Source organism: Bacteroides sp. NSJ-48, assembly GCF_014287405.1.
Lineage (GTDB): Bacteria > Bacteroidota > Bacteroidia > Bacteroidales > Bacteroidaceae > Bacteroides > Bacteroides stercoris.
This window is the reverse complement of sequence record NZ_JACOOD010000014.1, coordinates 57,672-103,946: the sequence shown is the minus strand read 5'-3', so window position 1 is coordinate 103,946 and position 46,275 is coordinate 57,672. Positions and strand designations below refer to the sequence as shown.

General features: G+C 53.6%; 42 protein-coding genes and 2 pseudogenes. 6 read left to right on the top strand and 38 right to left on the bottom strand.

Annotated features, from left to right (window positions below; genetic code table 11):
- The 16 genes and pseudogenes from H8S52_RS08905 to H8S52_RS08830 all read right to left on the bottom strand — a co-directional run.
- The coding region (locus H8S52_RS08905; protein WP_186909657.1) for a conjugal transfer protein TraO at positions 1–188 on the bottom strand (188 nt) is incomplete at its 3' end.
- 2 nt (positions 189–190) lie between these two features.
- A complete protein-coding gene (gene traN / locus H8S52_RS08900; RefSeq protein ID WP_186909656.1) occupies positions 191–1,192 on the bottom strand; it encodes a conjugative transposon protein TraN in 1,002 nt (333 codons plus the stop codon).
- Between the two features lie 53 nt (positions 1,193–1,245).
- Positions 1,246–2,607 carry a conjugative transposon protein TraM gene (gene traM, locus H8S52_RS08895; RefSeq protein ID WP_186909655.1) on the bottom strand — a complete coding sequence of 454 codons (1,362 nt, stop codon included), beginning with the start codon at positions 2,605–2,607 and terminating at the stop codon, positions 1,246–1,248.
- Positions 2,588–2,905: a TraL conjugative transposon family protein gene (locus H8S52_RS08890; RefSeq protein WP_186909654.1), complete on the bottom strand. Its 318-nt coding sequence runs from the start codon at positions 2,903–2,905 to the stop codon at positions 2,588–2,590. Before H8S52_RS08890 ends, traM begins: the two co-directional genes overlap by 20 nt.
- A 6-nt stretch (positions 2,906–2,911) precedes the next feature.
- On the bottom strand, positions 2,912–3,535 hold the full coding sequence (traK, locus tag H8S52_RS08885) for a conjugative transposon protein TraK (RefSeq protein WP_186909653.1): 624 nt from the start codon (positions 3,533–3,535) through the stop codon (positions 2,912–2,914).
- A gap of 118 nt (positions 3,536–3,653) precedes the next feature.
- On the bottom strand, positions 3,654–4,658 hold the full coding sequence (gene traJ / locus H8S52_RS08880; protein ID WP_186909652.1) for a conjugative transposon protein TraJ: 1,005 nt from the start codon (positions 4,656–4,658) through the stop codon (positions 3,654–3,656).
- Between the two features lie 3 nt (positions 4,659–4,661).
- Entirely contained in the window at positions 4,662–5,291 is a 630-nt protein-coding gene (locus H8S52_RS08875) for a DUF4141 domain-containing protein (RefSeq protein WP_008655894.1), read from the bottom strand.
- Between the two features lie 122 nt (positions 5,292–5,413).
- A pseudogene (locus H8S52_RS08870) lies at positions 5,414–5,776 on the bottom strand (DUF3876 domain-containing protein); the annotation flags it as partial.
- A 55-nt stretch (positions 5,777–5,831) separates the two neighbouring features.
- The gene (locus H8S52_RS08865) at positions 5,832–8,336 is read right to left on the bottom strand and encodes a TraG family conjugative transposon ATPase (protein ID WP_032941012.1); all 2,505 of its coding nucleotides are present in this window, start codon (positions 8,334–8,336) and stop codon (positions 5,832–5,834) included.
- Entirely contained in the window at positions 8,333–8,665 is a 333-nt protein-coding gene (locus tag H8S52_RS08860) for a DUF4133 domain-containing protein (protein ID WP_075559428.1), read from the bottom strand. The genes H8S52_RS08865 and H8S52_RS08860 overlap by 4 nt, the downstream gene beginning before the upstream one ends.
- 11 nt (positions 8,666–8,676) lie before the next feature.
- Positions 8,677–9,003: a DUF4134 domain-containing protein gene (locus H8S52_RS08855; RefSeq protein WP_008655888.1), complete on the bottom strand. Its 327-nt coding sequence runs from the start codon at positions 9,001–9,003 to the stop codon at positions 8,677–8,679.
- 204 nt (positions 9,004–9,207) lie between these two features.
- Positions 9,208–9,924: a hypothetical protein gene (locus tag H8S52_RS08850; RefSeq protein WP_008655886.1), complete on the bottom strand. Its 717-nt coding sequence runs from the start codon at positions 9,922–9,924 to the stop codon at positions 9,208–9,210.
- Positions 9,921–10,163: a DUF3408 domain-containing protein gene (locus H8S52_RS08845; RefSeq protein WP_008655884.1), complete on the bottom strand. Its 243-nt coding sequence runs from the start codon at positions 10,161–10,163 to the stop codon at positions 9,921–9,923. The genes H8S52_RS08850 and H8S52_RS08845 overlap by 4 nt, the downstream gene beginning before the upstream one ends.
- Positions 10,164–10,178: 15 nt before the next feature.
- Positions 10,179–10,532 (bottom strand): DUF3408 domain-containing protein, encoded by a 354-nt coding sequence (locus tag H8S52_RS08840; RefSeq protein WP_008655882.1) that lies wholly within the window; start codon positions 10,530–10,532, stop codon positions 10,179–10,181.
- Between the two features lie 2 nt (positions 10,533–10,534).
- Positions 10,535–10,972, bottom strand: a complete 438-nt coding sequence (locus H8S52_RS08835; protein WP_008655879.1) for a DUF3408 domain-containing protein — start codon at positions 10,970–10,972, stop codon at positions 10,535–10,537.
- Positions 10,973–10,974: 2 nt separating this feature from the next.
- Positions 10,975–12,024: a ParA family protein gene (locus H8S52_RS08830; RefSeq protein ID WP_008655872.1), complete on the bottom strand. Its 1,050-nt coding sequence runs from the start codon at positions 12,022–12,024 to the stop codon at positions 10,975–10,977.
- Positions 12,025–12,067: 43 nt separating this feature from the next.
- On the opposite strand from H8S52_RS08830, the gene H8S52_RS08825 reads away from it, so the two are divergent.
- From H8S52_RS08825 to mobC, 4 genes are all read left to right on the top strand, one after another.
- Positions 12,068–12,316, top strand: coding sequence for a hypothetical protein (locus H8S52_RS08825; RefSeq protein WP_186909651.1), 249 nt, complete (start codon positions 12,068–12,070; stop codon positions 12,314–12,316).
- Between the two features lie 127 nt (positions 12,317–12,443).
- Positions 12,444–12,947, top strand: a complete 504-nt coding sequence (mobA, locus tag H8S52_RS08820; protein WP_106624778.1) for a conjugal transfer protein MobA — start codon at positions 12,444–12,446, stop codon at positions 12,945–12,947.
- Positions 12,926–14,176 carry a conjugal transfer protein MobB gene (mobB, locus tag H8S52_RS08815; protein ID WP_106624779.1) on the top strand — a complete coding sequence of 417 codons (1,251 nt, stop codon included), beginning with the start codon at positions 12,926–12,928 and terminating at the stop codon, positions 14,174–14,176. Before mobA ends, mobB begins: the two co-directional genes overlap by 22 nt.
- A gap of 36 nt (positions 14,177–14,212) precedes the next feature.
- A complete protein-coding gene (gene mobC / locus H8S52_RS08810; RefSeq protein WP_117512749.1) occupies positions 14,213–16,219 on the top strand; it encodes a conjugal transfer protein MobC in 2,007 nt (668 codons plus the stop codon).
- 57 nt (positions 16,220–16,276) lie between these two features.
- On the opposite strand, the gene H8S52_RS08805 is transcribed toward mobC, so the two are convergent.
- The 20 genes and pseudogenes from H8S52_RS08805 to H8S52_RS08710 all read right to left on the bottom strand — a co-directional run bounded on the left by H8S52_RS08805 (position 16,277) and on the right by H8S52_RS08710 (position 43,378).
- Positions 16,277–16,729 carry a hypothetical protein gene (locus H8S52_RS08805; protein ID WP_106624781.1) on the bottom strand — a complete coding sequence of 151 codons (453 nt, stop codon included), beginning with the start codon at positions 16,727–16,729 and terminating at the stop codon, positions 16,277–16,279.
- Between the two features lie 2 nt (positions 16,730–16,731).
- A complete protein-coding gene (locus H8S52_RS08800) occupies positions 16,732–18,180 on the bottom strand; it encodes a Fic family protein (protein WP_106624782.1) in 1,449 nt (482 codons plus the stop codon).
- A gap of 147 nt (positions 18,181–18,327) precedes the next feature.
- Positions 18,328–18,951, bottom strand: coding sequence for an RteC domain-containing protein (locus tag H8S52_RS08795; protein WP_106624783.1), 624 nt, complete (start codon positions 18,949–18,951; stop codon positions 18,328–18,330).
- A 256-nt stretch (positions 18,952–19,207) separates the two neighbouring features.
- A complete protein-coding gene (locus H8S52_RS08790) occupies positions 19,208–19,627 on the bottom strand; it encodes a dihydrofolate reductase family protein (protein ID WP_162864709.1) in 420 nt (139 codons plus the stop codon).
- A gap of 296 nt (positions 19,628–19,923) precedes the next feature.
- On the bottom strand, positions 19,924–21,231 hold the full coding sequence (locus tag H8S52_RS08785; RefSeq protein ID WP_106624784.1) for a sigma-54 dependent transcriptional regulator: 1,308 nt from the start codon (positions 21,229–21,231) through the stop codon (positions 19,924–19,926).
- On the bottom strand, positions 21,228–23,561 hold the full coding sequence (locus H8S52_RS08780) for a hybrid sensor histidine kinase/response regulator (RefSeq protein ID WP_106625252.1): 2,334 nt from the start codon (positions 23,559–23,561) through the stop codon (positions 21,228–21,230). Before H8S52_RS08780 ends, H8S52_RS08785 begins: the two co-directional genes overlap by 4 nt.
- Before the next feature lie 34 nt (positions 23,562–23,595).
- Positions 23,596–23,838, bottom strand: a complete 243-nt coding sequence (locus tag H8S52_RS08775) for a hypothetical protein (RefSeq protein ID WP_229115746.1) — start codon at positions 23,836–23,838, stop codon at positions 23,596–23,598.
- Positions 23,839–24,034: 196 nt separating this feature from the next.
- Positions 24,035–25,687 carry a fimbrillin family protein gene (locus tag H8S52_RS08770; protein WP_013610854.1) on the bottom strand — a complete coding sequence of 551 codons (1,653 nt, stop codon included), beginning with the start codon at positions 25,685–25,687 and terminating at the stop codon, positions 24,035–24,037.
- A gap of 29 nt (positions 25,688–25,716) precedes the next feature.
- Complete coding sequence (locus H8S52_RS08765) at positions 25,717–27,444, bottom strand: fimbrillin family protein (protein ID WP_106624785.1); 1,728 nt, start codon at positions 27,442–27,444, stop codon at positions 25,717–25,719.
- 120 nt (positions 27,445–27,564) lie between these two features.
- A pseudogene (locus H8S52_RS08760) lies at positions 27,565–28,596 on the bottom strand (fimbrillin family protein).
- Between the two features lie 31 nt (positions 28,597–28,627).
- Entirely contained in the window at positions 28,628–29,518 is an 891-nt protein-coding gene (locus tag H8S52_RS08755) for a FimB/Mfa2 family fimbrial subunit (protein WP_106624786.1), read from the bottom strand.
- A 15-nt stretch (positions 29,519–29,533) separates the two neighbouring features.
- On the bottom strand, positions 29,534–30,592 hold the full coding sequence (locus H8S52_RS08750; protein WP_106624787.1) for a DUF3575 domain-containing protein: 1,059 nt from the start codon (positions 30,590–30,592) through the stop codon (positions 29,534–29,536).
- Between the two features lie 199 nt (positions 30,593–30,791).
- The gene (locus H8S52_RS08745; RefSeq protein ID WP_022159531.1) at positions 30,792–31,916 is read right to left on the bottom strand and encodes a helix-turn-helix domain-containing protein; all 1,125 of its coding nucleotides are present in this window, start codon (positions 31,914–31,916) and stop codon (positions 30,792–30,794) included.
- Between the two features lie 207 nt (positions 31,917–32,123).
- Positions 32,124–37,955, bottom strand: coding sequence for an N-6 DNA methylase (locus H8S52_RS08740; protein ID WP_186909650.1), 5,832 nt, complete (start codon positions 37,953–37,955; stop codon positions 32,124–32,126).
- Positions 37,945–38,538 (bottom strand): DUF1896 domain-containing protein, encoded by a 594-nt coding sequence (locus H8S52_RS08735; RefSeq protein WP_106624789.1) that lies wholly within the window; start codon positions 38,536–38,538, stop codon positions 37,945–37,947. Before H8S52_RS08735 ends, H8S52_RS08740 begins: the two co-directional genes overlap by 11 nt.
- A gap of 27 nt (positions 38,539–38,565) precedes the next feature.
- Complete coding sequence (gene topB, locus H8S52_RS08730) at positions 38,566–40,656, bottom strand: type IA DNA topoisomerase (RefSeq protein ID WP_186909649.1); 2,091 nt, start codon at positions 40,654–40,656, stop codon at positions 38,566–38,568.
- A 63-nt stretch (positions 40,657–40,719) separates the two neighbouring features.
- Positions 40,720–42,327, bottom strand: coding sequence for a DUF4099 domain-containing protein (locus tag H8S52_RS08725; protein ID WP_151921471.1), 1,608 nt, complete (start codon positions 42,325–42,327; stop codon positions 40,720–40,722).
- A 23-nt stretch (positions 42,328–42,350) separates the two neighbouring features.
- Positions 42,351–42,626, bottom strand: coding sequence for a DUF3408 domain-containing protein (locus H8S52_RS08720; protein ID WP_106624792.1), 276 nt, complete (start codon positions 42,624–42,626; stop codon positions 42,351–42,353).
- A gap of 23 nt (positions 42,627–42,649) precedes the next feature.
- The gene (locus tag H8S52_RS08715; RefSeq protein WP_117512732.1) at positions 42,650–43,003 is read right to left on the bottom strand and encodes a helix-turn-helix domain-containing protein; all 354 of its coding nucleotides are present in this window, start codon (positions 43,001–43,003) and stop codon (positions 42,650–42,652) included.
- A gap of 3 nt (positions 43,004–43,006) precedes the next feature.
- Complete coding sequence (locus H8S52_RS08710) at positions 43,007–43,378, bottom strand: helix-turn-helix domain-containing protein (protein ID WP_106624794.1); 372 nt, start codon at positions 43,376–43,378, stop codon at positions 43,007–43,009.
- Between the two features lie 200 nt (positions 43,379–43,578).
- On the opposite strand from H8S52_RS08710, the gene H8S52_RS08705 reads away from it, so the two are divergent.
- Together H8S52_RS08705 and H8S52_RS08700 are read left to right on the top strand one after the other, a co-directional pair.
- Positions 43,579–43,878 carry a helix-turn-helix domain-containing protein gene (locus H8S52_RS08705; protein ID WP_182424850.1) on the top strand — a complete coding sequence of 100 codons (300 nt, stop codon included), beginning with the start codon at positions 43,579–43,581 and terminating at the stop codon, positions 43,876–43,878.
- Between the two features lie 27 nt (positions 43,879–43,905).
- Positions 43,906–44,211 carry a helix-turn-helix domain-containing protein gene (locus tag H8S52_RS08700; protein WP_118147698.1) on the top strand — a complete coding sequence of 102 codons (306 nt, stop codon included), beginning with the start codon at positions 43,906–43,908 and terminating at the stop codon, positions 44,209–44,211.
- A 105-nt stretch (positions 44,212–44,316) separates the two neighbouring features.
- Here the strand turns inward: H8S52_RS08700 and H8S52_RS08695 are convergent, their stop codons facing one another.
- Together H8S52_RS08695 and H8S52_RS08690 are read right to left on the bottom strand one after the other, a co-directional pair.
- Complete coding sequence (locus tag H8S52_RS08695) at positions 44,317–44,676, bottom strand: RhuM protein (RefSeq protein ID WP_117720305.1); 360 nt, start codon at positions 44,674–44,676, stop codon at positions 44,317–44,319.
- A 12-nt stretch (positions 44,677–44,688) separates the two neighbouring features.
- On the bottom strand, positions 44,689–45,924 hold the full coding sequence (locus H8S52_RS08690; RefSeq protein ID WP_117720306.1) for a site-specific integrase: 1,236 nt from the start codon (positions 45,922–45,924) through the stop codon (positions 44,689–44,691).
- Positions 45,925–46,275: the final 351 nt, after the last annotated feature.

Below are 46,275 nucleotides of genomic sequence, written 5' to 3'. Positions count from 1 at the left end.
CCGTTCTTCGTGTAGGTGGAGAGAGCCGCCCCGAAACTGTAACCGCCATTGTTGCCACTTAAACGCATACCGTCCACAAGGTTAGCTCTCAATTCGATGCCCTGCATCTTCGGCAGGCACCGCTGGGCGTGCGCCTGCCCCGTGAAGAGGGCAAGCGACGCGATGATGATTGCGATGTGCTTTCTCATGGTCAGCGCACTTGAAGTTCGTTGATGGTACCCGCACGTACCAAGTCCTCGTTCTCAATCACGAAGGACTGATGACGGCCTCCGTTCTTCTCGTTCAGCTCCACCACGAGGCACTTGCCGTCGGGGATGGTGAACTTCGCCATCGTGAATACCGTGCGCTCGCTCTTTCTGCCCGGCACACAGGTGGCATAGTTCTGCGCACGGAGCGGCAGGATGATCTGCTCCTGCACGGCGGTACGCTTCGCCACCTTCTTGTCCACGATTTTCCACGTGATATAGTCCACATCGAAAGGCACGTTGCTTTGGTTCCTGATTTCCGTGTGGAAATAGAGAAGCCCGTTGTGCGTGTAGATGCCTTTCAGAAGGTACTGGATGCCGAAACGCTTGCAGCCGATGTGTTTCACCTCACGCTTGTTCTGCTTGTAAATGGACTTCATGATAAGGCGCACCAGCATGGGACTTTCGCTACCCAGCTCTTTCAGATAGATTTCCTGCGCGTTGTTCGGACGGTTCACCGCCTCGCCGTCATGGATGAAGTCGCACATCTCCACGTTGAGCAGCAGCGGTTCGGCGGCGTACTTCACGTTGAAGGTGTAGAAACTCCCGTCCTCCGTTATCACGGACATATTGGTCTCGTTCGGGAAGTTCCTCACGGTAGCTTTCACGCGGATGACGTTCTCCGCCCCGTCCGCCTTGCCCGCAATCAGGTCGGGCGAGCCCAAATCCACATAGCGCACTTCCGAGGGGAAAATGACGTGGACGGTCTTGTCGTAGGTCACTTCCAAGCCATGCGGAGGAACCATGCGGTCAAAGGTCAGCTTCTTGGTCAGCCCGTGATACAGGTCGCCGTCCGCCTCCTTCTGCGGATAGACCTCCTTTGTCAAGGTCGGTTGTCCGTCCGTCTGTTGTTCACTTCCGTTGTTTTCTCCAACGGTCACATTCTCCTGCGCGTTGGCAGTCGCGATGCCCATAGCGAGGGCAAGCATCATGATTGTTTTTCTCATTACTTTGGATTTTAGTGGTAAATAAAAATTGGATGTTGTTACTTTTTCTGTTTTCAGTTCCTGTCTTGGTAGAGCATGACCCTGTATCCGGCTTTCAGATGTACTTTCATGGTACGCATCTTTTTGGCGATGTACTGGCTTGTTCCCTGTATCAGCCCCTTGCCCAAGTCGGAGGCGAGCTGCGCCCCTGCGTTGGTGGAGATATTGATGCTGCTGCCGAGCGAGCCGCCCATGTTGGCGGCAACCTCCCTGACTGCGTTCATCTCCATCGAGTTCGGGATGAAGATGCCCGGCTGTCCGTCCGTGTCATAGACCGCCAACTCCACCGGGATTATCGTCCCGTCATATTCCAGCGAGGTGATTTCGATGCCAAGCCGTTCGCCCTGAATCTTGGCAGCACCTACCAGCACAGCATTTCGGGGAATGATTCTGTCCGCCACTGCCATAGGCTCCAGCAGACGCAACTTGACCGCCTGCCCGTCCGTCACGCTCTGCGCCCCATAGACGCACGCCGATATGGTGTTCCTGTCCGATACGGTCGTGACGCCCACCGCCGTGTTGAAACTGCGGTTGCGCTCCTGCGAAAAGGAGGCGACAAACTCGGCATTGCTCATCGGCTGTCCGAGCGAGGACACCACCTGATGCGCCACCTGCCTGACAGGGGTCGCCCTATTCTTTCCGGCTTTCCGCATGGGAGACGGCTCTGCCGCCTGCATGGTTTCCGGCTTGCCGTTGTTCTGACCGCCCATGTACTTTGCCGCCAACTCGTAGGATTTTTCCATGAGTGCCACTTGGTCATCCATAGAAGATGCCTTGCCCTTCTCGCTTTCAAGTTCCGATTCCAGCGATGCGATACGCTCCAGCAGTTCGTCCATCTCCGCATTGTCGTTCTTCGGCTGTTCGTAGAAATTGCCGAGCGTGGCGTTGAGGTCACGGTAGGCGGCTGCGGAGGATTGGATAGTCTTCGGTGCGGACTTCTCCGGTTCTTCCTTTCCGCCGGGATTGGCAAGGTCGAAGTCCCTGCCGCCGTCCGTTTCCGCCACCTCGCGGTCGAACAGGTCGCCCAACTGCTGCATGGCGCGGCTGCGGTTCTCCTGCCGTTCCTCCATGGCACCCTGTTCGTAGGCTTTCGCCTTGTCGCCGATGATGAGCCGGTTCTCCTTGTCCGCATCGGGCATCTCAGTGTTGTAGCCGTTCACACCCGGCTGCTGCCCTTTGTCGGAGGAGGGCGCGAATATCCACCACATCGCCCCGATGAACGCCAGCACCATGGCGGGCAGCACTATCATCTTCTGCCGTTTCAGCCGTTGGGCTTCGGTCAGCGGCTTGCGTTCATTCTTCGGCTTACCGCTGTCGGGCGCAGCCGTACTTTCCGGCTTGTCCCCTGTATTGTTCTCAATCTTCGTCTGTTCCATACGTACTATTATAATTAGGTGTAAAATGGTTGTTCTTATCCGGCTTTACGGACAGTCCCACCTGTCCGGCATGTTCTGTCACCATACGGCTGCCGTCATTCCTGCCAATGTCATAGAGGGCTTTGCCGAAGGTGTAGAGGGCAAGCGTGGCGAAGGCGGCGAGCATTGCCAGCACGATGCGTTTATGTGCCTTTGGCGGTAAGCTGTCCAAGTAGCCTTTGAGCCTTGCCGCCAGCATTTTCTTCTTGTCGTGGAGTTTCCAATAGGCACTCCACAGCGATTTCCTGATTTTCTTCATGTCCTGTCAGCGTTTGATGGTTTGTAAATCCTTGTTCTCGATGATGGTGAACCCCTCGATGGTAAATCCGTTGGGATTGTCGTCCGAACGGGACGAGTTGAGCAGGTGGCAGGTGGTCACGAGGCTGCGCTCGGTGACGTTGCTCTGCCGGATGATCTTCTGCGTGGCGTAGGTCACGGCACGGTAGGGATAGCCGTTGAAGTCGCACACCACGCTGTCCACCTTCAGCACCTGGTTGATGTTCCCGGCGATGATGCGGTTGTAGTACCCCTTCTCGGCGAAGTCCGAGTAGTAGTTATACACGCTCTTGTCTGCCAGCAGCAGCGCACGCTTCACGTTGTGTTCAATCGCGCTCTTTTCGGGCGAGAGCGTGAAGAACAGCTCGTGGAAGCGGCGCACATGCTCCCTCGCTTCCGCCGGACGGTTCTGCGACAGGTCCTGCGAGAGTGCCAGCATCAGCGACTTGCCGTTGTCCAATACATAAATCTTCTCCCTCTGTTTCTCCGCGAAGCGGTAGGAACTCCACACGCTCCATACCGTGACCACGGCGCACAGCGAGAGGAAGACGATACCGAACAGGCGTATCTGCCTGAACGATGACTCGATGTTTTTAAGTGACTTGAATTCCATTTTATTCTGTTCGGTTTATTGTTATTCGTTATTATTCCTGTTGTGTCCGGAGTGGTTCCCGCTTGTCGGCGACAAGAGGCGGTCGAGTCGGCGACAAGGGATACACGCCCCGTCATGTTCATTTCAGCAGCTTGCCGATGCGTCCCACGGCATTGCCTGCGGCTGCACCCGCCACGCTGCCCGCGAACCCTCCGGCACGTCCGGCAGTCTGGTTCACGTTGCGCCCGTAGCTGCCCATGCCTCCGGCTTGGATAATCCAGCCCGCCACCGTCGGAATGGTGAAATAGCCGATGATGCCTATTATCATGAACACGATATACACCCCGTCGCTCGAATCCAGCGAGAAGTTCGGGTCAGCCTGCATACGCTCGATGTCGCTTTGCAGCATCAGCACCTGTATCTTGGCGAGTATGGTGCTGAACATGTCCGACACGGGCAGCCACAGATAGACCTGTATGTAGCGGCATATCCACTGCGTGAGCGTGCTTTGGAAGCCGTCCCACACCGATATGGCGAAGGCTATCGGGCCGAGTATCGCCAGCACCACGAGGAAGAACGTGCGGATGGTGTCTATCACGAGGGCGGCGGCCTGGAACATCAGTTCCAGTATCTCGCGGAAGAAGTCGCGGATGTTCTTCTTCATGCTGTACATCCCGCGTTCGATATACATCCCCGCCATCGTCACCATGTCGGAAGGTGACCAACCCAATTCCTCCAACTGTTTGTCAAACTCCTCGTTGGACACCAAGTAGGCGGTTTCGGGGTTGCGCATCATCGCCTCATGCTCCAGTTTGTCCTTCTGCTCCCGGTATTGGTTCATGTCCAGCGTTTCCGCCTCCAGCATCTTCGCCGTGCCCTGCACGATGGGCGAGAGGACGCTGTTTATCGTGCCCAGCACCACGGTGGGGAAGAACATGATGCACAAGCCTATCGCGAAAGGACGCAGCATGGGGAACACGTCTATCGGCTCGGCTCTCGCTAATGACTGCCATACCCGGTAGGCGACATAGAACAACGCGCCCAGCCCGGCGATGCCTTTCGCCACGCCCGCCATGTCCTCGCACAGCGGCATCATCTGCTCATAGAGCGAGCGCAGAATCTGGTGAAGGTTGTCGAACTCCATAGGCTACCAGTATCTTTCGTTCATACTGCCGTACAGCCCCATGATGCGGTCGAGGTCGTTTTTCTTCTTCGCACGCAGGTAGCTCACGCTGATGTTCTTGTTGGTGTAGTATCCCACGAGGTTGCGGTAACGCTTCATCTTGGAGTAACACCGCTCCACCACGTCCATGCGCTCCTTGTCCGTCATGGAGAGCGTGGTGATGTTCACCACGTTCTTCAGCTCCGTCAGCACGTCGTTGGATTCCTCTAACAGCTTCGTGTAGCCGAAGGCGATGGCTCCGAGTTCCTCCACCGTGAAGTTGTCGTCGCGCATCATCCGTTGGAAACTGGTCACGTAGATGTCCGTGATGTCGCCCACCATCAGTATGGTCTGCTGCACCTTGCGTGCGTCCTTGACGAGGTTGTTCACCGATTTCAGCGCGTCGTAATACTTCTTGCCCTGCTCGTAAATCTTTACGGTCTCCTGAAAGTTCTTCACCATGTTCGTGGCGGTGGTCGAGGTATGCACCACGTTCTTGGAGGTGTTCACGATGCTCTGCGCGATGTTGGACGGGTCTATCACCGCCCACTGTGCGCTTGCCCTGCCCGCGAGGAGCAGGCACAGGCAGATGGTAAGAGTTATTCTTGTTCTCATGTTTCTTTGGATTTAGCGGTTGATTATTTCTTATCGTACTCTTTGAAGATGTCGTTCAATTCCGAAAACGAAGCCCCGTCCATATCTTTGGAAAATGACAATCCGGAATGTTCCATATCGTCCTCCGCTTTCTTTGCGGAACGTATATAGTCCCCGCCCGGCGAGAAGGTAAGGATGTCCGTTGCCTCGTTGTAGGACACATCTATGCGGAAGCCGGTATTCATGAACAGGTTGCCGTTCTCCTCCTGCAAGAGGTAGGTCTCCGGTTTCAGTTTGCGGCGCAGTCCGCTCCGCTTGAACACCGTCACCTTGTAGGCTTCGCCCTCCTTGTAGATAAGCACGTCGGGCTTGCCCTCCACGCTTTCCCAGTTCCCGCACAGTTGGTCGCGGCAGTTGTCCGCTGTCTCACAGGATTGCAGCGCCATGACCGCCAACCCGATTAAACACTTGCTGACTTGCAGCATTTTCATTCTTGATACACTCATACGCATTTTTCTTTTTTAGTTCGTTGATAAATCTGTTTTACTGGTTATTGATTGCTTATTGCTTGTTTCTCCGCCTTTCGGCAAGTTGCCGGATGGCGGCTTCGATGTCGCCGCCCAGCTGTTCCGCCAGACGGTACACCTCCACCTTCTCCGTTTCCTCAGTCGTATAGGCGAGGTATTCTTCCGTGCTCACCTCTGTGGCATAGACCGCCGACTGCGTGCCGCCAAGTCCGACCCACACTTCTTTATAGAGCCTTGAAGGGTTGTTCGCCATGTTGATGGAGAGTATCTGCGACTTCTCCTTCTCCGTCAGCCCCAACAAGGATTGTATGGTATCAAACTTGTTCATATATTTCCTTTGGTCGAGAAGTATCTTGCAGTCCGAGTTGTTGATGATGCTCTCCTTGACAATTGGTGAGCTGATGATGTCGTCCACCTCCTGCGTCACCACGATTGCCTCCCCGAAATACTTGCGCACCGTCTTGTAGAGGTACTGGATGTAGGTCGCCATGTTCGCCGATGCCAGCGCCTTCCACGCCTCCTCGCATATCAGCTGTTTGCGCACGCCCTTCAACCGGCGCATCTTGTTGATGAAGGCTTCCATGATGATGATGGTCACCACGGGGAACAGCTCCTTGTTGTCGCGGATGCTGTCAATCTCGAAAACGATGAACCGCTTGGAAAGCAGGTCAATGTTCTCCGTGGAGTTGAGCAGGAAGTCGTAACGCCCGCCCCGGTAATATTGCCGCATGGTGGTGAGCATGTTGTCGATGTTGAAGTCGGACTTCTCCACCTTGATGTCACGCTCCGCCAGTTCCCTGCGGTAATCGTCGCGCATGTACTCGTAGAAGGTGTTGAACGAGGGGACGATGGTGCGGTCTGCCTTGATGCGCCCGATATAGGCACTCACGGCACTGCCCAGTTCCCCGCTCTCCGTTTTCGTCACCTTGTCGTCCTCCGACTTCCATAGCGTCAGCAGCAGCGTCTTGATGCTGTCCTTCTTCTCCACGTCGAACACGTAATCGTCGGTGTAGAACGGGTTGAAACTGATGGGTTTTTCCTCCGTGTATGTGAAATACACTCCATCGGCCCCATTCGTCTTACGCCGTATCATTTCACACAGCCCTTGGTAGGAATTTCCGGTGTCCACCAGCACCACGTGCGCACCCTGCTCGTAATATTGGCGCACGAGATGGTTCATGAAGAAGGACTTGCCGCTGCCCGAAGGACCCAGCACAAATTTGTTACGGTTGGTCGTGATGCCCCGTTTCATCGGCAGGTCGCTGATGTCGAGGTGCAGCGGTTTCCCCGTGAGCCTGTCCACCATCTTGATGCCGAAAGGCGAGAGCGAACTGCGGTAGTTGGTTTCCTCCGTGAAGAGGCACACCGCCTGTTCGATGAAGGTGTGGAAACTCTCCTCCGCAGGGAAGTCCGCCGCGTTGCCGGGCATGGCTGCCCAGTAGAGCGTCGGGCAGTCGGTGGTATTATGGCGGGGTACGCACCCCATGCTTGCAAGCTGGCTTCCTACATCGTTCCTGATATGCTTCAGTTCCTCCGCATCGTCGCTCCACGCCATGACGTTGAAGTGCGCCCGTACAGAGGTCAGACCGTAGGAATGGGCTTCGTTCAGGTACTGGTCTATCCACTCGCGGTTGATGCTGTTGCTCCTCGAATAGCGGGAGAGCGACTGCATATTGCGGGCGGACTTCTCGAATTTCTGCAGGTTCTCCTCGCTGTTGTCGATAATCACATACTGGTTGTAGATGTGGTTGCAGGATAGCAGCAGCCCCACGGGGGAAGCGAAGGAGAGGCGGCAGTCCGAGCGGTCGGTGGACAGCCGCTCGTAACGGGTGTCTGTCGCCACCGCGCCGGGCAGGTCTTCCGCGTCGGAAAGGGTGTGCAGGCACAGGCGGTTGTCGCCGATGCGCATTTCCCTTGCCGAAAGCTCGATGTCCTGCAACGTGGCGTTATCTTCGGGCAGTAGCGAGAAGTACCGCTCCAGCAGTCCGGCTTTGCCGTCCGTCCCCACAATCTCATCGGTGGAGAGGCGGCGCAGCCTGACAAAACCGCTGTCGTTCATGATGCGCCCGAACTGCTCCGTTGCCTCCAGAAACTTCGCGGCGGTTTCCCCGTCCAGTTCCTTCGGGATGATATGCCCCCGGCACAGCGTGCTGAAGTTGCTCTGCATCCGGTTACGTTCTTTTGTCGTCTTGGTCAGGTAGAGGTAGCACGTGTGCTTCAGGTACGGACGCTCGTTGAAGTGACGCTCGAAGCTCCGCGAGAGGAAGCTCATCCCGTCCTTATCCAGTTCCGGCTTATACCGTTCCTTGATGAACCAGTCCTGCTTGTGGACGACGGAGAAGTCCGGCAGCACCTTGACAGCCTTGCACCAGCAGCCGTGTATCGCCTCGTACTCCGCACCCGTCACGGTGTAAAGCTCCGGCAGTTCCACCTCGAAAGCTACCGTGATGTCGGCATCCTTGGAGATGATGCAGCCGTGTTCCACCGCCAGCAGCGGGAACTTGTTTTCCAGTGTCGTCATTTTCGATGTATTTCTCATTTTGTTTCTTCCTTTCGTTTCCGTATGAATAATCGGGTGATCCGCCGCCGGTTGATAAGGTATCGGGGATGGCTCCGTGCAGCTCCCAGCTTCATCAGCCCGTGTTCGCCGTACCGGGCGTTCAGCGCGAAGGTCTGCCATACGAGGACGGAGGACGATACCGCACCGAAGCCGATACATATCCACTGGCCGATGCCGACCATGTAGAGGATGACGAACAGGACGAAGAGAGCGAGCAGACCTCCGCAGAAGATGAAGAGGTACTGGGCTTTCAGTCCCTTGAACTCGACCGGACGGCCGATACCCTTGTTTATCGGGTATTCAGCCATACATTATCATATTAAAGGAAGAACGAGCGCAGGATGGTGGCGGCTACAATCAGGAAGATGCAGGCTCCGAACCATGAGGCGGCAGTCTTGCTCGTGTCGGGGTCTCCCGAAGAGAATTTCCCGTACACTTTCACGCCTCCGATAAGCCCGACTACCGCGCCGATGGCGTAAATGAGCTTAGTGCCCGGATCAAAATAGCTGGTGACCATAGAGGTGGCTTCCGTGATGCCTGCCAGACCGTTGCCCTGTGCGAAAACGGAGACGGTGGCGGCGATGGCAAGTGTCGCTGAAAGGATTGATTTCTTGCTTGTCAAAGCGTTCTTGATGTTCTTGTTCATAAAATGTTCTTGTTTTGTGCCGTCGAAAGAGTGGATGGTCCTTTGTCGGGCGGTTGATACTTGATTACTTTTCTTTGGTTCAGTGGTATGCCCGTTTGTTTCCACGGACTTGGGCTGTCCGTTGCGAACCGGATGCGCCTTGCGCTTCCTCGCCGCATGGGTGTCGTTTTACGTTTTCATTTCCATTTCTTTTTTTAGTTGTCGTTACACATAGTTGCGGATGTCGAACTCCTCGATGTTGTCAGGCACGACGAACTCCTTTTTAGGCTTCTTCAGCCGGATTTCGATAAGCCCCTTGATACGGACAGCTATCTCCGAGGAGCCTTCCATCATTTTGTCGTACAGCTCCGTGCCTTCCATGTCGGCGAAGACCTTTGCCGCCTTTTCACGCTCTGTACGGGTCGCCTCCGGGTTCTTGGCTGTCCTTACCGCATCGTCAATCTCGTCAAAACTGCTTCCCGATGCCCGAGGTGCGTCCGAAGCGTCGTCCTCCGGCTCGTCTTCCCCGTATTCCATCTCCTCCGGTGTCATGCTCGTGAAGGTTTCTTCGAGCTTGTCCTCCGGGACTTGTGTGGAATGGGTGGCGGCTTTCCTGTTTCCGTCGTCAAAAGTAGCCTCTTCCTCCGACAGCTCAATGCCTTTTTCCGAAATGGCAGCTTCCTGCACCGGTATGGCAGCGTTTGTCCGGGTTGATGCCATTTTGAAACGGCTCTTGCCCATGATGTCATTGTCACTCGCAGGAAGTTTGGTATGTGCCGTTTGCCGCCCTTTTTCCGTTTCTTCCAACGACCTCCATACTTTCACAATGCCCTTGAAGAAACGGGCAATCTTTGTGTCCATAATGCGGTCATAGAGTAGCAGGAACAGGAACCAGAGGTTGCAGCCGACCGATACGGCCAGCAGAATCATCGTCATGCTCATAGTTCTACTTTGGGGACTGCGTTCAACATACGGTTCAGCTCGTCACGGTGGGTACGGAGGTATTCCCTTACCACGTTCTCGGTGAAATCGGCAATCGTGACTTCTCCATTACCAAGCAGGCGGACAATCATGGCTATCTTGTCATGAATATCCTTGCTGATGTACACCTGTTTCCCGTCCCTTGCCTTGAAGCCTGATTTTTTCAGGAAGGCGCGACAATCATTCTTTTTTCTTTTCATGTTTCTTTTTGATGGTTAAAATACCGGATTGTAATTCTTTGCGTAATGGCTTTTTATCGCCTCCTCGCATTGTTTGAAATGGTGCGCAAGCACATGGTCGATGTAGGCGGACAGAGACAGCCTGTCATGCCCGATCACGCGGGTGATGCGCATGATGCGTTCGTGGAACTCCGGGCGCACATACGCCATCTTCCCCTCACGCGCCTTTACTTCGGGTTCTCGGATGAACAGCCGTTCATACTCTTTCTCGCTGCATTTGCCATGGATTGAAATGGACGATGTAATCTCCACACTCGTCTGCACTTGGGCAAACATACCGTTACCGCCTTGTTGCGGCAATCTTCTCTTAGGGTTCTTTTCCTTTATCATATTCAAATCAAATCTTCACGTTGTTTTTTGTATAATTCGTTTATTCTCTCTTTGTGCTGCTCCAGATGCCGGCGCAACACGGTATCCACATAGCCGCCTACCGAGATGTCCCCTCCGGCGATATCGTTCACTATCTTGAGGATTTTACCGTGAACATCGCGGCTGATATAGACACACTGGCGGGTCTTTATCTCGTTGCGGCGCAGGAACAGCTCATTATAGTCCTCTTCCGGCCTTTTCCGGCGGATGCCGTCCCTCTGCGCTTTCTCCCGGGTCACGGGTGGCGCGGGTGGCGGCTCCGGTACGGCGGTGCTTTCTCCGGCCGGTGCTACGGGAACTTCCTGCGTGGGGCGCGATGTCCCGTCAAGGGTGCGCCGCCCGATGGAGGCAAGCAACAGCTCCTCGTCGATGCCTTCCGTGTTCACTTTCCTGCTGCCCATGCTCACTGCGGTCTGATGATGTCACTTATCTCCTCGGAAAACTCACGGATGCCGCTCCCCTTCAACAGGGAGGTGTCCATTGGGAAGATGGTCGAGCGGAACACGCTCTTGCGCTCTTCCGACAAGTCGCGGCGGAACTTCTTGCTGTCGGGCAGGCGGGTGGAAAGCACCGGGAAGCCCATTTCGGCAATCACCTCCTCGTAGATGCCGTACAGGTCGTTCCGCTCCCTGCCGTCCACCATCGTCCAGAACAGGTACAGTCCTTTTGTCTTCGCCTGTCCGGTCGTCATCAGCCTGTCGCGGAACATCGTGACGAATTTCAGGGTGCTCTCCACGACAAAACGGTCAGCGCTAAGGGGTGTGAAGATATAGTCCATCTGCGAGAGCGTCTTTATCACGCCGTTGCTCCGGAGTGTCCCCGGCATGTCGAAGAACACCACATCGGGTTTCACATCCTCGGCGGCAACCATTCTTTCAGCGTCGTCGAGGGCGTTCACCGCATCGCTTTTGATGATGGTGTAGGCGTTCTTCCTGATTTTGCGGAAATGGTCGCACGCGAGAGCCTTGAAATAGGTGCTGCTGTCGATGAGTCCCGTTTCATGCTCACGCAGGCCGTGGATGCTGTGCTGCGGGTCGTCGCAGTCCACGACGGCGACATTGTAGCCTTTCACGTTGTGGAGGTAGCTGGCGGCAAGTGCCGTGACGGTGGATTTGCCGATGCCTCCTTTTTGTGTTGCGAATGCAACGAAGATTTCCTTGTTCATGGTTCCATTTGTTTTAATTGTTGATGATTGAATTTTCTGTTTCCTTGCGGATTTGGCTGTCGCGCCATCCGCTTCCGTGATTACACGCGCCGGCGGGTCGTCACGTATCCGGTTCTGTGGTGAAACGTTGCACCGGACAAACGGTGAATGACGGCATTGCGTCATGAAGTCATTGAATCCATACTTCACCAAATCGTCGGACAACCGAATTGCCGATTGTTTGGAAATCCGTTTCGGCAAATGCTTGACGAAGCGGTTTTGCGGGTATTTTAATGTTCCGTTTCTCATATCTTCAAATCGTTCGTTTCTTGAATCACGCTGCAAATAAACAATGATATTTTTGAATCTGCATCACTTCTCCGGCAAGTGGCAGCATGTTGCGCCGGTTGGCACTATCTGGCACACTTACACCTCTGTCATACATGGCTTTATCGCCCTAACTTTGCACCCGAACGGCAGGGTACGCCGCAGGTGGCGCAGCCCGGAGTTTGAAAGGCATTCCCCCAATCCGTCCGAAGGCGGATTTTTATGTTCGCCTGAACATAGCAAGGTATGTTTTCAGCCGCTCAAAACATTTTGAGCAGCCATGAAAACGCCTTGCCCCCGGGGGGCGGGCTTCCCCTCCGAAGTCGGGAAGCCTTTCAAACCTGCGGTGGCTGTGCCCCTAAGCGGCGGCTTATGCCGTCAAACCGCTAAATCCAAATTATATGAGTGAGAAAAGAAAGAACAAGACCGGGAGAAATCCCAAACTCGATCCGGCGGTGCATCGCTACACCATCCGTTTCAATGAAGAGGAACACAACCGTTTCCTCGCCATGTTCGAGAAGTCGGGCGTTTACGCCAAGTCGGTTTTCATCAAGGCGCACTTCTTCGGGCAGCCGTTCAAGGTGCTGAAAGTGGACAAGACGTTGGTGGATTACTACACCAAACTGTCCGATTTTCATGCGCAGTTCCGCGCGATAGGCACGAACTACAACCAAGTCGTGAAGGAGTTGCGCTGCCATTTCTCCGAGAAAAAGGCGATGGCGTTGCTCTACAAACTGGAGCAACAGACCGTGGAACTCGTGAAATTGAGCCGTGAGATTGTGGAACTTTCAAGGGAACTGAAAGAGCAGCGAGAGCAGAGCCAAACTGGTTTGGACTCTGCCGAGTCGCGTTTGAAGAAGAGTGAAACTCAAATGGAGGCGAAATGGTCGCAAAAATCAGTGTAGGGAACTCGTTGTACGGCGCACTCGCCTACAACGGGGAGAAGATTAACGAAGCGAAAGGCAGGCTGCTTACCACCAACCGCATCTTCAATGACGGCACGGGGACGGTGGACATCAACAAGGCGATGGAGGGCTTTCTCACCTTCCTGCCGCCGCAGATGAAAGTGGAAAAGCCGGTGGTGCATATCTCGCTGAATCCGCATCCCGAGGATGTGCTGACCGACACGGAATTGCAGGACATCGCCCGCGAGTATCTGGAAAAGATGGGGTTCGGCAACCAGCCTTACCTTGTTTTCAAGCACGAGGACATCGACCGCCACCACCTGCATATCGTGACGGTCAGGGTGGACGGGAACGGCAGGAGTATAGACATGCGCAATAACTTCTACCGGAGCAAGCAGATAACCCGCGAGCTGGAACGGAAGTACGGGCTTCACGATGCGGAGCGGAGGAAACCACGTCTTGACACGCCGCTGCACAAGGTGGACGCTTCGGCTGGCGATGTGAAGAGGCAGGTGGGGAACACGGTCAAGGCTCTCAACAAGCAGTACCGTTTCCAGACGATGGGCGAATACCGCGCCCTTCTTTCCTTGTATAATGTGACGGTGGAGGAAGTGCGGGGCAATGTGCGCGGGCGTGAGTATTATGGATTGGTGTACTCCGCTACGGACGATGCCGGCAATAAGGTAGGCAACCCGTTCAAATCCTCACTTTTCGGAAAGGCTGTCGGCTATGAAGCCGTAGAAAGGAAGTTTGTTCGCTCCAAGCAAGAGGTCAAGGATAAAAAGCTCGCCGACATGACGAAGCGCACCGTCCTTTCCGTACTTGCCGCAACGTATGACAAGGAAAAGTTCATCGCCATGCTCAAAGCCAAGGGCATCGACACCATATTGCGTTACACGGAGGAAGGGCGCATCTATGGGGCCACGTTCATCGACCACCGCACGGGATGCGTGTTGAACGGCTCTCGCATGGGCAAGGAACTTTCGGCCAATGCCTTGCAGGAACATTTCACGCTGCCTTACGCCGGACAGCCGCCGATTCCACTGTCCATTCCGCTGGAAACCGGGGAGGAACAGCACGGGCAGACCGCTCCGGATTATGAGAACACGGTTGGCGGTGTCGGCTTGCTTTCACCCGAGGGTCCGGCTGTGGATGCCGAGGAGGAAGCCTTTATCCGGGCGATGCAGCGCAAGAGAAAAAAGAAGAGACGCAAGGGCTTGGGAATGTAAACAAAGTATCAACGAACAATCAAAAATTTTCAATTTATGTCACAAGAAGACGATTTGAGGGCACTGGCGAAAATCATGGATTTCCTGCGTGCCGTGAGTATTATTTTAGTGGTCATGAACGTGTACTGGTTCTGCTACGAAGCCATACGGCTGTGGGGTGTGGACATCGGCGTGGTGGACAGGATACTGATGAACTTCGACCGCACGGCGGGGCTGTTCCGTACTATCCTCTACACGAAGCTGTTCGCCGTCCTCCTGCTTGCCCTGTCCTGTCTGGGGACGAAAGGCGTGAAAGGGGAGAAAATCACTTGGGAAAAGATATGGACGATGCTTGCCGCAGGGTTCGTGCTGTTCTTCCTCAACTGGTGGATACTGGTGTTGCCGCTGCCGGTGGAAGCTATCGCCGGGCTGTACATCTTCACCCTCTCGGCGGGCTATGTCTGCCTGCTGATGGGCGGTCTGTGGATGAGCCGCCTGTTGAAGCACAACCTGATGGACGATGTGTTCAACGACGAGAACGAGAGCTTCATGCAGGAGACACGGCTCATCGAAAGCGAGTATTCGGTCAATCTGCCCACACGCTTCTATTACAAGAAACGTTGGAACAACGGCTGGATCAACGTGGTTAATCCCTTTCGGGCGTCCATCGTGTTGGGTACGCCGGGCAGCGGGAAGTCATACGCGGTTGTAAATAATTTTATCAAGCAGCAGATTGAGAAGGGATTTAGTCAATACATCTACGACTTCAAGTATCCTGACCTTTCGACTATTGCCTATAACCATCTGCTGAACCACCCGGAGGGCTACAAGGTGAAGCCGAAGTTCTACGTGATAAACTTTGACGACCCGCGACGCTCGCACCGTTGTAATCCCATTCACCCGGATTTCATGGAGGACATAACGGACGCTTACGAGAGTGCCTATACTATTATGCTCAACTTAAATAAAAGTTGGGTGCAGAAGCAGGGCGACTTCTTTGTGGAATCGCCAATCATTCTCTTCGCGGCTATCATCTGGTATCTCAAAATTTTTCAGAATGGCAAGTATTGCACGTTCCCCCATGCCATCGAGTTCCTGAACCGCCGTTACGAGGATATTTTCCCGATTCTGACCTCTTATCCTGAACTGGAGAACTATCTTTCACCGTTCATGGACGCATGGCTCGGAGGGGCAGCCGAGCAGTTGATGGGGCAGATCGCATCGGCGAAAATCCCGTTGTCACGTATGATTTCCCCACAGCTCTATTGGGTGATGTCGGACAGCGAGTTTACGCTGGACATCAATAATCCGAAAGAACCGAAAATACTCTGTGTGGGTAATAACCCCGACCGTCAGAACATCTACGGGGCGGCTCTCGGTCTGTATAATTCCCGTATCGTCAAGCTCATCAACAAGAAAGGTATGTTGAAGTCATCGGTCATCATCGACGAGCTACCCACTATATACTTCAAGGGGCTGGACAACCTTATCGCCACCGCGCGAAGCAACAAGGTTGCCGTGTGTCTGGGATTTCAGGACTTCTCGCAGTTGAAACGTGACTACGGTGACAAGGAGGCCGCCGTGGTGATGAATACCGTAGGCAACATCTTCTCCGGTCAGGTGGTGGGCGATACCGCCAAGACGCTTTCGGAGCGGTTTGGAAAGGTGTTGCAGAAGCGGCAGTCCATCTCCATAAACCGGCAGGATGTTTCCACCTCCATCAACACGCAGATGGACGCGCTTATCCCGCCGAGCAAGATTTCCGGCTTGACACAGGGAATGTTTGTCGGTTCGGTGTCCGACAACTATGGCGAGCGTATCGAGCAGAAGATTTTCCACTGTGAGATTGTCGTGGATGCAGGGAAGGTGAAGCGCGAGGAGAAAGCCTACAAGCCGATACCCGTCATTACCGATTTTACTGACGAAAACGGCAACGACTGCATGAAAGAAACGGTACAGGCGAATTACAGGCGCATCAAGGAGGAGGTGAAACAGATCGTGAAAGACGAGCTGGAGCGTATCGCGGGTGACGAAAATCTGAAACATCTGTTGCAGCAGAAATAACCGGTAGGCGACAAAAACGGGCGGGGCAAGTTTGATACCTTGTTCCGCCGGTTATCTTTACCCTTCGTTTTTCGGATTCTCTTCTTTCAGCAGTTTGTTTATGGTCGTTATCGTATGGGTCTGAAAGTAGGTCTTCAGTTCCGCGTCATCTTTCAGGAGTATGCCGCATTCCTCATCATAGGTTCCGATAATATACTTTTTAAGTTCGGAAAAACTTTCCGCAAACGGTATCTGTCTGTTTTCCTGCCAGTATTCGGTTACCACTTCGGAAATAAACGCTTTTAACACGGCTTTTCCCTCTTTGTCCAGTTTCTTGAAACGTGTCGTTTCACGGCTCACGGGCAACGGCTCCGGCAGAATATCCTCCGGATTCTTGCCGCTGCGCATGGCGGACATGCAACTCTTGCAGATATGTTGCGCGTGACCTTTGCCGCTGAACTTCTCGTTCGCCTTGTAGTCGCCGCAGATACGGCAATAGTGCCCCTGCTGTTTTTTCTTCTTTTTCGCCATGCCTATTGCTGTTTCAACAATTCCAAGCCTTTCTCTGTAAGGCGGTATTTCTGTTTCGGATGGCTCGGCTGTTCCGGATACAATGGTATGACATAGCCCTCATTCAATGCAGGATGCAAGTAGTTTGTCCTGAATGTGGGGCGATGGTTCAGTTCCAATGCCTCCATTATTTCTTTTACGGACAACTCACGCTCATTCAGTATTTTCACCAAAGCAAGGACTTGGTCGGTGCTTGGTCGGTACTTGGTCGGTGCCTGGTCGGTGCTTGGTCGGTTTGTAACCTCACATTTGAATATCAGCGTTACACTGTCCGCCCATATCCTGTATTCAGGTTCGGGCAATCCGGCTTTGCGACACTCGGACATCATCAGTCCTATGCCGCGTCCCCAGCTTTCCAGAACCTTCCGCTTGTACAGGACATTGGCCAACAATGGATTTTGTGGTTTCGATTCATGCTCTGACCTCATTTTCTCCGCATTCCAGTCGGGCGGGAAAGTGCCGGGGTTTTCTATCTCCACGCGGTCATCATAAATGGCTATGCCCACCGAACCGCCGGCTTCTTTGTACGACCTGTGGGTAAGGCTGTTCAACACTCCTTCTCTTATCGCCTTGTAGGGGATGGTCAGATGCTCCTCCCGTTCCAATGTGTCGGTTGTGCCGGACAAGGAAAGATGCTTGAATATAAATGCCATTGCCGCGTTGAGCAGTTGGAAAAAGTTCCCCTGAATGCGTTGGCTGTCCATGAATACAGTTTTGTCCGTGCCCTTGAAACGTGCCAACCGGAGCAGGCATTGGGGATATTCCATATCCTCATGTTTTCCAAACAGCACGGCTGCCGCATTGTTCAACACCCCGTCTTTCAATAGCCCGAACTTCCCTAATATGGCAGGAACGTCAGTACCTGTATCCTCCGGCAGACGGCCGCATTCTATACCTAACCTTACTGTCTTCAACACCTCGTTGGTGTCCAAGTGCTGCAAGGTTAGGTTTCTGTTCTCTAAAAGTTCCCAGCGGTATCTGTTACCGTCACGCTGCAACAGCAAGTCATTATATGCAGTCTGCGGCATCGTTGTTGTCGCGCTTTCCACACGCATATAGGGTCGCCCTTTATAGCAGAACGGACGGTTGAGCGTTGAATCTTCAACACGGAAAATAATTACTTTCTTCTCACTGTCCGGCAGTGGAGCATAAGATATTCGTACCATTGCTACCGGCTCCAGTCGGTTGATGGCCTCCGCCATATCCCGTTTGGTCTTGTCGCTCACTTCCTGTCCGATAATCTTTCCCTTGTCGTTCACACCGAACAGCACCGTGCCGCCGTTCCCGTTCAGGAAGGCGCAAAGGGTTTCCATGCCGCGCTCCAACTGACCGGTGGTTTCCTTGAACTCCACCTGCCCGTTTTCCTTTTCGTCAATCAGCCGTTTTACTATATCGAGGTTTTCTATAATCATATATGAATCTGTAACGTAAATGCAAATGTAGTGTTTTTCGCTGGCTTTCGGGCGAATAGATGGAGAAAAGTATCTGCATGGCATGGATAGCCTATAAAAAATCAGAGGATGACACCCCGTCACCCTCTGTCTTGTCTATGGTACAGACTATCTTCTCATCCGTTCCAGCTCCTCGTCACGCAGAATCTTTCGGTTGAGTTTCTCCTGCATCCTGTCAAGGAAATAAGTGCGGCTTTCGTTCTTCCGGCGTTTGATGTCGATGTAGAAACGGTAGCAGTCTTTGGCTTCGATGCCGAATATCCGGTACAGGAGCGGGGCAAGCTGTTTGAGCGGCATTTCACCGTTGTTGATACAGCCCATTTCATTGATGCCGTAGATAAGTTCCACGAGGTCGATGGCGTTGCCCGTCCATTGCAGGGGCGAGGCCGGGTTTTCGGTCGTGTTATTGGTGGAGGTACGGATAGCGGATAGTGGTGGCACTTGGATGTGGTCTGCGGCAGCGTGTTTCTGCATCTTCCGTATGAAGGAGAGGGCTTTGCGGACAAACAGATTCACGCTGTTCTCTGAATCTTCATACAGTGTATGATGGTGCTGCAATTCGTTTTCGGCGTAAGCCATTGCGATTGCGGCATCTGCACTATTGCCGTTCCCGTAGCACAGTGATATGACCGATTCCACAAAGCCGTTATAGGCAGCTTCCATGTTGTTGCCGTTCCCGGCTCCGTTTATCAGGGCGAAAAACTCGGTTTCCGCCAGTATGAGGTAGTTCATTTTCTTTTCCTGTTTGAGGGTTTAACACTTGATTGTCAGTGTGCGCACATATACTGATAGTGCAAAGTGTTCACCGACAAGCAGGAAAAAAGCCGGTATGATTCGGTATCACACTGGCTTACAGTTGTATAAGGTTGAAAAATATTTTTAACCCGGATTTTTGCCTCTGAAAAATGTGTCCAGACTTTGGGCATCTGTGCATTTTTCGGGCACGCATCCCTTAAAAATGTGTCCACAGGCCGGACACATCGGTATCTCAACGGCGTTTCCTGTTTCTCCGGTATGTCAGGCGGATTATGCCGCCACCATATTTCCGGTTCTCCGCCAATGTCCAGTCAGTCGGGAACAGGCCGGACTTGAAAAAGTGGTCGCCGGTTCCGATGATGCACGGCATGATATAGATGATGATCTCATCCACCGCGTTCATCCGTATCAGCCCGTTGGCATATCCCACTGTCTTTGCATCCGCTTCCAGCAGATAGCAGGTGTCGTCCTCTTTCTCCCGCTGGTCTTGCAGTATCGAAATGGTGTAGTCGGGTGTCAGCCTGTAAAGGGCTTTGCCCCGTATCTCCTCCATACCGTAGTCTTCGGGGCTCCTGAACAACCGTTTTTTAGGGTTCAGCTCCGAAAGGCATCCGTCCATCGAAAGTATGGCAAGTATCTGTACCTTTCCCATAATGGTTTCCTTTTTATCGTTTGCGGCGAGGCAAAAAAAGTAGCGTGCAATCCACGCTACTTCTGATGGAGGCTCTGGAATGCCTTGAAAGAAAATAGGTGAATGCACGCTATGCGTAGGCATAGCATAAGCAATCACGCAATGTTTTCTTTCGATGTTAATTTTCCAGATTCCCATCAGAAACGCCTTGCGGTCTTATGTCTATATATCATCGGCGAATGGCTTCCCAGTCGCCTGCTTTTCTCTTAAATATGCCGCAAAGATAGCGAATTATCTTCATTTGCAGGCATATCCGGTCAGTTTTCTTCGTTCAATCCATATTCGTCCAGCTTGTTATACAGCGTTGATCTGCCGATGCCGAGCATCTTGGCGGCGAGTTTCTTGTTCCCTTTTGCCTGTTTCAAGGCACGCAGGATGCGTTCTTTGTCCTCCTCATCATTCCTTAATGTAAAACTGGTAGGAAAGGTCGTTTGTTCACTGCCGATTTCCAGATCATCCACGGTTATGGTATCGTTTTGGGCTTGCAGTACCGCCGTCTGAATGGTTTGCTTCAATTCACGCACGTTGCCCGGCCACGGATAGGTGAGCAGGGCGTTACGGGCGGTGACTGTGAAGCCTTTAATGTTGCGTCCCAACTCCTTGTTTGCCGTTTCACGGAAAAACTCCGCCAATGACAGTATGTCTTCTTGGCAATCACGCAATGGCGGTACTGTTATCGTGTATTCTTTCAGGCGGTAGAACAAATCTTCCCGAAACCGTTTATCGGCTACAGCTTTCTGTAAGTCCTCGTTGGTCGCCACCACTATCCGCACATTGGCGGTCTTGTCCTCCTTTGCCCCGATGGGACGGTAACGCCGTTCCTGTATGGCACGGAGCAGCATCTGCTGTGTTTCCAACGAGAGGTTGCCCACCTCGTCAAGGAACAATGTGCCGCCGTCGGCTTCCTCAAAATAGCCTGTCTTGTCGTTGTCAGCACCCGTGAAAGCCCCTTTCCTGTGACCGAAGAAAGCGGATTGAGCCAGCGTCGGGGACAATGAGCCGCAATCCACCGGGACAAACGGCTTGTCCGACAGCTTGCTTTGGGCGTGGATGTGCTGTGCGATATGCTCCTTGCCCGTTCCGTTCTCGCCCAGTATCAATACGCTCAACCGTGTGGGAGCGACAAGGCGGACACGCCTCTTGATTTCTTGGTATGCCTTGCCTTGACGTGTGAAGATGGGGACTTGGGAGTGTTTCTTCTTTTCCTGCATCTTGTGCAGTGAACGGACAAGCGGAACGAGTTTGTCCTCTACCAGCCGTTTGGGTATATAGTCGGAAGAACCGAGTTTCATACTCTCCACCGCCGTATGTACCTCGGCGTAATCGGTCATTACAATGAAAGGTTGCCGTTTGCCATTGGCACGCATCCAGCGTAGCAGGTCGATACTCTCACCGTCGAGCAAGCGTAAGTCTGCAAGCACGATGTCATCATCTTCCGCTTTTGCCAACAGTTTCCTTGCGGTTGAAAGATGGTATGCCTGCATCGTGTCGAAGCCCTCCTTTTTCAGCAGGTTGCAGACGTAATCGTTATAGACGGGATTATCCTCAATCACATACACTTTCATCTGACTTCCTCCTTCTTTTCCTTCCTCGCCAGTTCGATTATTGCCGTACCCATGCGTAACACTCCGTTTACGGAATGGCGCAATTCTTCATCGGAACATTTTTCATCACGATGCAGAAGTTCATGCAGTTTCCATAATGGTCCGTCCGCACGTATTACCGCCCATGAACTGCGCAGGCGGTGTACCTGTTCGTCCAACGCCTTGCGGTCAAGTCGTCCAAAGGCTTCCCTCATGGCTTGCATATCCTTTTCCGTTTCGGTTATCAGGCGGTCGAGCATGGCAGTTTTATTCCCATAGGCAAGCAGGGAGGACAAGTCGGGATATTCTTCCACATCTGTTTTCTGTAAAAGGCATTTTTCTGAAACATCTATCAGTTCCGCCATATCGAAAGGCTTGAACAGGCAGGCGGTGAAACCGTGTACCAACAATTCCTCTTCGGTACAACTGCCGGAAGCGGTTGCCACGATTACGGGAATGGTCTTGGAGTTGCCAATGTCGGATGAACGTAACAGTTCCAACACCTCGTAACCGTTGGTTTCCGGCATTTTCAAGTCGGTAATCAGCAAATCATAATTTCGTGTGCGTACTGCCTCCATCAAGTCACCCGTGTTGTCACACGCATCGCAACGGATGCCACAGTGGGCGTACATATCCCTTACCATCGAAAGAAGAATGTCGTTGTCGTCCAGCACAATGACCGAGAATGACCGTTCAAAACGGCGTTCCGGCTTGTACTTTTCTTCATCGGAAATGCCATCCGCCGTATTCATGGGGACTTCCACCGTGAAACGGCTGCCCCTGCCTTTTTCGCTTTCCAAACGGATTTTGCCGTGCATCATATCCACGATGCGTTTGACGATTGACAGCCCCAGCCCGAAGCCGTCCTGCGTGGCGGCATTGGAGAGCCGTTCAAACTCACCGAATACCCGTTGCTGTTCTTCCTCGCTCATGCCGCTGCCCGTGTCCTCCACGATAAGGGCAAGCGTCTTTCCGTCATAACCCGAATGGAAAGATACGCTTCCGGCTTGTGTGTACTTTATGGCATTGGAAAGCAGGTTGTCGCCTATCTGCATGATGCGCTCTTTGTCACCCATAAGAATAACATCGGTACTGTTCTCCACGATAAGTTTCAAATCCTTGCTTTCTGCCATAGGTCGGAACTCTGCTTCAAGTACGTCCGTTATGCTTTGCAGGCGGAACGGGGAAATGTTCATTCTCTCTTTTCCGTTTTCCAACCGAAAGAAACTCAACAGGGAGTTGAGCATGGCTATCATCCGCTTGGAGGCTTGCAGCACGCTTCCCGCATGGTGTTGGATTTCTGCCGTACCGCTTTTCCGTATCAGTTCCGCATAGCCGTGTATGGCGGTCAGCGGTGTACGCAGCTCATGGGTGATAGTGTACATCGTCTTCTGTCGGGTGGCGGTCAGCTTCCCGTTCATACTATTCGATTCGCTCAGTTGCGCTATCAGCGAGGTCGTCTCACGCCTGTAGCGGCTTATCCGTCTGGCGTAGCGGTGGATGATTATGTATGACATTATCAGCAGTAGGAGTATAAATCCTGTCAGACCGCCTATCTGCATGAACGAGCGTTCACGCATGAAGGTTATCTCCGCTTCCCTCCTCAAAAGGTCGGTCTGCACTTTTTTGTCCATCTGCTTGATTAAGGTTTGCAGTTGGTGGTTCAGTTCCGCGTTCCGTGCGGCGAGGCTGTCGGCGTGATCGGAAAGGCGGCGGCTCTGCGCCTTCTGCTGCGTTATCATGTCACGGTTGAGCGTGTAGAGCATGGTGGTTGTGGCGGTCGGTTCCGGCTTTTCCCTCTTGCCGAATATCCCGAACAGTCCCTTGCGCTTCGTTTTCTTCGGCTCTTCCTGCGTACTCTTCCATGCGATGACAGGCACACGCTCGGCAATCCTTTCATTGATGTCCTCCTGCTCGTCAAGCACACGCATGATGCCGCACAGTTGCTTCTCCTTGTCTTCCAACAGCCGCCGCACGCTGTCGATACGCTCCGCAGGGTAGATGTTTTTGAAGCGGCAGAGTAGGCTGTCCACCGCCTGCCGCTTGTCCCGGTATTCCTCCACGTCCGCCACCTCCCATTCCAGTACGGTCTCGCCGAGCAGGGAGAGTTCCACCACACGTACATACACGTCATGCACCTCCATACGCAGGGCGTTTATCCGATGATTCTCCGTCTCGAATGTCTCCAGCTTCCGCCACTCGTCGACCCATAAATGCACGATACCGCCCACCAGCAGGAATATCAATATATATCCTGCGGCTATCTTCGTGCGGAGATGTTCAGTATGCCTCCCTTGCCTCTTGTCTGTCATTCCCGTTTCCATATCCTGTTTTCCTTATTGTCCGTCACCTTCTTTCTGCATCACTCCATCCTGCCGCAGCCTCGCCTTGCAGGGCAAGCCCGGTGACGTGGCGATGGGTGGTGTATATGTCCTCGTACATCCTCCACAGCCGTGCCACGCCGCCTTCCACCTCCCGCATCTGCCGCCGCTCATATATCAAAATGGCGATCATACTGCCTATGACCGCCACTAAGATGATATATCCGAAAATGATTTTATGCTGCAATGGCATTCGTTTCTTTTCCATACGTATCACTTCTTATCCTTTAAAAAAGCAAATTCTCACCACGGCAGACCTTGCAAGCTCGACCTGCAACAAAACTCAACAATATCTTTCTATTCTTCTTCTCCCAACAGAAAGAAGAGCATACAACACTTCCTCCTTTCTTTATCCGGATACTGTCCTAACAGCTTTTGGAAACAGTCGTCAGTACACCGGTTTCTCAGAAAGCAAGGACGGGACGCACATTGTCACTGCCGTCGAATTTACTTGCCCAGATGCAGCGCACCATGCCTTGGAAGTTGTTCAAAATCCAGTACCATGTGTGGTACTTCGAGTGCTCCGAAGACGAACAAAACGAGACGAGGTTGTTGAATGTATCCTTGTCCCCAACGGCGATATTCTCCATCCATTTGTTCAAAGCGGCGGGAACATCTCCTTGGCTCTTCCAGAGGAATTCTCCAGCGATGTCTGGCGAGGTTTGCTGGGTAACGTCCGCCAAAGCCGGACAACCGCCCAGATTTTGCAGGATGTCCCACCATTGGCCGGAGGCTGGAAGATACCAGCCGGTCGTGGTCGCAGGAACCGGACAGGTCGTGTTATAATCATAGGCGGCCTTGAATGCGGGATAACTGTCGAAGTTGCCGCGATTGGTGCGGATATGCTCGCAATTTCCGTAACCGCTGATGTCGTTGTAGTTATCGGCTTTCGTCCTGCATGTTGTAAGCCCCTCATCCATACCGAAAAGGCCCCACGCTTGTCTTGTCGCGATATTCTTCACAGCCATGACAAGGCCATGGACATTACCTTCTCCGCCTAACTTCTCTTTTTCCTTTGCACCGATACGGCTCTTGTCCGTCTGGAAAACGATGCCGACGACTTTAGCCGCCTGCACCGTCGTTTCGTCCGCCTCTTTCGGAATCAGATACCCCGTCGTACCGTTATTTTTCGTGCAGTAGAAGTCTCCGATGCGGGCAATGCCCGATTCGGCATAGGTGACGTTCTTTATGGTTTCCGCCGCGCCGTCCACCTTGTATCTCTTGTATTCCCCTACGACAGGATGGGACGCGGACGTGGTGATGGTAAACTCCCTGTTCCCCCCGTCATAACATCCCTCGATAGTCGGCATGGACGAGTGCACCAAGTAGCGGTAAGTGCCGTCAGCCATGCGCAGCGGCTTGGCGGTGCCTGTGAACGTAGCTTCTGCCCCCACGGTGTAGTCGGGAACATTCGCGTCGATAAACTTGTAAACGGTCTTCGGCATCTCGATGACGGCCAACGCCATGCGGTGTTTCATGGCGAAAGAGAGGTGGATGGTGTTGCCCGTCCCTGTCGTTGAGCCTCCGGCTGTCATCAGGTCGGAGGCGGTGTAAGCGGCATGGGTGCTCTGGTCGTCCCCGGGTTGCCAGCCATCAATGAGCGGCTTGAAGAACTCGGCATCGGTCATGACCGCCCCCTCCGCAGGTGTGGCAGTCTTGCCCGCCATGTCCGCCTGATAAGGATAGTAGAGGTAGTAGCTCTCTCCATCCATTCCGGCGGCAAGCGTCGTACCGTCGGTTTTCCACATGATGCCGCCCGTGGCGGCATCCTTTTCGGCTGTCAGCTTCACGTTTGAATAAACCGGCTTTCCGCCGCGCACCATGTAGAATCCGCAGGCATCGCCTTCGGTGAACTCGGTGGTGTAGCCGTTCTCCACGGCACGGGTCTCGACACGGGTTTTCATATTCTCAACAGCCGATGTATATCCGCCATCGGTAACGGAGATTGTCAGTTGCTGCGCCTTGTCTTGCACGGCAGGGAACTCTTCTTGCGTGCAGGATACAAGCAGCAGGAGCAACGCAGCTTGCAAGAGGTGGTATATGTTTTGTATCTTCATATTCTTAAAGGACTAAATAGGCAAATAGTTCAGAAAGCAAGGACGGGACGGACAGCGTTACTCCATTTCTTATAGACAAAGTCGCAGCACACGTAATCAGAGGAGTACACGTTCCAGTTCCGTGCGCGGAACTGATTTAACTCCGATGACGACCAAAAACGGTCACCGGTGGTAAAATCATTCTTGCTGTCGGCTGCAATTTTATTCATCCAAGCATTCAAGGCAGCTGGAACATCGCCTTGACCTAGCCAACGGAAATCACCGGAATCCGACGAGGTTTGCTGACCTTTATCCGCCATAGCCGGACAACCGCCCAGATTCTGAAGGATGTCCCACCACTGACCGGAGGAAGGAATAAACCAGCCTGTGGTATTACGAGGTGGGCGGTATTCATTTATACTGTACATATCATTCCATTTCTCGACGGCTTCGAAGGCCGGATATGCCTCAATTCCACCGATACTATTTGCATGGTCAAGAATCTTGGTGTAATTGTGCAGACCGCTGATGTCAGAGTAGATTTCAGACTTGGACCAGCAGTCTTTCACGTCTTCCAAATTATTCTCTTCATGGCTCCATTGGATATCTGTTGCGGTGTTCTTTAAGGCCATTACAAGGCCATGCACATTCCCTTCGCCCAATTTGGACTTTTCGGCAGTGCCGATACGGCTCGGGTCCGTCTGGAAAACGATACCGATGACTCTTCTTTCTATTTCACTTTTTGTTTGGAGTACGGGAGCAGGCTTGGGGCTTGCTATCTTCATACTGCCGTCAGTATAGATTTTGCGCAGGCCGCCGTCGCTCCAAGTCCCGTCGGAATAGAAGTAGTCGCCGATTTTAAGTTCGTCAGCTGTGAAACTTTGCTTTACCTTTTTGGAGGTGACGTTCTCCTCGCCACATGCAACCCACGTGCCACCGGTCACCGCCTGCACGTCTATTCCGCTTGCTTTCACGGTGATGGTGTAGGCATACCGCTTGCCACCGAAAAACCCAAATTTGCCGGCAGCTTCTGTTTCGGGAGTGTAGGTAAAGTCATTGCTGCCTATGCTGATTCGGATGAGCGGCTTGCCCGTCATATCCTGCGGCGGCACTAACGCCTCGTATTTCTTCGTTGCGGCATCATAATAGGGCTTTATCTCGCCGTCCGATTGGTCACCCGGTGATACCAAGCCGGCGGTTGAGTGCGTTAGCGGGTCTCCGAAAATGGTGACGGTCGCACCCTCCAACTCCTCTTCCGTAATGCCTTCGCTAGCTTTGAGAATTACTTCGATTTTCGCCATGCGGTGGATGAAACGGAGATTTATGGCTTGGTCATAACGCCCTATGGCACTGGCGTACAGGACATCGAAAGCGGCGTACCCGCCACTTTGGTCGGAAATATCCGTTTCCGATTCTATGTCCGGGGTCCATGCACTGACGCGGGCTTCATCGGTGTTCTTCCAATAGAAGGCATTATCGGCATCCTTCGGGCTTGCATTGCCCGATGCGTCCATCACGTATGTTTTGTTACCAAACACGCCTTCCAGTGACACTCTAATCTCCTCGCCGCCCGTCCACGCATCCTTACCTCCGGCGCGGGTCTGCGGCTGCGCCACCTCCGCCGTCAGTTGCAGCGGGTACTTGCCGTCGGGCAGGGGCGCGGTGCTTTCATCCTCACTGCTACAGGAAGCGAGCACCCCACAGATGAGCATCACAACCGGCAACCAGCCGCCGATGCGCGGCCACGGCCTTCTCGCTATGTTCCTTATTATTTTCATATTGTCTTTATTTATTTCGTTTTGTGCCACTGCCCGTTGCGACGCGGGCTGCCGCACCATTTATTATATATGGCGTGCCTCCGTCTTACGCCTGATGCACGGCAGTGGCTTTCAGACACACTACATTTTTGCATCACCCGCATGGCTACCACCGTCGTTCCAGTTTTCGATGGTGCTTCCGCTAAGGGTCAGCCCCGTCTTCTTCACCGTGATGGTGTAGGTATAAGAATAACCGGCCTCCAACGCGGGTTTGATCATGTCCTTGTTGGAGTAGCTCTGGTATTCCCCGTCATCGGGAGATATCTCAAGCACCAAAGCGTTGGCGAGTGTCTGCGGGAGCAGGATCATGGTGAAAGTCATCACGCCCGTGGCGGCGTCAAAGGTTGCCACGCACTTGTCCGTGGCCGTCTTCGGGGCACCGGTGCACTGGCGTAACATCCAGTCGCTCACAACGCTGCCCGCGGTCGCGGCGGTACCGGTCTTCACATCGAACGTTCCCTCGTGAACCAGGCCGCCCAGCTTGTAGTCGGCGAATTCCAGCACGGCAGTGTCGTCGAAACCGTCGGTGTTCGACACCTGCACCTTGAGGATAAGACGGGCCATCTTGTGCTTGAAGGAGCAGTCGCTGCCGCCCGCGGCGGTGTTGTCCGTGAAGCTGACGGTCGGGCTGTCTTTATCGGCCTTGGCTCCCGTGGCATGGATTTAGTCCACCTTCTCCTGTTCCGTGGTCGTGGGCTGGTTGCTTGTATTTACCGTAATCTTCCCGTCTGTACCAGGCAGGGTGGAGGCGTTTGCGCCCGATGCGTAAGGCGCGTAGGCGGCAAAAGTAAACTCGAGGAAAGCGTCCTCGAAGAAGATGCCGCCACCCGCCGTCATCGGGGTGAAGTCCGCGTTGGTGCCGGTACTCGTGGTTGCGTATCCCACGTTCTTGTACTTGCCGCCCATGGTCGTGGTCGTGCCAGGGGCATCCACCACCATCACGCCGATTCGGTCGGCGTTCCACCCGTTGTCCACAGCACGGGTCTTCGGCCCGCTCACGCCTGCCGTGATTCGTGCTTCCACCGGATTGTTCTGTACCTCGTTCTCTTGTGTACACGCAGCCAATAGCGTTGCCGCTGCTGCAATAATGAAAAACCTCATGTTCATTGTCATAATCTTGTTTTTTTGATTAAAATATTTATCGTCAGTTAGCATCCCCATTGCCGCTTTCTACCTCGTTCCAGCCCGTGATGGTTGCGCCCGTTACCCCGGCCTCTACGGGCAAAAGCAGATTACCCGTGAGTTTAACCGGTTTGGTGCCGTTATTGAAGTCCCTTATGGCCTCGGTAAGGTCGCTCACTACCCGCTGCGTGTCACCGTTGTTGAAAGTGATGTCCACCGTCAGCGTATGCGTTTCCGTCGGGACGATGCCGAGCAGTCGGAAAAAGATTGTGAACTTGTTGTCGTCCTGCCTGAAAGCGTTTGTTACTTGTGCCGCTACACTCCGGTCGCCTGTTGCCATATCCGCTGCCGAAGCCACGCCGGAGAGCGTTGCCGTAGCCGACTGTACACGGCTGTAGTCGCCTTCCGTGGCGGTCAGTTCGATGTCGAGCCTGCGCACGTATTGTCTCATCGGGGCGGTGACGTGCAGGGTGTCGTCCGCCACGACGCTGATGTCCTGGTGCGAGGCGAAGAGGTAGCCGGGGTGCGGCTCTATTGCACCCGTCAGATCCACCGGATTCACCGTTGCCTTGTTTCCGTCGATACTAATCCCCTCCGGGGAGTTGTACACCGTCAGACCGTAGCCACCGGGCGCGAGCAGCGCGTCGAACACGTTGGTCGCCGCGCTCACGTTCTGTTCCCTCCCGCCGATGCGCAGTGTGTATGCCTGCGGTATGTCCGCCTCGGTGCTCTTTCCGCTCCAGTCCGTGGTTACGACCACCGCCCCACGGTCGGGGTGCGGCGTGTCATAGAGGTCGTCCTTCACGCACGAGGTCAGTATGGTCACCGCACCTATTAGATATAATAAGGTATAAGCCTTTCCGTATGCTCCCATATATTCCTTTATCTGTCGTATGATTGTCGTTGTATTCATTGTTCCTCCTTTCCGCTAAAAGATGTTCCACACCAGGGTGACACCCGCCGAGACGGGGCCCCACCAGTTCTTTGTTTCGCTGCCGCGCCTTACCCTCACGCCGTTGATGACCACATACTTGTCATAGTCGGCATGGATATAGCCCAACCCTAAGGAGAAGTCCATCGAGAGGGCATTGTTCAATTTCAGTTGGTAGCCTCCGGTGATGCCTCCACCCGTAAGGTCTCCCTGTTTGCCTGTCGCGGAGAGCTTATAATTGAACTGCCCGGTCTTGAACATTACCCCAAGGTAGCCACGCTTCTCCTTACCTATATAACGGCGGAATTCGGGAGCCACTTCCCAAAGGGCGTATCTTCTGTCCTTTTCATTCCACGACCACGAAGTCCACGATCCGTTCACGGATATTCCCCATGACGGGTTGATGTGCCACTCAATACCGAGGTCGGGCGTGAGGGTTGCCCAACGCAGCAGGTTGGCACGCAGTGATAATCCCAAAGTTGTGGATGATGCCGACAGTACGGATTCAGGCTGATTTTCCTGTCCGGTAGACACCTTTGCCCCCTCTGTGTCTTGGATTGTTTCTGTAGCCTTGTCGTTTTCACGGTGTGACTGTTCCTTTTCTTCCTCGTAACCGGGATGTGTATCCTCCGCAATAACCGGCACTTTCTCTTTCGGCAGTATGATACGCACCGTCACGAAGTCGCCCTTCGAGGCATGGTTACGGGTGATGAAGTTGTTTTCACGCAGTCCTTTCCGGGTAATCAACTCTGATTTCACACGGTTGGAACGTGTCCCGGCGATAGCGAGGCTTGCCCGTTCCGACTTGCCGGAGTTACAGTATCCGTCCACGTAAAGAGGCAGCCGTCCCTCCACTATATCCGGTTTGTTACTTTCGATACACTCCAGAAGACGCGCAAGTTCTTTGCCATTGTCATTCCATGGCACATAGAACATGTCTTTTCGCGGCACGAAGCGGAAAGTGTAGACCGTGTCGGTTTTCTGCTGCGCAAAAGCAGGAAAAGCTGCCGATGCCAGCCACGAAAACAAAATGAAGAATAAGATTCTTTTGCTCATTTTTATATGCTTTTTTATTTCCAATTAGGAATATCAGCATACAAAATAAGCGAATAGATTTTATTCTGCCCGATTCTTGCCTATAAAAATTGTCTCAATTGTCAGAATCGTACATCTTTGTGGTTTAGAACATTTCAGTTTTGTCGTTCAGACTATTTTTTGTCGTTTAGGTTATTTCTATTGGGCATAAAGCAGTGCATTATTCCGCCTCTGTTTTCCTCCATTTGGCAGGAGTACAGCCTGAATTTTCCTTGAACAGCCTGATGAAATGGCTTGGGGACAGAAAGCCGGATCTTTCAGAAATGTCAGCAACCGTCAGCCTCGGATATTGCGCAAGCAGGCGTTTCGCATAATTGATGCGGAGACCGGTAATCCAATCGCGGAACGATGCACCATACGTCGTTTTGATATACTCAGACAGATAGGTGCGGTTAGTCTGGAGCATATCAGCAAGTTTCTTTATGGTAAGGCCGGACTGGATATAACCCTCCGCATCAATCCAGCCGTTTATTTTCTCCGCCATTTCGGAACGGTATGACGGGTTCTCCAGTTTCTGTATCTGTTCCAGTTTGGTGTCACACGGGTCTTCCTCTTCAGAAATCATACCATCTTCCATTGCGGTTTCCACCTGTTCGTAAAACAGCAGATAATTCTGGTAGCAATGGTAGAGATAGACGTAAAACGGAATTGATGACAGAATCCATATATAAACGTATTCATCAGGCAAAAATGTAAGCAATCCGCATCCAACTCCGAAGATAAGAGCCCAATAAGTAAAGATGGACAGCCATTTTATATATGCGCCTATATCATCGGCATGTGTGTCATCGAAAATCCGGACAGCCCTGCGGTATGCGACAATGACTCTGCGAGACAACACCAGTCCGTAAACCACCAGCCATGCTGCCAAAGCCAGCAAAGTGCTTTTCTGCACTATTCCATCCGGAAACAACAACAGGACAACCCCGGAAAGTCCGGAGAAGATGATCCATAGAATGATATGCGTCCGAATCCTTTTCCGTGTGATATAGAAACGGTCAAGCAGTGTTATCAATGCTGAACTGAAAAGGTAGTAGCACAGAAAATAGGTGGACAGATTCATCAATATGGCTGCATGGACATTTTTGAACCTTATCCCGAAGAAGAAATGTACCGAATAGTTTGCCGCAAGCAATAACAACGCCATACCCATTATCCGCCGGGAGCGTAGGTAATTCTCAAAAATGGCCTTTTCCGGGGTTTGGGCCAGCAAAAAATAAAAGCCGAAGAACAACATCAACGGCAGCGCAATACAAAGTGAATAACTGTATATAGATGGTTCCATTTTATTATGCCTGACTATTTTGGTTGCAAAATTAGCGAAAATACTGAAAATATGGCGGATTTGCCGTGACGATTTACTTTCAACACCCTATTCCTTGATATAAATTGGAGGATTTTACGTATGGAATCCCTGTTATACCATATTGATGGAAAAAGGCAGGAAAAGGAACGGTATATTCCCAATCCTGCCATACATATCCACACTCGTTCACATTTTTATTCCTTTCGGTTTGCATTCGTCACGAACGTTGAATCCCGGCCGTCCGATAACGACATGGTCGGCAATGAAATTCCCAGACGGACTTCGGTCATTCGCCGGGCTGCGTATCAGCGGAGCTTCTTCGGTGGGTTGTGACGGTACGTTCCGTACACCTTCCGTATCCGGCTTGACCTCCTGCCCGTCATTCTCCTTTTCGGCGACTTCGGGCGTGGGCGGCGCAAGCTCCAACTGTATCTTGCGGTCGAGCGCGGCAAGTTCGAACTTCAGCTGTTTCAACTCGTCCTCCTTCTTCCACACCTTGCCGGCTATCTCCTGCAACTGCGGTATCTCCTTTTCCAGCACCTCGTTCTTCGCCCTGTACTGGTCGATGGTGGAAGGTATCTTCTCCAACGCGTTCAGGAAGTTGCGTGCGGCGGCCACCGGGTCAGCCATCGCCAGATGCCCGTTGTTGTAGGTGTACTTGTAGTTCCCCTCCACCACGAAACGGTTGTCGGTAAACTCCAGCCCCTCTTTGAGCATCCTCTCGCTGACCACCTTTATCGGGAAACCGTAAAGTTCCCCGACAAGATTGTACAGTCCGCCCGTCGTAGCGTTCCTTGCTATCTCCTGCAAACGCTTTCCGATAACCTTCTCATCCGAAGAAGAGACGCCGTCCACCTTGACCGCATTCAGGCGGTTGCCCTCCTTGTCGGTCTTGACGACGGAAAGGAAACGGTTCCAGTCCTCCGTCATGGCATTGATGACCGCCGTGTTGTTGCGAAGTTCCCCCGTCTTGGCTTCCAATTTGAACTCCGAATCGCGCTTGCCCTTGCCAAACGACTTGCGCTCACCTTCGAGCGATGCGATTTTCTTCTCCAATTTCGCCTTGTCGAGCAGGTCGGTGTTGCCGGAGAGCAACGCCATGTACTCCGAGAAGTTCATGCCCGACTTCTCGTCCATAGCCCCCTCGTCGATGGTACGCGCTCCCAACGCCCCGCTTTTGAGCTGCGAGATGAACGTCTGCTTGCAGTGCAGGAGGTTGAACTTGTAGCTGTCGAGCGACTTCTCCACGGCATAGATGATGACATCCACGTTGTTCCCGGCAAAATGCTTGGCAATCTCGTTGCCCGCCCTGACTCCCCGTCCGTCCCTCTGTTCGAGGTCGGACGGGCGCCACGGTGTATCGAGGTGATGGATGGCGACACACCTTTTCTGCGCGTTCACGCCCGTTCCGAGCATACTCGTGGAGCCGAACAGCACACGCACCGTCCCGGCGTTCATGGCGTCTATCACCGCCTTGCGCGCCTTGTCGGTCTTGCACTCCTGAATGAAGCGGACTTCGTTTGCCGGTATGCCGTAGTCCTCCGTCAGCTTGCGTTTTATCTCAGAATAGACATTCCATCCCTCGCCCGGCCGGTACGTCCCCAGGTCCGAGAACACGAACTGCGTGCCCTTGTGCGCGTCGTATTTGTGGTAATACTCCGCAAGCATCTTGGCGCAATGCGAAGCCTTGTTGTCGGGATGGTCTTCGTAATGCGGGTCTATCATGCGCATATCGAGTGCCATTTTCCGTGCGTAATCGGTGGCGATGAGCATCTTCGCCTTTTCCTCCGTTTCCGACAGCGGTTCTCTGCCGAGCAGCGTGGCGTCGCCCGTCTTGGCGAACTGCATCAACTGCTTGATAAAGTACTCTTGGTCGGGCGTGGGCGGGATATGGTGCAGTATCTCGTTCCCCAGCGGACGGTCCACGCCCACGTCCTCCGCCGTGCGGTAGTCGGTAATCTCGTTGTAGAAGGCGGCAAGCTCCGGCACCTTGATGAAGTATCGGAAACGCTCCTTCTGCACGATGTTGTTGGTCACGTTGAACTCGAAGTCGGTCGTCTTCTTGGCGAAGATGGCCGCCCATGCGTCGAAGCACCGGATGTCCTGCCTCTCCAGTTCCTTCGGGCGCAGGTACTTGAAGAGCAGGTACAGCTCCGTCAGCGAGTTACTGATGGTCGTGCCGGATAGGAAGGTGGCCCCCAAGTCCCTGCCCATGCGCTCCTGTATGGTGCGTATGGCAAAGAGCATGTTCAGGGCCTTCTGGCTTCCCTCGCTGTTGCCCAAGCCCGCCACGCGGTCATGGCGGGTGTTGAAAGTCAGGTTCTTATAGTTATGCGACTCGTCCACGAGCAGGTGGTCGATGCCCATCTGCTTGAAGTCCACCACGTCGTCCGTGCGCGATTGGATGGCGTGTTCCACCTTTTCCAGTTTCGCTATAAGGTTGTGCTTGCGCTTCTCCAATCCTTTCAGCATGGCCCTCGACACGCTCCTGCCCTGCTGCCGCAGGACTTCGAGGTTTTCCTCCACCGTGTCAAGTTCCGCCTGCAATATCCGCTGCTGCAACTCCGGCGACTGCGGAATCTTGCCGAACTGGTCGTGCGACATGATGACACAATCATAGTCGTTGTTCCTGATGTTGTTGAAGAAACGCACGCGGTTGGCGGTCGAGAAGTCCTTCTCCGAGGCATAGAGGATGCGGGCGTTGGGATATGCCGCCTGATAGGTGGCGGCAATCTCTGCGACATTGGCTTTCAGCCCGATAATCATCGGCTTGTGGACGAGGTTCAGACGCTTCATCTCGTAGGCGGCAATGCACATGATGAGCGTCTTGCCGGTCCCAACTTGATGGTCGCAGATGCCGCCGCCGTTCTGTTTAAGCATCCATACGCAGTCCTTCTGCGAGGGATAGATGCTCTTCACGCCCCGGCTTGCCAGCCCCTTGAGGTTGAGGTCGGGGAAGGTCTGGTGCGAGCCGTCATACTTCGGACGCACGTAGCAGTTGAACTTGCGGTTGTACATCGTCGTCAGCCGCTCCTTGAACTGCGGCGACTGCTCTTCCAGCCACTCGGAAAAGCCGTTACGTATCTCATCAATCTTGGCGTTGGCGAGCTGTATGCCCTCGCTGTCGCGCACCTTGATGTCATTGCCGTTATCGTCCTTTCCTATGGACTTCATCATGTCGGGGCAGGTGTTGTGCAGGGCGTGTTTCAACAGGTGCATGCCGTCATAGTTCCGGTAATAGCCCTTTACCAAGAACTCGTCCGTGATTTTCATGGTGCGGCAGCCGCACGCCACCGAAAACTCGTCCAGACTGGCGGAATAGGCTATCTTGACCTCCGTGTCGAAAAGGCGGCTCATGTAGGCGGCGTACACGCCCGTGGGGATCCAGCGTTCCCCGAAGTTGAAGTCGAGATCCTCGAACGGGATTTTCTCCGGTTCGGCTTCTTTCAATGCCTCCAACGACTGCCTGACTTCCGGCAGCCGTTCGTTTTCGGGATTGTCGTTTATCCATGCCTCGATATTTTCCGCCTTCTCTATCACGTTCCCGGCGATGAACCTGTCCTTTATCTCGTAACCTGTCACGAGCGGGTTGTAGAAGATGCGCCCCTTGAGGGCACCAAGCAGTTCATCCTCCGTATTGTCGGTTATCTCCCGCATATAGTCGAGATTGACCGTGCCGTACTTGTTGAGCGATGCGGATAACGCCTCTTCGGGAGAGCTTACGTTTGCATGGCTCTCCACCGAGAAGGACACGGGACGCTCGAAGATGTCCGCCTTTACGAACTTTCCGTTCTCTGCCCGTTCCAGCGAGAGGATGTCTCGCCCTCCGGCATCCATCATCACCAGTTTCACGTTCTGCCTGGCGTTGAGGTAGCCGTAGCGCATGACGAACTCGTCGTAGCAGGTGTTCAGGTGCTCGCGCCACGGGACATTTTCCTCGCGCCTGTTCGATTCATAGCGGTACAGACGCTCGTATGCGTCACGGAGCGACACATACAGCAGCGCCTTCTCTTTCTGATACCCGGTCAGTCCGAGCGGCTGGAATGTCGCGCCGTAGGGAGTGATGTCCTTCAGATAACCGATGTCACGCGCCCTGCTTGCCACCAGCGAGCCTTCACGCAGGTGCATCTCCGGTGTGCGGTGGTAGGGACGCGGCGTAAGGTCGGGGGCTTCCTCCTTCGGCTTTTCCGCTTCCATTCCGGGGAAAAGGGAGGTCGCGGCCGTTTCCGTTGCGAGAGCGGCAGGAGTGGCGGCGGCTTCCGGCTGCGTTTCGGGTTGCCGTGTTTCCTGCTCCGGTGCGGCTTTCACGTCCGGGACATTCTGCCGTTTCTCCTGATGCTGCGCCGCCAGTTCCCGAAGCTCCTTGCGCCGTTCCGGTGTCAAGTCCATCATCATTTCGTAAAAGCCGTTGATGGGAGGGTTGGTTTCCCAATCCAGAGTGGCATAAATATCATCCGGATCGCCTTTGGCTTCAACATTTTCCGGCTTTGATTCATGTTTTTCCCCGTTCTCCGTCAAAGGGGTGGCAGACGGCTGTGGCGGTGCGGTCGTAATCTTCGGCGCAACCTGCGGTTTGGAAGGTACACGCCTTGCCGTGCTTCCTTTCTTCGCCGCCTTTTTCTTCTTGGGGGTTTGCTCCTTGCGGACTTCCTCCGTCATTCCCCAAAGGTCGAGCAGGGAGAGCTGCACGCCCTCCGAATAATCGGGGCGGCGCGGTTCTATCTCCGGCTTCTCGTCTATGGGCTGCGGTGCTGCCGCTTCGGGCTTCGCTGCCATTTCATGGCGTGGCTGTATTTCGGGAGTAACCACCGAACTGGAAATAATTTCAGTTTCCGTGCTTTTCCCTTGTTCCGAATGAAGACTATGCCTTTCATACAGCTCCCTGTCCAGTTGGTGCAGCTCTATCTTTAGATGTTCACGCAAGTCCTCCGCCAGCTGCGCAATGCCGCCCCGGTGCATGACCTTATAGGCTGGTTTCCCGTAAGGGTCTGTGTCGCGTATCAGATCCGAGTGGGGAATCATGCCGATGCTGCCGACATACCCGTTCTCGAAACTGCCGATCGGTGTCTTTTCCGTCTGTACGAACAGCTTTTCGTAATCGTACAGCTCCCGTTTCTTGCCGCTGTTCTTTTGCAGGATAACCAGGTCGCTGCCCACCTCCGTGCCCGCGTTGTCCGTGAAGAGGTTGTTCGGCAGGCGTGCGACACCCACTAAATTGGCATGGCCCATCATATACTCGCGTATGGGCGCGTTGGACGGTGCGTCCAGTACCCCCTGTGAGGTGATGAACGCCACTATGCCGCCCTCACGCACCGCGTCAAGGCTTTTCAGAAAGAAATAGTTGTGTATCGTCTTCGATGCCGAACGCCTTGCCGGGTCTTGGCTTCCCGTAAACTCCGGGTCGAACACCGCCACGTCACCGAACGGGATGTTCGAGATGGCAAGGTCGAAATAGTCCGTGAAGGGCTTCTCTATCTTCTCGAATCCTTGCACCCTTACCTTTTGGTCGGGATGCAGGTGTTTCAATATCTTGCCCGTCATCAGGTCTTTCTCGAAAGCCATGATGTCCGCGTCCGGCTTGTTGTCCAGCACGGCATCCACGAATGCGCCCACGCCCGCCGACGGCTCCAGCACCCGGTCGGGGCGTATGCCGTGTTCATGCAGCACGTCTGCGATAGTGCCGGTTATCTCCGGCGGGGTGTAGAAGGCGGTCAGCACGGACTGCTTCATGGCATCCACGTACCGCTTGTACTCCGTTTCGTCCTTGCTGTTCTCGCGCACCAGTTTGTGCAGCTCCACCGTAGGGGCAAACAGTTCGAGGTCGGATTTCGCCCAATGGACGGCATCCGTCAGTTCCTTGGCGGGGTTCAGTATGCACTTCAGCCCTCCGAAACCGCAGTAACGCTCCAGCAGCAGCCTTTCGCGTGCGGTGGGGGTGCGCTGTTCCCTGTCAAGGATGAACGCCGTCCGTATCGCCTCGATGTTGTCCCGCAGTTTCTGTTTGCGGTTAAACGCCATACTTTTCGATGTAAAGCACGACGGTTCCCGTCAGCTCCGTGCGCAGCAGGTCATATTCGGGCGACAGGGCGAAGTCGTCGTCCGAAAGGTCGTAAATGGAGAACACCGCATCCACGAGCGGAAGCAGTTTTTGGATGAAGGCTTCCCGTTTTTCCTCCGGCACTTCGTCGGCAAACTCTGTTTCCACGACTTCGCGGAGGATGGCGTACTTGGAATAGTGCAGCCCGCCCAGCAGGACATTCATCGCCAGCTCCTGCGCACCCTCGGCGGGATAGCCGTCAAGCCGCGCCTGTTCATACGTTTCGGCGGCACGGTCGGCACGCTCACGGATGAAGGCGGTATCAGTCGCTTGTTCAAACCTGTTCGTGTGGAGGTAGTCCAGCAGGTACAGACCGTAATAGGAAAAGTCGGTCTGACCCTCGTTTTTCTTCTTGTTGTTCATTACTTTACTTTGGAATTTAGTGGATTGATAATAATTGGGATAATCGTCCAGAAAGGAGAAAGAAAAGGCACCCGGTATCCCTCCGAGTGCCACCACTAAATCCAAAGCATGAGTGTAATCCGGTATCGAAGAACAATTCATTACTCTGAACCAGTGGCAAAGTTACTATTATTTCTTCCGTCCTGAAAATTTCTTGCTCGTTTTCCTTTCGGGGAACACAAAAGTCGTGTTAAACTCCCCGTCAAAGGCGACTATGGCATCGAAGCTCTTGCCCTGCTTGCTCTTGAAGCCTTTGAGCAGCTTCGTGTGCCCGTCGGTGAGCAGGTCTTTGATTTCGTCATCGGAAAGGGTGCGGTTCGCCTTCAGCCGGAACACGGGTAGCCCGCACTCCGCGTTGTCGCAGCGTACCACCTTGCCGTAGAACTGCATCCTGCCCGTTCCGCACTTGGGACACGCACAGCCGGAATCCTTGTGTGAGAAGAGTTTGTCGCACGAGAGCAGTTCGGAGGTGATTTCACGTGTGTACGCCTCTATCTCCTTGCGGAAAGTTTCGGCGGACAGCTCCCCGCGCTCGATGCGTGCCAGCTCCTTTTCCCATTCCCCTGTCAGGGCGACATCTGCAATGCGCATCGTCTTCACGACTGAATAAAGTGCGAGTCCTTTCTCGGTAGGCACAAGTGATTTCTTGCATCGTTCCATGTAACCGCGTTTGAAGAGCGTCTCGATAATCGCCGCACGGGTGGCAGGTGTGCCGATGCCGCAGTCCTTCAAAGCTTGACGGAGCGCGTCGTCCTCAATCTCCTTGCCCGCTGTTTCCATAGCGGAAAGCAAAGTCGCTTCGGTATGCAGCGGCTTGGGCTTGGTCTTTCCCTCCGTGATGGAGCAGCCTTTCAGCGTCAGCGTGTCGCCCTCCTGCCAGTCGGGGATGGAGATTTCCTCCTTGTCCTCCTCGCCATAGACGGCACGCCATCCGGCTTGCCTGATTACGCTGCCTTTCACGATAAACTCCACCCCGGCACACTCCGCCGTGACAGCGGTGGTGTCCTTGACGCATTTCTCTGAAAACGCCTCTATCATGCGTCCGGCAATCATCTGATAGACGGTGTTGTCCTCTTTGGAGAGGAACAGCGGCTTCTCTCCCGTGACGAGCAGGGCGTGGTGGTCGGTCACTTTGCTGCCGTCCACATTCCGGCGTGTCGGCTGCACCTTTGCCTGCACCTTGCCCTTCCATTCGGGCAAAGCCCCGATGAAGGCGAGCAGTTTGGGGATTTCGGCGAACACGTCTTCGGGGATGTAGCGGCTTCCCGTTCTCGGATAGGTGATGAGCTTCTTCTCGTAGAGCTTCTGTGCGATTTCAAGCGTCTGCTCCGCCGTGAAGCCGTGCTTGGCGTTGGCTTCCTTCTGCAAGGTAGTGAGGTCGTACAGCAGCGGAGTGTCCTCCGTCTTCTCCTTGCGCTCTGCTTTTGTGACGGTGGCTGCGCCTATTTCCTTTACCTTATTATATAATGCCGTTGCAGGTTCTTTCTCTTTCCATTTTTCAGAGGAGGAGAGTTTCACTGTCCCGTCATTATTGCCGTCCACGGCGATATGGAGCTGCCAGAAGGCTTCGGGCGTGAAGCGGCGGTTCTCCCGGTAGCGTTCGCACACCATTCCCAACGTGGGGGTCTGCACCCGCCCGACGGAGTATGTGCCGTGTCCGGCGGCGATGGAGAGAGCCTGCGTGCCGTTGATGCCCACGAGCCAGTCGGATTCGCTCCGCGCTTTGGCGGCAAGATAGAGGTTGTCATACTTGCTTCCATTTTCGAGGTTGCGCAAACCATCTCGGATAGCCTTGTCGGTAAGCGAGCTTATCCAGAGGCGAACGAACGGGGTGGCGCATCCGATGTAATGGTAGAGGTATCGGAAGATAAGCTCACCCTCGCGTCCGGCATCGGTCGCCACGATAATCTGTTCGCTTTTGTTGAACAGGGAAGTGATAACCTTTATCTGTGTCGTCACGCCGCTGTCGGGCTTGTAGCCCTTCTCCGTCTTTACCTGCCGTGGAATGAGCGTGAAGGTTTCGGGGATGACGGGCAGGTTGTCACGGACAAATTCGCGCACGCCGTATCCATCGGGCATGGCGAGCTGCACGAGGTGTCCGAACGCCCATGTCACGGCATAGCCGCCTCCCTCGAAATATCCTTCCTCTCTCTTTGTCGCGCCCACGATGCGGGCAATCTCACGTGCCACGGATGGCTTTTCTGCAATGATTGTCTTCATTATTTCTTGCTGTTTGATTGTTTACTTTTACTTGTTACTTTGGATTTAGTGGTGGACACCGGATTACATCCTCATGCCCTTGCTTTTTCTTTGGGGCTGCTCCTGATGCTGTTGCTGGGTTTCGTCCTTCGGGGCGGTCTGTCCTTTCTGCAACGGCTCTTTCAGGTTCTTGGTCGCCTCGTTGGTCTTGCCCTCGCTGTTCACCGCCACCTGCGTGCGGCTCTCGTTGGACGGGGCGACTTTCTGCGCGTTGCCGGGGTTGGTGTCGTAGCGGTACGGGCGTCCCTTCTCCGGGTTGAACCTGATGTACATCGTGGCGTGGAAGCCCTGCTTGTCGGTCACGTTCTCCAGTTTCACGGCTTTGCCAGCCACGTAGTCGGCTTTCTGCTGCTCGGTGAAGTCCACGCCGCTCCATTTGCTGATGGGGCGGATGCTGCCGTCGGCGTTCGTCCACGTGTTGCGCCGTTGCTCCTTCTGCGTGTTGGCGGTGGTTTCCGTACCCTGCGACTGCGCTTGCGTGGGATTGTCCTTCGTTTCCTGCGCTTGTGCGGTACGTGGCGACCTGCCCGTACCCGGCACGAACTCCACGCCGCGCTGCTCCACGTTCACTTGCAGGGTGGTGAGGAACTTCCTGCCGTCCTTGCGCTCGATGAGCTTGTCACGCACGGGCAGCCCGGCACGCAGCATGTCCTGCTCCTGCCTGGTGATCTCCGTGTTGCCGATACGCTCCGGTATGCGCACCTTGCTTGCCGGGACATCCGTGATCTCGTTCGTCTTGCGGTCGATGCTGACGAACGAGGGGGTGATTTCGCCCGTTTCCCTGTCCACAAGATCCACGACCCTGCCGAGGTTGCCCGTTTCACGGAGATTCTTGCGGTCTTCGTCGGAGAACTTGTGTTCCTTGTACTCGTCTAATTTCTGCTCCTTGCGGATGAAGTGCGGCACGAGGCTGACATCGCCCTCACCGTCCTTCCTAAAGGAGAGGCGGGCGTCCAGCTCGAAAGACTCACCGCCGAAATTGGGCGTTACCTTCACCAAGTCGGACTTGCCGTAGTTGAGCATCTTTGTCAGATCGCCCGACTTTTCAAGGTCGTCGCGCTTCACGCCCCATTTCTCCTCCAGCTCCTGCCAGTTGATTCTGCTCTCGTCGATGGGTTGGTAGCCCCGGTTGCCCTGCGTCTGCTGCGGGCTTTCCTGATTCTGTTCGTTTTTCTGTTCCATTTCTTCTTGATTTTTAGGTTCGTCATCTTGTTTCTGTCCCGGTTGTTCCTCCGGTTTCTGCTCTTGGTCAGCGGTCTGTGCCGCCTGTTCTTCCTGCACCTGCTTCTCGTAGCCGGAGGTGTCCACCGTGTGGGGCGCGAGCAGCTCCCTGTTAGCGTCCGGGTTCTTCAGCAGTTCCTTCATCACCTCCAGCAGTTTGTCGGCCTGCTCTGCCGCCACCCGGTAGAATCCGAAGCGGCTCGGCTCCTTGCACTGCCGGAAGAAATTCTTGAAGAAGTTGTCCAGCACGTCGCCGTGCCGGTCGAATTGCAGGAAACTCCGCGCGTTCTCCGCCTTGGCGGGGGTGCGCTTGGGGGAGCCGTCGGCATTCAGCCCGGCCACCACGCTGATTTCGCCCGTCTTTTCGTCACGGACTATCAGCACGTCCTTTTCGTCTGTTTTCTTTGCCATTTACTTTTGTTTTAATTGGTTTATTACAATTTGCGCCATGCTTCAAAGTTTCTCTCAAGTGCGTCCAGATGAAGCCGTAGCAGGTTCTCGACGAAACCGGACGCACTCATCCCACGCTCTCCGTGATAGCGTACCAACCTGTCGAGTCTGTTGCGCAATTCTTCGCTGATGAACACGGGCTTGCGGTTCGTGATTCTGGGAACTTGCAGGTATCTTTCCTTGTACTCATCAAGTGTGATCCGGCGTTTTCTTTGTCTCTGTGCGGTCTGGTTGCCGCCTGTTTTCTTCTTTTGTTCCATCTGATAAAAATTTTAATTGGTCGTTATTTATTGAACAGGTTGCGGATGCGTGCCTTGTAGAATTCGATGTCGTTCTGTCGGAAGTCCTTCACATGTTTGGAAAGGAAGTCCAGCACGTCCGTTTCACTGTAATAGGTCTTCTTGCCCAAGGTCTTGTAGGCGAGTGCGCCCTCGCTTCGGTAGCGTTGCAGGGTACGCTTGCTGATCTGGAGCAGCAAGCACAAGTCCTGATTGTCGAAAAGCCGGATGCCTTCGGACAGGGACGGTGGTTGCTGCCCCTGCGTCTTTATCGCCAGCAGCAGCTCGTCCTGACGGTCAAGGCGGTCGAGGATTTTCTGCATCCAGCCCTCGAAGTTGTTGCGGGTAAGCAGTTCCATATATCATTTCCTCCTTCCTTTGCCGGTTTTCCTGCCGCCCGTCCGCAGGGAATAATTATGGAACAGGGCGTCTATCGTTTTTTCCTTGTTCCTGACGGTATTCGTTTCCAGCAATCTTTGCACTTCGGAGAGGCGGTAGCGGCAAGTGCCGCGTACTATCACATATTCTATGCGGTGGTCATCCCTCATCCGTTGCAGGGTACGGGTACTCACGTTCAGCAGTTCGGCGGCTTGGGCTGTATTGAGCAGGCAGTCTTTCGTCGCCGCATCCTGACGTTGTTTCTCCTCTTTCAATTCGCGGATATATCCAGCTATCTCCGTTATCTGTTCCATCATAGCCTGATATGCGGAACTCTCGATTGTTATCACTTTCATATACAGTTGTTTTTATTGTTTCTGTGGCAAAGTTCGGCAATAAACAATGGCGGCTTTAACAGCTCACTACGTGACTCACGCAAGATTTTTATGGAAATGGCTCCGTAACCCGGACAATCGGCGCAACAAGCTGCCATTCAGACAAAAACGATGGGCGTTTCAGCCCGTGCCGTTACCTTTGCGGCAAATTCAAAATCGTTTTGTATATGGAAATAGTATCTATCGAGAAAAAGACCTTCGGGGAAATGATGGCACAAACGGATGCCTTCGTGGAAAAGGTAGCCGCCTTACAGCGCAAAGGCGATGGAAAGCGGCTTGGGAAATGGCTCACGGGCGAAGAGGTCTGCGGGCAGTTGAGAATCAGCCTGCGCACGTTGCAGAAACTGCGGGACAGGGGCTTTATCGGTTATTCGCAAATCGGCTTCCGTTTTTACTACAAGCCGGAAGATGTAAAAAGGCTTATACCGCTTATCGGTACAATTTGCCCCACTGACAAATGACCGGGTACCGACTTAAACCGATGTAATATGAATGAAGAAAACAATGTCATCACGATGGATTGTGAATCGGTAGCCGTATTGCTGCAAAAGATGCGGAAAGAATCCGAATGGCTTTCCGGTTTTTTGGAAAGTTACCGTCCGCCGTTGGACGGGGAGCGATACCTGACGGACAAGGAAGTGGCGGAACTGTTGCGCGTCAGCCGTCGGACCTTGCAGGAATACCGCAACAACAGGATATTACCTTTTATCCTGCTGGCGGGAAAGGTGCTTTATCCGGAATCGGGACTGCGAGAAGTGCTGGAAGCAAATTATAGAAAACCGCTGGAAGGATGAGATAAGGCGGCTGTATGCACAAAGAGGAAACGGACAACCCCTGTCGTGGAGTTGCCCGTTCCTTTTTGTGTTGCCGACACCGTCAATGTCCATGTCCCTGTGTGTTCAGCAATACCCGTTTGCCTTGTGGATAAGCATCACGTATGCCTGCCGCTTTTCTTTGGCAAGAGCCTTCTCCACCAGCCACCTGCGGAACACGTGCGTGCAGTAGGTGTTCAGTCGGAAGGCGATGGGGATGATGATTTCAAGCGCGTACACATCGGCGTGCAGACCGTTTTCAAGCCGCATGTAGCGGCACACCTCGTAGTCGTTCAGCACGTCCGACTTGCGGACGGCTTTGATGGCGGCGTTCACTGCCGGGACACTTGCGTGGAACAGTCCGGCGATTTCGGTGGCGGTCATCCATACCTCGTTACCGGTTACGCTGACCTTCTTCTCCTCTATGGTAATGATTCCTCGTTTCATAGCTTTTCTGTTTTAAATGTTACATCCGGTAAATTCCTCAATGGTGTTCAACTTGGCGGCAAGGTTCTCCATGTCCCGGTTGAGTTTCTCCTTGGTTATCTTCGCATAAATCTGGGTTGTTTTTATGCTCTTGTGCCCTAACATGGAACTCACCGTTTCAATGGGTACGCCATTGGAGAGGAACACCGTCGTGGCTGCCGTGTGGCGGCTTTGATGCCATGTGATGTGCTTGGTGATGCCGCAACGCTTGGCGACGGCTCGAATTCCGTGCAGGCAGGTCATGTAATGGGGGACGGGGAATATCCTGCCGTCTTCACACAATCCCCGGTACTTGTCGATAATCCGCTTGGCGATGTCAAGCAGGCGGATGTTGGAAACGACACCCGTCTTCTGGCGGTTGATGTTGATCCACTCGTGGTCGTCGAAGTAGGTTCGGATATTCTCCTCCGTGAGATTGCGCATGTCGGCGAAGGACAAGCCCGTGAAGGCGCAGAACAGGTAGAGGTCACGGTAAAGCTCCTGCTTGGCGTTTTTCAGTTTGCCTTCCATCAGCTGGCGGATTTCGTCTTTCGTCAGAAAACTGCGTGTCGTTTCCTCCTTCTTGATTTCGTACTCCCGGAACGGGTCGCGTGTGAGCCACTCGTTGTTGATGGCGATGAACACCATCGTCCGGAGCGGGCATACGTAAAGCCACACGGTGTTGGTGCAGCAGTGCTTGTCCGTGCGGAGGAACATCTCGAAGTCGGAGATGAACGCCGGGGTAAGCTCCTTCAAGGCGATGTCCTTCACATGGTAGCGGATGTTGAGGAACTCTTGCAGGTGCTTGTACACGGTCCTGTACTTGGCAAGCGTGCCTTTGGCTTTCATGCCTGCCTCCACCTGCTTCTCGTAGTCCTCGTTGTGCCGGCTGAACACCTGCATCAGCGTGTGGCAACGGTGTTCCAGTCCGAGAAAGGCGTTCTTGACCTTTTCCGCCGTGACGTAGTTGTCACGCTCCATGATTTCCTGATAGTGCTTGTTGATGCGCACCCGCATCTTGTCGAGCAGGCGGTTCGCTTCGAGTGCCGCCGTGCTTCTGCCCGTGACACGCCCGCCTTTGGTGTCCCACAACTTCGGATCGACGGTCAGCTTGCAACTGAACTGTGTCTGGCTTCCGTCCACCGTGATACGACCCATGACGGGCACTGTCCCGTCCTTCTTCACTACCTGCCTTTTGAGGTAAAAGATAACTGAAAATGTACTCTTCATCGTTCTGAACTTTTTTGGTTTCAAAATTACTTGGTGAAGAGCCTTTGGCTGGTACGCAAACAAATGCAAAATACTGCAATTTATTTCCGGTTCGGTTTTTCTTGCGTGAGTTGTTAGTAACTCACTATACCATAGTGATTTGCTATGTTTTTCCACATCCCCGTGACACATTACAGGGCATGGTAACAAATGGGTAACGTAGCGAAGTACCAACATGGCTGGAATATGACTTTTACCGTCGTCGAACTTCTGATGATAATCCCTAAAAGCACCTATCTATCAATATCTTTGCCTTACTTTTCCATATATCATTTTTTCTCGCTAACTTTGTATCGCTAAAATTATCATTCA

Bases quoted from the DNA above. Each gene is read 5' to 3' on its own strand.
- traN (WP_186909656.1), bottom strand. From the start codon at position 1,192: ATGAGAAAAACAATCATGATGCTTGCCCTCGCTATGGGCATCGCGACT.
- traM (WP_186909655.1), bottom strand. From the start codon at position 2,607: ATGGAACAGACGAAGATTGAGAACAATACAGGGGACAAGCCGGAAAGT.
- H8S52_RS08890 (WP_186909654.1), bottom strand. From the start codon at position 2,905: ATGAAGAAAATCAGGAAATCGCTGTGGAGTGCCTATTGGAAACTCCAC.
- traK (WP_186909653.1), bottom strand. From the start codon at position 3,535: ATGGAATTCAAGTCACTTAAAAACATCGAGTCATCGTTCAGGCAGATA.
- traJ (WP_186909652.1), bottom strand. From the start codon at position 4,658: ATGGAGTTCGACAACCTTCACCAGATTCTGCGCTCGCTCTATGAGCAG.
- H8S52_RS08875 (WP_008655894.1), bottom strand. From the start codon at position 5,291: ATGAGAACAAGAATAACTCTTACCATCTGCCTGTGCCTGCTCCTCGCG.
- H8S52_RS08865 (WP_032941012.1), bottom strand. From the start codon at position 8,336: ATGAGAAATACATCGAAAATGACGACACTGGAAAACAAGTTCCCGCTG.
- H8S52_RS08860 (WP_075559428.1), bottom strand. From the start codon at position 8,665: ATGGCTGAATACCCGATAAACAAGGGTATCGGCCGTCCGGTCGAGTTC.
- H8S52_RS08855 (WP_008655888.1), bottom strand. From the start codon at position 9,003: ATGAACAAGAACATCAAGAACGCTTTGACAAGCAAGAAATCAATCCTT.
- H8S52_RS08850 (WP_008655886.1), bottom strand. From the start codon at position 9,924: ATGAGCATGACGATGATTCTGCTGGCCGTATCGGTCGGCTGCAACCTC.
- H8S52_RS08845 (WP_008655884.1), bottom strand. From the start codon at position 10,163: ATGAAAAGAAAAAAGAATGATTGTCGCGCCTTCCTGAAAAAATCAGGC.
- H8S52_RS08840 (WP_008655882.1), bottom strand. From the start codon at position 10,532: ATGATAAAGGAAAAGAACCCTAAGAGAAGATTGCCGCAACAAGGCGGT.
- H8S52_RS08835 (WP_008655879.1), bottom strand. From the start codon at position 10,972: ATGGGCAGCAGGAAAGTGAACACGGAAGGCATCGACGAGGAGCTGTTG.
- H8S52_RS08830 (WP_008655872.1), bottom strand. From the start codon at position 12,024: ATGAGAAACGGAACATTAAAATACCCGCAAAACCGCTTCGTCAAGCAT.
- H8S52_RS08825 (WP_186909651.1), top strand. From the start codon at position 12,068: ATGATATTTTTGAATCTGCATCACTTCTCCGGCAAGTGGCAGCATGTT.
- mobA (WP_106624778.1), top strand. From the start codon at position 12,444: ATGAGTGAGAAAAGAAAGAACAAGACCGGGAGAAATCCCAAACTCGAT.
- mobB (WP_106624779.1), top strand. From the start codon at position 12,926: ATGGTCGCAAAAATCAGTGTAGGGAACTCGTTGTACGGCGCACTCGCC.
- mobC (WP_117512749.1), top strand. From the start codon at position 14,213: ATGTCACAAGAAGACGATTTGAGGGCACTGGCGAAAATCATGGATTTC.
- H8S52_RS08805 (WP_106624781.1), bottom strand. From the start codon at position 16,729: ATGGCGAAAAAGAAGAAAAAACAGCAGGGGCACTATTGCCGTATCTGC.
- H8S52_RS08800 (WP_106624782.1), bottom strand. From the start codon at position 18,180: ATGATTATAGAAAACCTCGATATAGTAAAACGGCTGATTGACGAAAAG.
- H8S52_RS08795 (WP_106624783.1), bottom strand. From the start codon at position 18,951: ATGAACTACCTCATACTGGCGGAAACCGAGTTTTTCGCCCTGATAAAC.
- H8S52_RS08790 (WP_162864709.1), bottom strand. From the start codon at position 19,627: ATGGGAAAGGTACAGATACTTGCCATACTTTCGATGGACGGATGCCTT.
- H8S52_RS08785 (WP_106624784.1), bottom strand. From the start codon at position 21,231: ATGAAAGTGTATGTGATTGAGGATAATCCCGTCTATAACGATTACGTC.
- H8S52_RS08780 (WP_106625252.1), bottom strand. From the start codon at position 23,561: ATGACAGACAAGAGGCAAGGGAGGCATACTGAACATCTCCGCACGAAG.
- H8S52_RS08775 (WP_229115746.1), bottom strand. From the start codon at position 23,838: ATGGAAAAGAAACGAATGCCATTGCAGCATAAAATCATTTTCGGATAT.
- H8S52_RS08770 (WP_013610854.1), bottom strand. From the start codon at position 25,687: ATGAAGATACAAAACATATACCACCTCTTGCAAGCTGCGTTGCTCCTG.
- H8S52_RS08765 (WP_106624785.1), bottom strand. From the start codon at position 27,444: ATGAAAATAATAAGGAACATAGCGAGAAGGCCGTGGCCGCGCATCGGC.
- H8S52_RS08755 (WP_106624786.1), bottom strand. From the start codon at position 29,518: ATGAATACAACGACAATCATACGACAGATAAAGGAATATATGGGAGCA.
- H8S52_RS08750 (WP_106624787.1), bottom strand. From the start codon at position 30,592: ATGAGCAAAAGAATCTTATTCTTCATTTTGTTTTCGTGGCTGGCATCG.
- H8S52_RS08745 (WP_022159531.1), bottom strand. From the start codon at position 31,916: ATGGAACCATCTATATACAGTTATTCACTTTGTATTGCGCTGCCGTTG.
- H8S52_RS08740 (WP_186909650.1), bottom strand. From the start codon at position 37,955: ATGGCGTTTAACCGCAAACAGAAACTGCGGGACAACATCGAGGCGATA.
- H8S52_RS08735 (WP_106624789.1), bottom strand. From the start codon at position 38,538: ATGAATTGTTCTTCGATACCGGATTACACTCATGCTTTGGATTTAGTG.
- topB (WP_186909649.1), bottom strand. From the start codon at position 40,656: ATGAAGACAATCATTGCAGAAAAGCCATCCGTGGCACGTGAGATTGCC.
- H8S52_RS08725 (WP_151921471.1), bottom strand. From the start codon at position 42,327: ATGGCAAAGAAAACAGACGAAAAGGACGTGCTGATAGTCCGTGACGAA.
- H8S52_RS08720 (WP_106624792.1), bottom strand. From the start codon at position 42,626: ATGGAACAAAAGAAGAAAACAGGCGGCAACCAGACCGCACAGAGACAA.
- H8S52_RS08715 (WP_117512732.1), bottom strand. From the start codon at position 43,003: ATGGAACTGCTTACCCGCAACAACTTCGAGGGCTGGATGCAGAAAATC.
- H8S52_RS08710 (WP_106624794.1), bottom strand. From the start codon at position 43,378: ATGAAAGTGATAACAATCGAGAGTTCCGCATATCAGGCTATGATGGAA.
- H8S52_RS08700 (WP_118147698.1), top strand. From the start codon at position 43,906: ATGAATGAAGAAAACAATGTCATCACGATGGATTGTGAATCGGTAGCC.
- H8S52_RS08695 (WP_117720305.1), bottom strand. From the start codon at position 44,676: ATGAAACGAGGAATCATTACCATAGAGGAGAAGAAGGTCAGCGTAACC.
- H8S52_RS08690 (WP_117720306.1), bottom strand. From the start codon at position 45,924: ATGAAGAGTACATTTTCAGTTATCTTTTACCTCAAAAGGCAGGTAGTG.